Source organism: Rugosimonospora acidiphila (assembly GCF_039543385.1).
Classification (GTDB): domain Bacteria; phylum Actinomycetota; class Actinomycetes; order Mycobacteriales; family Micromonosporaceae; genus Rugosimonospora; species Rugosimonospora acidiphila.
Window position 1 is genome coordinate 1 of sequence record NZ_BAABJQ010000039.1, and the last position, 57671, is coordinate 57671.

At 70.2% G+C, this 57671-nt stretch carries 23 protein-coding genes (1 of these 23 running past the window's edge); 15 read left to right on the forward strand and 8 right to left on the reverse strand.

The window, feature by feature from the left end:
* Nucleotides 1–142 precede the first annotated feature (142 nt).
* The 3 genes from ABEA87_RS37885 to ABEA87_RS37895 all read left to right on the forward strand — a co-directional run bounded on the left by ABEA87_RS37885 (nt 143) and on the right by ABEA87_RS37895 (nt 3137).
* The gene (locus ABEA87_RS37885) at nt 143–274 is read left to right on the forward strand and encodes a hypothetical protein (protein ID WP_345638097.1); all 132 of its coding nucleotides are present in this window, start codon (nt 143–145) and stop codon (nt 272–274) included.
* A gap of 22 nt (nt 275–296) precedes the next feature.
* Nucleotides 297–2009, forward strand: coding sequence for a glycoside hydrolase family protein (locus tag ABEA87_RS37890; protein ID WP_345638098.1), 1713 nt, complete (start codon nt 297–299; stop codon nt 2007–2009).
* A 96-nt stretch (nt 2010–2105) separates the two neighbouring features.
* Entirely contained in the window at nt 2106–3137 is a 1032-nt protein-coding gene (locus tag ABEA87_RS37895; RefSeq protein ID WP_345638099.1) for a LacI family DNA-binding transcriptional regulator, read from the forward strand.
* A 287-nt stretch (nt 3138–3424) separates the two neighbouring features.
* On the opposite strand, the gene ABEA87_RS37900 is transcribed toward ABEA87_RS37895, so the two are convergent.
* Nucleotides 3425–4054, reverse strand: a complete 630-nt coding sequence (locus ABEA87_RS37900; protein WP_345638101.1) for a LysE family translocator — start codon at nt 4052–4054, stop codon at nt 3425–3427.
* Nucleotides 4055–4388: 334 nt separating this feature from the next.
* Between ABEA87_RS37900 and ABEA87_RS37905 the strand changes: the two genes are divergently transcribed.
* Nucleotides 4389–5657: a cytochrome P450 family protein gene (locus ABEA87_RS37905; RefSeq protein WP_345638102.1), complete on the forward strand. Its 1269-nt coding sequence runs from the start codon at nt 4389–4391 to the stop codon at nt 5655–5657.
* A 354-nt stretch (nt 5658–6011) separates the two neighbouring features.
* Here ABEA87_RS37905 and ABEA87_RS37910 read toward each other — a convergent pair whose 3' ends face one another.
* Together ABEA87_RS37910 and ABEA87_RS37915 are read right to left on the reverse strand one after the other, a co-directional pair.
* A complete protein-coding gene (locus ABEA87_RS37910) occupies nt 6012–8885 on the reverse strand; it encodes an AfsR/SARP family transcriptional regulator (protein WP_345638103.1) in 2874 nt (957 codons plus the stop codon).
* 418 nt (nt 8886–9303) lie between these two features.
* Nucleotides 9304–10917 carry an amidase gene (locus ABEA87_RS37915; RefSeq protein ID WP_345638105.1) on the reverse strand — a complete coding sequence of 538 codons (1614 nt, stop codon included), beginning with the start codon at nt 10915–10917 and terminating at the stop codon, nt 9304–9306.
* A gap of 530 nt (nt 10918–11447) precedes the next feature.
* Between ABEA87_RS37915 and ABEA87_RS37920 the strand changes: the two genes are divergently transcribed.
* Entirely contained in the window at nt 11448–14390 is a 2943-nt protein-coding gene (locus ABEA87_RS37920; protein WP_345638107.1) for an AfsR/SARP family transcriptional regulator, read from the forward strand.
* Here the strand turns inward: ABEA87_RS37920 and ABEA87_RS37925 are convergent.
* Entirely contained in the window at nt 14374–14727 is a 354-nt protein-coding gene (locus ABEA87_RS37925; protein ID WP_345638109.1) for a hypothetical protein, read from the reverse strand. The genes ABEA87_RS37920 and ABEA87_RS37925 overlap by 17 nt on opposite strands.
* Before the next feature lie 246 nt (nt 14728–14973).
* Between ABEA87_RS37925 and ABEA87_RS37930 the strand changes: the two genes are divergently transcribed.
* Nucleotides 14974–15609 (forward strand): sigma-70 family RNA polymerase sigma factor, encoded by a 636-nt coding sequence (locus ABEA87_RS37930; RefSeq protein ID WP_345638111.1) that lies wholly within the window; start codon nt 14974–14976, stop codon nt 15607–15609.
* A 115-nt stretch (nt 15610–15724) separates the two neighbouring features.
* Complete coding sequence (locus ABEA87_RS37935) at nt 15725–16615, forward strand: AfsR/SARP family transcriptional regulator (RefSeq protein ID WP_345638114.1); 891 nt, start codon at nt 15725–15727, stop codon at nt 16613–16615.
* 214 nt (nt 16616–16829) lie between these two features.
* Here ABEA87_RS37935 and ABEA87_RS37940 read toward each other — a convergent pair whose 3' ends face one another.
* Nucleotides 16830–17936: a phosphotransferase family protein gene (locus ABEA87_RS37940; protein WP_345638116.1), complete on the reverse strand. Its 1107-nt coding sequence runs from the start codon at nt 17934–17936 to the stop codon at nt 16830–16832.
* Nucleotides 17937–17949: 13 nt separating this feature from the next.
* The gene (locus ABEA87_RS37945; RefSeq protein WP_345638118.1) at nt 17950–18999 is read right to left on the reverse strand and encodes a DUF7064 domain-containing protein; all 1050 of its coding nucleotides are present in this window, start codon (nt 18997–18999) and stop codon (nt 17950–17952) included.
* Nucleotides 19000–19141: 142 nt separating this feature from the next.
* Here ABEA87_RS37945 and ABEA87_RS37950 point away from each other — a divergent pair, with 142 nt between their 5' ends.
* Entirely contained in the window at nt 19142–19342 is a 201-nt protein-coding gene (locus ABEA87_RS37950; protein ID WP_345638119.1) for a zf-HC2 domain-containing protein, read from the forward strand.
* 19 nt (nt 19343–19361) lie between these two features.
* Here the strand turns inward: ABEA87_RS37950 and ABEA87_RS37955 are convergent, their stop codons facing one another.
* Nucleotides 19362–22136, reverse strand: coding sequence for a right-handed parallel beta-helix repeat-containing protein (locus ABEA87_RS37955; RefSeq protein ID WP_345638121.1), 2775 nt, complete (start codon nt 22134–22136; stop codon nt 19362–19364).
* A gap of 504 nt (nt 22137–22640) precedes the next feature.
* Between ABEA87_RS37955 and ABEA87_RS37960 the strand changes: the two genes are divergently transcribed.
* From ABEA87_RS37960 to ABEA87_RS37980, 5 genes are all read left to right on the forward strand, one after another.
* Complete coding sequence (locus tag ABEA87_RS37960) at nt 22641–24035, forward strand: EsaB/YukD family protein (RefSeq protein WP_345638123.1); 1395 nt, start codon at nt 22641–22643, stop codon at nt 24033–24035.
* Nucleotides 24036–24267: 232 nt separating this feature from the next.
* Nucleotides 24268–25011 carry a hypothetical protein gene (locus ABEA87_RS37965; RefSeq protein WP_345638125.1) on the forward strand — a complete coding sequence of 248 codons (744 nt, stop codon included), beginning with the start codon at nt 24268–24270 and terminating at the stop codon, nt 25009–25011.
* Between the two features lie 22 nt (nt 25012–25033).
* The gene (eccCa, locus tag ABEA87_RS37970) at nt 25034–29068 is read left to right on the forward strand and encodes a type VII secretion protein EccCa (protein WP_345638127.1); all 4035 of its coding nucleotides are present in this window, start codon (nt 25034–25036) and stop codon (nt 29066–29068) included.
* Between the two features lie 38 nt (nt 29069–29106).
* On the forward strand, nt 29107–29424 hold the full coding sequence (locus ABEA87_RS37975) for a WXG100 family type VII secretion target (protein ID WP_345638128.1): 318 nt from the start codon (nt 29107–29109) through the stop codon (nt 29422–29424).
* 45 nt (nt 29425–29469) lie between these two features.
* Nucleotides 29470–29781: a WXG100 family type VII secretion target gene (locus ABEA87_RS37980; protein WP_345638130.1), complete on the forward strand. Its 312-nt coding sequence runs from the start codon at nt 29470–29472 to the stop codon at nt 29779–29781.
* Between the two features lie 443 nt (nt 29782–30224).
* Here ABEA87_RS37980 and ABEA87_RS37985 read toward each other — a convergent pair whose 3' ends face one another.
* Nucleotides 30225–31094, reverse strand: a complete 870-nt coding sequence (locus ABEA87_RS37985; RefSeq protein ID WP_345638132.1) for a hypothetical protein — start codon at nt 31092–31094, stop codon at nt 30225–30227.
* Nucleotides 31095–31330: 236 nt separating this feature from the next.
* Between ABEA87_RS37985 and ABEA87_RS37990 the strand changes: the two genes are divergently transcribed.
* Both ABEA87_RS37990 and ABEA87_RS37995 read left to right on the forward strand, forming a co-directional pair.
* Entirely contained in the window at nt 31331–31771 is a 441-nt protein-coding gene (locus ABEA87_RS37990) for a WXG100 family type VII secretion target (RefSeq protein ID WP_345638133.1), read from the forward strand.
* 36 nt (nt 31772–31807) lie between these two features.
* Nucleotides 31808–57671, forward strand: the 5' portion of a protein-coding gene (locus ABEA87_RS37995) for a hypothetical protein (protein ID WP_345638135.1). Its footprint extends 10541 nt past the window's final position; only the first 25864 of its 36405 coding nucleotides appear in the window; it begins with the start codon at nt 31808–31810; its stop codon lies off the right edge, out of view.

Genomic DNA, 57671 nt, shown 5'->3' on the forward strand with positions numbered 1-57671 from the left:
GTACGACGACAGTAAGTTCCAGAGCTGACCCGGCGCCGGTCCGGGGCCCGGTGGCCCCGGACCGGCGCGACCACAACCGCCCGGCCAGCCAGGCCGGGCTCGAATCAGCCGGCCCGGCCAGGCGCAAGGACGAGGGACGAGCGTGTCGGATCGCGGACCTGGTGGGACGAGTGACCCGGCCAATACCCCCACCTACGACCGGCTCTACCGTGCCTACCGGGACCTGTACGAGGCGACCGCGCCGATCGTGCACCGGCTCTCCGGCGAGCACTGACCCCCCCGTCAGGAGGACCGCCATGCCCGTCCCCGTTTCCCGTACCCGCCCCGCGCCCCGCGTCCGGATGCGGTTGGCCGCCGCCCTGGTGGCCGTGGTGACCGCGGTATCCGGCGCACCGGCCGCCGCCGGTGCGCATCCGGCCCCCGCCCCCGCCGGCGACGTCACGGTCACCGACTTCAGCACCACCTCGCACGTGGTGGCCGCCGGTACCTTCACCAACATCTACGACCCGAGCGTCGGCGAGACCTCGCCGTGGTACATCAACGATCACACGATCATCCGTGGCCCGGACGGCACCTGGCACCTGTTCGGCATCACCCACCAGGAGCCGGCCAACCCGGACAACGAGGTGAACTTCGCGCACGCGACCGCGCCGTCCCTGCACGGCCCGTGGACCAAGCAGCCCTTCGCGCTGGCCGTCGACCCCAGCTACGGCGAGAGCCACCTGTGGGCGCCGCACGTGATCGCGAGCGGTGGGCTCTACTACATGTTCTACGCGGGCGGCGGACCCGACCACGCCCAGTCCGAGATCAGCCTGGCCATCTCGCCCGACCTGTGGCACTGGACCCGGTACAACGGCGACCCGCTGTTGCGCGACGGGTTCGACGCCCGCGACCCGTACATCACCCGGATCGGCAAGCAGTGGGTCATGTACTACGACGCGACCAGCCAACCGGCCGGCGGCAACCACGTGGTCGCCTACCGCACCAGTACCGACCTGCTGCACTGGAGCGCCAGCAAGTTCGCCTTCACCGACCCGAGCACCGGCACCAGTGGCGGTCCGACCGAGTCCCCGTTCGTGGTCCACTACCGCAACTACTACTACCTGTTCATCGGCCCGCGCGGCGGGTACGTCGGCACTGACGTGTTCCGCAGCCGTGACCCGCTGCATTTCGACGCCAGCGAGCTGGTCGGGCACATCGCCTCGCACGCGCTGGAGGTCGTCCAGGACACCGACGGCTCGTGGTGGGTCACCTCGGCCGGCTGGGGGCAGGGCGGCGTATGGCTCGCCCCGCTGGACTGGTCCCGCCCGGTGGTCACCGCCGGGTACCGGATCTCCACCCCGAGCTACCGGGCGACGGTGCAGACCTCACCCAGCGCCGCGCTGACCTCGATGCAGGTGCCGATCGGCGGCTCCTGGCGGGAACTGCTCGACGCGCAGTTCCGTGGAACGCTGCCGTACGCGGGAATCGGTGGGTTCGGCGCCACCGACCCACCGGGCGCGGCCGCGACGGTGAGCACGTCCGCGGACCGGCGCACTATCACGCTATCCGGCATCCCGGTCGGCTCGCAGCCGGTGACCGTCGACTGGCGCCTACAGGCCGCGACCGGCTGGCTGGATCAATCATTCACCTGGCACGTCACCGGTGCGGTGCACGCACCGGCGTGGGAGGTCGGCTGGTCGCTGGACACCACCCTGCCCCAGGTCGGTGACAACCTCACCGCGGCCCGCTCCGGCGACGCGGCCGGCTTCCCCGAATGGACACTGGCCAGCGACAGTACGGTCAGCCTCGTCGCCGCGTACCGGCAGGGTTCGGCGTGGGCGACGACGAACCGGTGGTACGACCCGGCCGACGGGGCGATCTCCTGGCAACCGTTGTGGGCCAACGGCGGCACAGCGTGGCCCCCCGGCGACTATCCTGGCGGCACCTGGCGGCTGGGGGTCAGCCCACATCCGGCCGATACCGCTTTCGCGGACGCGCTCTACGGTGGTCTGAACGCGATCGGGTAGTAGCGCTCCCATACCCTGGTCCCGATCGAGAGATGACGGCGGTACGGCGTGGGCGATCGAGCCCCTGGTGGCGGAACATTCCGGAAAGCGGGCTTCATGGGCACAGTGACCATCACTGACGTCGCACGGACAGCGGATGTGTCCGCGGCAACCGTTTCCCGGGTGCTCAACAATCCCGACGGAGTGTCACCGGAGCTGCGCCAGAGGGTGATCGAGGCCATCGACGCCCTCGGCTACCGGCCGAACAGTTCGGCCAGGAGCCTGCGCACCCGGGCCACCAGGGTGCTCGGCGTCATCGTCTCCGACGTCACCAACCCGTTCTTCACCTCCATGGTGCGCGGGGTCGAGGACGTGGCGCAGAAGTCCGGATACTCCGTCATGCTGGCCAACACCGACGAGGATCTCGCGAAGGAGCAGCGCTACCTGCAGGTGTTCGCAGCCGAGCAGATCGCCGGGGTCGTGCTGTCCCCGGCCTCGGCCACCGACACCCACATCGACGTGCTGTCCAGTCGCGGGATCCCCGCGGTCACCTTCGACCGCCGGCTGCGCACCGCCGACGTGGACCGGGTGACCATCAACAACCGGCGCGCGGCCGAGCAGGCGACCGAGCACCTGATCGAGCAGGGATGCCGGCGCATCGCCTTCATCTCGGGCCCACCGGGGATCTCCACCTCCAGCGAGCGGCTCGCCGGCTACCACGCGGGCCTGCGCCGCGCCGGGTTGCCGGTCGAGCCGGGCCTGGTGTCCGACGGTGGATTCCGGGTGGTCAGTGGCCACGAGGCGGCTCTGCGGCTGCTCGCGCAGGATCCGCGTCCGGACGGCATGCTGGTGGCCAACAACCTGATGACGGTCGGTGCCGTCGACGCGTTGGACGACCTGGCGCTGCGGGTCCCGGCCGACCTCGCGTTGGTCGGTTTCGACGATCTGAGCTGGGCGCTGAATGCGCGGTCCCGGATCACCACGGTCGACCAGCCGACGTACGAGATCGGCGTGCGGGCCGCGGAGTTGCTGCTGGGCCGGGTGCAGGGGGAGCGCTCGCCGACTCGCCGGATCACCCTGCCGGCGACGTTGACGGTGCGAGACAGTTCCCGGCGCCTGCCGGTATCCGGTGGCCAGCCGGTGAGTTGATGCCGTTGCGGCAGGGCAGGATCTGCGGGGCCGCGCCAGGCCTGTCCAACGTTGGGATCGGTGATCGGGGCGGGAAGCGGGTACACGGCTGCCCTGCCCACGATGGGGTTGGCGTGCCGCAGCAACCCGACGATGGTGGGGCGGGTGCCCAGGCGGCGTGGAGGCGGGCCCAAGCCCTGGGCCGCTACCGGCGCCCGACCGCCGCCCACCACTGGCCGGGGATGCCCCGTCCCGTGTGGACCGTCACCTAGGTCGCTCAGCGGATTGCCAGTCGCAGGGATGCGCTTTCAGCGCTCGACAGCGAGGCGCACACCCAAGCCGATGAACACGCCGCCGGTCGCCACGTCGAGCCGGCGGCGCGCGGCGCGGCGTCGGCCAAGCCAGCCTCCGATCCGTCCCGCGAGGACGCCCACGGTGCCGTCCACCAGGAACTCGAGCGCAATGAAGACCGCGCCGAGGATCAGGAACTGCAGCCAGACCCGGCCCAGCCGGGGCTCGACGAACTGTGGCAGGAACGCGATCGTGAACGTGACCATCTTCGGGTTCACCAGGTTCGTCAGCAGCCCGCGAAGATACGCACGCCGACCAGAGACCCCGCTTCCACCCGCCTGCTCGACCCGCTCCTTGCCGCGGTGGCGGATGGCCTGGACGCCGAGATACACGAGGTAGCCAGCGCCCGCCAGGCGCAGCGCGGTGAACGCGGTCGGCGCGGCGGCGAAGAACGCGGACAGTCCCGCGGCCGCGAGCGTGATGTGAACGATCTCGCTGGTCGCGACCCCAGCGGTGGCGAGCAGCCCGGCACGCGCGCCGCCGCGCATCCCGCAGCCGAGGATGAACAGCATGTCGGGTCCCGGGCTGATCATCGCGACGAAGGTGGTGATGAGGAAGAGGGCGAAGAGGTGCTGCTCGACGGGCATGGGCTGATGCTCGTGCGGGCAAAGCAGCCACGCAAGCGATATTCGTGGACCGAGACATGACCGCCCGCCGCCCGAAGTCCTCCCAGCCTGCGCGTCCGGCGTCGCTCAGCAGTATCTTCCCGCCGCTTCCTCAGTCGTTGCCACGGCGCGGGGTGTAGCTGCCGCGCCGGGGTGGGGTGGTGCAGCGGTCGATCGACCGCATCTTGGAGGCGGCGTTGGAGGCCGATCAGAAGAGAATGTGAAGGATGACAGGCGTCATTACGTAATCAATATCATGACGACGAATCGGTTTGTGACGGGTGGCATGCCTACTCGTCAACCCCGCGAGGTACCTGTGACCGACCTGCCCACCCTGAATACCGCGGACGCCGACTACACCCGCGACCCATACACCCCGCTCGCGGCGCTGCGCGAACAGGAGTCGCTGTCCCGGACAGTCGTCGACGGCCTGCCGCTCTGGCTGGTCACCCGCTACGACGATGCCGTTCGGGTGCTGTCGGACCCGCGGATCAGCAACGACGGCTCGCGGCACGGCGGTCCCGGAGCGCGTGGTGTCGCCTGGACCGGCACAAGGGGAGGTCTCCATGCCCACCTGCTGCGCGTCGATGCGCCGGACCACACGCGGCTGCGGCGCTTGGTCTCGAAGGCATTCACACCACGGCGCGTGGCAGCTCTCGAGCCGCGGATCCGCACGATCGCCACGGAGTTGATCGCCGCACTGCCGACCGAAAGCGAGCATGTCGACTTGCTCGCGGCCTACGCGAGTCCACTGCCGATCGCGGTGATCGCTGAGCTGTTCGGGGTGCAGGCGGCGGACCTGGGGGAGTTCCGCTACTGGACCGACGCTTATGTCGGGGTCTCGGCGAGCGATGGCGGCCTGCAAGCTGAGGCGGTGCGGCGACTCGGGATCTTGTTGGTCGATCTGATCCATCGACGCCGCGAGGAACTCGGCGACAGGGGGCTTGACGTTGAGCACGAGGGGACGCTGCTCGATGGCATGATCAAGGCTCGCGACCACGACGACCGCCTCGACGAGCCGGAACTGCTCGCGATGGCCTTCCTGCTTCTCGCTGCGGGCTACGAGACCACGGTCAACCTCATCGCCAACGGGCTGCTGGTGCTGATGTCCGAACCGGCCCGACTGGCGCAACTCGTCGCCGAACCCGGCCTCCTGCCGGCGGCGATCGAGGAGTTCCTCCGCTTCGAATCCCCGGTGAAGACCGCGGCGCCGCGCTACGCTACCGAAGACCTCTACCTGAGCGACACGCTGATCAGCGCAGGCGACGCTGTACTGGTCCATCACAGCGCCGTCAACCGCGATCCGGCAAGGGCCGCCGACGCCGATGTCTATGACCTGCGACGCAGCGCCACGCGGGCAGGTGGATCGCACCTCGCATTCGGTCACGGGCCGCACTACTGCCTCGGGGCATCGCTGGCCCGGCTGGAGGCTCGGGTGGCCTTCGAGGAACTGCTCGTGGCCTATCCCGGGACGGAGCTGGCGGTGCCGGTCGACGCGATCGAGTGGCGGCACAGCCGGCAGATCCGGGGCGTTCGGGCTCTGCCGGTGCGGCTCGGACACGTACCGGCATCCGGCCATCGCTAACGAGTTTCCGGGGCGCGAAGGCGATCGCCTCGCCGAGCCGGCTCAGGAGGAGCCTCGCTCCTTTTGAGCCGGCGGACTCAGAAGAACGCCCGAAGGATCTGGAGATCCCTGTCGCAGGCTACCCGCCGGAGATGTCGGGACGGACCGTCCTCAGCCATGGTGCGGCGCCTCGCCCGGAAGGCCTGCGGCTGTCGTCAGCTGGCGGGGCAGGGTGGGCAGGAACGGGGGAGCCGTACGCGCGTGTGTCGCCTGTTCAATCCTTGTCGGCGCGGTCGTTCACTATCGCGCCGACAGGCGGCTAATCGGGGCCGGTGCTGCCGCTACGATCCAGCAGGTTCGACCGACGCGGTCCCGCTACGATCTGGCAAGCCGTGCGCGCACCGATTCGGCGTCAGCGTGCCCCAACTCCTCGTACATGGTCAGAGCTCGCTGCCAGGCATCGCGTGCGGCGTTCTCCTCCCGTGCGTCATGCAGCGTATCGCCCAGGGCCGCGACCGTCGTCGCCTGATTGATGAGGTCGCCGAGTTGACCGAATGAGGCGGCAGCCTCCTGGTAGCAGGCGATCGCCTGCTGATGCTGACCCGATCCGCGGTAGGCGTAACCGAGGCTGTCCAGGCACGCCGCCCCGCCATGCTCGTCGCCCAGTTCGCGGAACAGTCGCAGCGCCTGCCGGCACAGCTTCAACGCCTCCGGGTACCGTGCCAGTCGGGCGTAGGCGAAGCCGGACTCGTTCAACGTCTTGGCCTGGCCGACGACGTTGCCTGCCGCCGCGTAGAGGTCATGTGCCCGCCGCACGTGTCGCAGGATCTCCTCCCACTCGCCGAGGCAGAAGTGGAGATAGCCGATGCCGCGGTGGACGTGCGCCTGCCCTGCTGGATCGCCCAACTGCGCGTAGAGCCCGAGGGCCTCGGTGAACTGTTGTCTCGCCTCGTCCATCTGGCCCGCCCGGGTCAATGCGTGTCCCAGATCCCGGTGAGCATCCGCCTCGAGGCGGGGATCGGCCCTGCGCTGCGCGGCGGCCAACGCGCTACGCCTGGTCGCGACCTGCTCGTCCCCGCGCCCCTGGCGGATCTGAAAGGTGTCCAGAGTCCAGGCGAGCTGGTAGACGTGCGTGTCGAGGCCAGCCGACTCGGCACGATCCACCATGGACAGCAGCACCGAATACTCCGTGGTGAACCAGGCCAACGCCTGTTCGCTGTCCTTGACCAGTTCCGTCACCACGCCCGACGCCGGATCGGTCAGCGCGATCGGCTCCCTGGTCGGTGACAGCAGCAATGCGGCCCGGAACGCGGTGTGCAGATAGTGATCGAGCAAGCGCAGCACGGCCCCGTGCCGGACATGATCCGGGTCGGTGGCGAGCAGTTCGGCCGCGTAGCTGTGGAGCAGGTCGTGCATCCCGTACCGCCCAGCCGTCCGCTCGTCGACCAGGTGAGCGCGGGTGAGTTCGTTGAGCACGGCACGCACCTGCCGTACCGGGAGGCCGAGCAGGCTGGCTGCGGCACCGGCTGAGATGTCGGTACCGGGATGGGCACCGAGGAACCGTCCCAGCATCGCCGCCACGGGGCTCAGCGATCGGTAGGACCAGGAGATGACGGAGCGGGCGTCGATCGCCGGGTCCAGACCGCCAAACGCGTCCAAGCCGCCGTGCGTGTCGACCAGTTCGGCGGCGATGGCCTGGAGCGGCAGGCTGACCTGCGCCACCGCGCGGGCGGCGACGATGGCCAGCGCCAGGGGTAGCCCCGCGCACTGGTCGATGATCTCCCTGGCCGCCGGGTCCTCCCTGGCGGTCCGGTCCGCGCCGATACGACGGGCCAGGAAATCACGTGCCTCCGCCGCGGTCAGCACGCCAAGGGTCAGCAGATTCGCGCCCTCGGCGGCGACCAGGCCGACCAGTTGGTTGCGACTGGTGATGATCACCAGGCAACCCGCGGAGCCTGGCAACAGCGGGCGCACCTGCGCCAGGTCACGCGCGTTGTCCAGCACGATCAGCACCCTGCGCCCGGCGACCCGGGTGCGAAACAGCGCCGAGCGCGCATCGAGGCCCGCGGGGATATCGCGGCCGCCGACTCCCATCGCGGTGAGCATGTCGTACAGCGCGTCGTCGGGCGACACGGGTTGGCCGATCGGGTCGAACCCGCGCAGATTCAGGTATAGCTGACCGTCGGAGTAAAGGTACGCCACCTGGTGCGCCCAGTGCACCGCGAAGGCTGTCTTGCCGACGCCCGCCATCCCGGCGATAACGGTAATCGCGACCGCCTCTGGTGCCTCTGTCCGCTCCGGATGCGATGCCAGTGCTTGCGTCAACTCGGCCCGACGGCCGATGAACGTGGGCAAATCGGCCGGCAACTGGGCCGGCCGCAGCGGCGACGCCGGCGGCGCCATCCCCAACGGCGTCAGGTCGTCAACAAGCTCCGCCAACCCATCCAACTCAACATCCTGCCCGGCAAAGGGCCGCAGATCCGCCGGTAGATGAGCCGGCCACGATGCGGCCGCACCGACCACCGAAGCGAGCTGATGCGATGTCGGTGGCGTCTCGGCCAGCACCGCCTGGTGGGCTTGCTGCAGCAATGGCCCCGGCTCGATGCCGAGCTCCCGGATCAGCAGGTCACGGAGCCTACGAAACCGCTGCAACGCCTCCGCTCGCCGGCCCGCCGCGGCGAGGACCCGCAATGCCCGCGCCTGCAGCCCCTCGTCCAGCGCGTACCAGCCGGTCGCTCCATCCAGCGCCTCGATCAGCGGGTGCACCCGCCCCATCGCCAGAGCCAGGTCAGCCGCCTCGCACAGCACCGTCACATGCTCGTGAGCGAGCGCCGCGAAGATCGGATGTTGGCGCACCTCCGGTGCCAGGTCCGACACGACCGGCCCGGACCACAGAGCGGCCGCCCGTGCGTACACCGCCCCGGCCGCCTCGTTGCTGCCCTGGGTCGCCAACTGCCGCGCCCGCGCGACGAGCGTACGCCACCGCCGGAGGTCCACGTTGTCGTCGCCGGCGACCAAGTGGTAACCGCCGGCGACCCGGCGGATGACCCCGGCCGGGTCGCGAGCCGAGCGCTCCGGCTCCAGTACCCGACGAAGCCGGCTGATGTACTGCTGCAGCGTGGCCACTGCCGCAGACGGCGGGGTGGCACCCCACAACACATCCGCGAGTGTCGACGAACTCACCGGTCCATCGCCGGCCGCTGCCATCACCGCCAGCACCGCACGCTGCTGCGGTGGCCCAAGCTCCACGTGGGCACCGTCCCGGCCACCCCGCACGGGCCCCAGCAACTTCAACCACATATTCAGCGAGCGCTCCCATCCGACGCCCGACATCGCGGCCGGATCGAGCTTCCGACGGCCCCGGCGGAACTACTTCCGCAGATCGTAGCGGCTACTTGGGCTCGCTGAATCTCAGCTTTTCGATCGAATTTATCTAGTCGTCACCGTGCGGTAACACTCGACGGGACGACGCTGCCCTCTCAGGCGTGGCGCTGCCTGTCGATCCCTGGGGTCGAGGGGCGGAGGACGTGGCGTCCACGAGGTCTCCGGCACCCAGGATCAGCTTGGTCGCTGGGCCATCTGCCGGAGACCTCGTCATTCACGGATCACCGATACCCGGGCAGGCCCCTCACGCCCGGGTACGACAGGCCGCAGGATCTGCGACAGGCTAGGGCAGGGTGGGCAGGAAGGTAGGCGCCCGGCGAACGTGGCTCGCCTGCTCGAACGCGTACCCGAGGCTGATCAGCGTCGACTCGCTGAACCGGCCGCCGATGAAGGACATGCCGATCGGCAGGACGCCGTGCGAGTCGTAGCCGGCCGGTACGGTCAGGTCCGGGTAACCGGCTACCGCGGCCGGCTCGGAGGCGCCGGTGAGGTCGGTGAGGTCATCGCCGTTCTGCACGCTGGTCACCCAGGCTGGTTTGTTGGTGGGCGCCAGGATCGCGTCCAGGCGATTGGTCGCAAACGTCGAGTCGAACGCGTTGCGGACCGTCGTCGTCGCCCACGCCCGCAGTTGCTGGTACGCCGGATCGGACTCGTCCCCGCTGGTCGCCTGCGCCTGCTCGAAGGTCTCCTGAGCGAAGTAGGGCATCTCGACATCAGCGTGCGCCTGATTGAACGCGATCAACCCGGCCAGATCGGCGGGATGGTTGCCGGGGGTTTCGGCGAGGTAGGCGTTGATGTCGTGCTTGAACTCCACCAGCGCCGCCGGGAAGTAGCTGTCCAACACGTCCTGGACGCCGGGCAGGTCGACGTTGTCGATGACCGTGGCGCCCAGCCGCCTCAGGGTGGCTATCGTGGCCGCCAGTACGACGTCGGCGTCCGGGTTGTCGCCGCCCCCGCGCCACACGCCGATTCGCTTGCCGCGCAGCGCGCCCGGGCGCAGCGCCGCGAGGTAGTCGCGGTTCGCGAACGGCGCCGCCGCCGCGGTCATCGGGTCGCGCGGGTCGACGCCCTGGATCACGCTCAGCACCGCTGCCGCATCGGTCACGTTGCGGGTGATGGGCCCGGCGGTGTCCTGCTGCGCGCTGATGGGCACCACGCCGCCGCGGCTGACCAGACCGAGCGAGGGCCTGATGCCGACGTCGTCGGTCGTGCCCGCGGGGCAGACGACCGAGCCGGCCGTGTCGGTGCCGATGGTGACGGTGGCCAGGTCGGCGGCCGTCGCCACGGCCGATCCGCTGCTGGAGCCGCACGCGTTGCGGTCGAGCACGTAGGGGTTGTTGGTCTGTCCGCCGCGCGCGCTCCAGCCGCTGGACGAGTGCGTCGAGCGGAAGTTGGCCCACTCCGACAGGTTGGCCTTGCCGAGGATGATCGCGCCGGCAGCGCGCAGCCGCTGCACGAGGAAGGCGTCACGGGCCGGCTTGTCGCCCAGCAACGCGAAGGAGCCGGCCGTGGTGTGCTCGCGGTCGGCGGTGTCGATGTTGTCCTTCAACAGGACCGGGATGCCCTCCAGGGGACCGCGGCCGCCGTGGCGCTGCCGCTGCTGGTCCGAGGCCAGGGCATCCTTCAGCGCGTCCGGGTTGGTCTCGACGACTGCGTGCAGGCTGGGGTTGAGGGTACGGATCCGGTTGAGGTAGAAGGTGGTCAGCGCGGCCGAGCTGAGGCGGTGCGTGTCCATGGCGTGCTGTAGGTCCAGCACGGTGACGTTGTCAAGGTCGATGCCGTGCAGGACCGGGGGAGCCGTCGGTGGGTGGTTGGTGGTCGCCGCGTTCGCCTGGGCGGTACCGGCCAGGACCAGGGTAGCCACGAGCAGGACGGGCAGCCAGCGGGGGGTTCGCATCCGTTTCCCTCCGGGGAGACATAGGCAGTGTCGGTCTTCGATCTGACCTTCGGACCATCACGACGCGCCGGGACGGCGTTTGATTCAAGTCGGGATGAAGCAGCCCGGAATGCTCAAGGTGAGAGCCGCTGTGGTCGGACGACGCGTCCATCGTCGGAGGCGATGGAGATCGCTTGCGCCGCAGCCCCTTTTGCTCCTTCCAGACGGTGGCGATGGACCAACCGTGCGGGGGTTGATGAACGGGGATCGATCGACTAGATATGATCCATGGCCAGTCCCGCAGCGTCCGACGTAGATCGGATGATGGCGCTGCCGGTGGTCCGGCACGCGGTGGCCTTCGGGCCGGCAGCCGCCACGTTGACTGCGGGCCGCGGTGGGCGGCGGCTGGTCGGAGATCCGTTCCGACCTGGTCCGGGGGGCTCGTCCTCGTCGTGGTCGACACCCTTTTCGTGCTGCTCGCTCAAGCGGCGGCGTCGCGCCGCGGCGCGCAGGTATCCAGGTGACCGGCTGGTGTGCGAAAGGGATGGCGGGTGTCGAGGGATGCGCTCGATCAGTCGGCGCGGGATCGACGATTTCTAGGGGGAGTGGTGGTCTACGGTCATCCGGTCCGTAGGGAAGGACTGTGGCTGTCGGTGCTGGGGCCGCTGCGTGCGTGGCGCGACGCAGAAGAGATCAACCTTGGCGCCCCACAACAGCGGACACTGCTGGCCGTCCTGCTGGTCCGCTGCGGCGATCCGGTGATGATGCGGGAGATCATCGACGTACTCTGGCCGGAGAACCCACCGTCGACGGTCACCAATGTCGTGCAGCGCTACATCAGCCAACTGCGGCGCCTGCTGCCGCCCGACACTCTGATGCGCAGCGCGGGCGGCTACTTCCTCGATCTGGGGCCGGACAGCGTCGACCTGATGGAGTTCCGCGGCCGGGTAGCGGAGGCGGCCGCGATCGAGCACCGAGATCCGGCTCGAGCGACGGATGTTCTCGTTGACGCGCTGCGACTGTGGCGGGCGCCAGTGGCGGCCAATGTGGACTCCGCGATCAGGTTCGCACCGATGTTCGTCGAGCTCGACAACGAACTCGTCACCGTCGCTCTCCAGACGACGCGCCTGGCGCTCGGGCTGGGTCGGGCCGGACAACTGCTACCCGTCCTGCACGCGGCGGCCGCGGCAGCGCCGTTGAACGAGCGTCTGCAGGCCGCCATCATGCAGGTACTCGCGGCAACCGGCTGCGCCGCCGAGGCCCTGGCCCGGTTCGCCGCGTTCCGCAGCAGACTGTCAGACGAACTCGGCGTGGAGCCCGGACCACAGCTCATGGCCGTCCACCGGGCCATCCTCGACGGCGCACCGCTCGAGTCAGGGGCGGCAGCGGAGGCAGATCCACAGCCGGCGGCCCGGCCGGGCATCAGGCTCGCGCAGTTGCCGGCCGACCTGCCGACGTTCGCCGGACGCAGCGGGGCAATCGAACGCCTGTCCTCCTTTCTGCGCGGTCACGGCGACGGCTCCGCCTCGGCACGGATCGTCGCGGTCAGCGGTCTCGGCGGGATCGGGAAGACCACGCTGGCCGTGCACTGCGGGCACCTGCTCGACGCCGACTTTCCCGGCGGGCAGCTCTACGTGAACATGCGCGGCTTCGATCCGTCGGGCGCCTGCGTCAAGCCGCAAGACGCCCTCCGGTCGTTCCTGACGGCCCTCGGCGTGTCGGAGAGGGACCAGCCGCAGGACCTGGACGCGCAGGTCGCGCTCTACCGAAGCATGATCGCGGGCCGGCAGATCATTGTCGTCATCGACAACGTCCGCGACTCCCAGCACGCGCGGCCGCTGCTACCGGGCACGCCCGGCTGCGCCGCGATCGTGACCAGCCGGGATGCGTTGACCGGGCTGATCGTTGCGGAAGGGGCGCTGCCGGTCGTCTTGAACCTGTTGAGCCGGGCCGAGGCCGAGGTGATGCTCGAGCAACGCCTCGGCGCGAGGCGGGTAGCCACGGAGCCGGGCGCCGTCGACGAGATCATTGCCTACTGTGTCGGCGTCCCGCTGGCGCTGGCGATCTTCAGTGCCCGCGCCGCCACCCACCCACAGTTCGCGCTCGGCCAGCTGTCCGCCGAACTCGCCGAGGCCAGCCACCGGCTGGACTCTTTCGGCCGCACGGACGGCGACAACGATCTGCGGGCCGTCTTCTCCTGGTCGTACGATCTGCTGGGCGACTCGTCGGCCAGGCTGTTCCGGCTCCTCGCGATCCATCCCGGCCCCGCGTTCGGCGCGACAACCGCCGCCAGCCTGATGGCCGTCGACACCAGAACCGGCGCCGAACTGCTCGGTGAGCTCGGCCGGGCGAATCTGCTGATCGAGTACGAGCCGGGGCGGTTCCGGATGCACGACCTGGTGCGCGCCTACTCGGCCGAGCTGTTGGTCTCCGGCGAGCCGGAGGACGAGCGGCGGACAGCCACCCGTCGGCTGCTCGACCACTACCTGCACGGCAGCCTGGCCGCCACGGCGCATCTGGACTCGCACCGGAGGCTGGACAGCGCGGCGCTCGAACCGCCGGTGGCGGGGGTGACCGTGGAGCGTTTCGCGGACTTCGAGACCGCCCTGAACTGGTTCGCCAAGGAGCGCCCAACGCTGCTCATGGTGCTGGACCAGGCCGTCGCGTTCCACGCTGACACACATGTGTGGTACCTGGCGTGGGCGATGGATAGTTTCGTGCGCAGGCACGACTTCTGGCGGGACTGGGAGGCGACCCAACTGTGCGCCCTCGCGGCCGCACAGCGGCTGGGCGACGTCTGGATGCAGGCATGGTCCTCACTCGTTCTCGGGCACATCTATTACGAGTCCGAATGGAACGTCTCGGGCGAGGGCGAGCACTACCTACTTGAGGCCGTTGCGCTCTTCGCCGCCGCGGGCGATCGGCTGCACCAGGCACACGCCCACCGGAACCTCGCGGCGCAGTTGGGCGACTTCGGCCGGCCGGCCGAAGAGCGTCGCCAGAACGAGGCGGCGCTGTCGCTCTACCTGGAGTTGGAGCGGGACAGTCCGGGCAGCGTTCCGCCGGACTATATTGCCTCCGTCCACGAAGCGCTGAAGATCTGGGAGCAGGGGCTGCCGTACGCCCTGAAAAGCGTGAAGTACCTTGATGGCGCCGGCAACCACCGTGAGGCCGGCGCCTGGAACATACTGGCGCATATTCACGTCGGGCTGCACAACTGGACCGAGTGCGTCGCGGCGGCCGAGCGCTCCTTCACCCTCTACCAGGCTATCGGCAACGAGTACCTGGCCGGCGTGGCGCTGCATCAGGTCGCGATAGTCCTGGTTCCGGCGGGCAGGCCCGTCGAGGCCCGCGCCATGCTTGAGCGCGCGGTGCAGATCTTCCGGCGCATCGGGCACCAGCGTGCCGAATCCGCGCAAGAGCTCCTCGACAGCACAGGCACTCAACAGACGACGGAGTCCGAGACCGACTCACCGGTCAGCGGCGTTCGTTGACCTCGCGCCCCGCTCTCGCGCCCGCCGGAGTGGTCGGCGCGTTGATCGGGGACCCGGGCTCCGGGATGACGGCGATGCGGACGACCGGATGACACCACCGTGGTGTCCAACCGGCCGTGGATACCGAGACCCAACATAGCTGCGCGCCGCCCCCGTCGCGGTCCAGGAGCTTGCGCACCAGGTACGGTCGCTGGTCATTGCCCATCACCAGTACCTCGGTGAGCGGCGCGGCGCTATCGTCGCCCGACCCGTCCAGGCCCTCGTTCGCCCCGGCGATGATCAGCGACTCGAGTTGCTGCTCAGCGATCTGCGCAGCCGTGCGCATCAGGTGACGCATCCTGCCTCCCTGCCCGGTCAAGCTCCGGCCGGTGTCGCCACCGGCTACCTACACGACGTATCCAGTGGCGCCTGCATTCATCGATCGACTGTCGATCTCCGCCAGCGCCGGCATCGATGACGTCGGGTGCGGGTCGTGCGGCCGGCGCACGCGGGCTGACCAGCGCGTCAATCTGACGACGACCTCTTGTCGACCTCGCGGGCCTTCACTGGCAGTGCCGAACAGCTGGTCTTGCGAGGAGCCGTGATGATCAGGTCAGATGACAATACCGTTACTGTGGATCGGGCCCGTTCGACGTCTGCCGAGCATCGGATGCGGCAGCTGTACGAGAACTCGGTCGCGGATCTGTTCCGGTACCTGGTGCGGGTGACGCTCGGGCGCCGACAGTTGGCCGAGGATCTGCTGCAGGAGACGTACCTGCGCGCCTGGCGCAAGCTTGACCAGTTGCCCACGGAGCCGGCGCAGGCGCTGCCGTGGCTGTTCACCGTGGCTCGCCGCGTGGCGATCGACGCCGCCCGGGCCCGTGAGGCGCGTCCGGCCGAGGTTGGCGCGTTCAACCTCGTCGCGGTGCCCAGCACGGACAACCACGCGGAGCGGGTGGTCGATGTGCAGACGGTGCGTGCCGCGCTGGCCAGGCTGACGCCGCAGCACCGGGAGGTGCTGTTCGAGGTCTACTTCCGCGACGCTTCCATCCAGGATGTCGCACGGCGGCTGGGAATTCCGCTGGGTACCGCGCAATCGCGGACGTTCTACGCGCTGCGCTCGCTGCGCGCCCTGCTTAGCGAGGGGCAGCGGGAAGGCGCCGAGCGGCAGGGCCGGGTCGCGCCGCCCGGCAAGCGGGAGCCGTCGGTGCGTGCGCGGCAGGCGGTCGGCGGCTGGTGACCTGCCCCGGTTGATGCCCTTTTGGGCGGCTGGGTGGCGGACTGAAGGAAAGCTGAACGACTCGTTCAGTACTTGATACATCTTCCTTACCAGCCAGATTCCCTACCCTTTTTTTATGCCTGAAATCCAATCATCGTCCTCCCTGGACTTCAGCTTGCTCGGCCCCGTCCGGGCTCGGCTCGGCGGCGTGGAACTCGACCTCGGAGCTCCGCAGCAGCGCACCGTCCTCGCCATGCTGCTGCTCCGCGAGGGAGCGGTGGCCACGCTCGGTGAGCTCATCGAGGGGCTGTGGGGCCCGGAACCGCCACGGTCGGCGATTGCCAGTATTCGCACGTACATGTCCCGACTGCGGAGCGTCCTCGATGACGCCGGAGCAGGCATGGACACTCGGGTGGACTCGGTGCGCGGCGGCTACGTCCTGCATACGCTCCACCACGCGGTGGATGTGTCGCGCTTCCAGCGGCACACGGCGCGCGGGGCCGAAGCGGCCCGGCGCGGCGACTGGCTGACCACCGTTGCCGAGCACGGCGCGGCGCTGAAGCTCTGGCACGGCCAGCCACTCGTCGGCGCGCTCGGGCCGTACGTCGAAGGCCAGCGCCTGCGCCTGCAGCAACTGGCCGCCGCCGCGCGAGTCGATCTGTTCCGGGCAATGGTCGGCCTGGGACGGTATGGCGAGGCCCTGCCCGAGTTGGCGGCCATGGCCGCCGCCCACCCGTTACGGGAGGACCTCCAGGGGCTGCTCATGACCGCGTTGTACGGCAGCGGTCGGGTCGCCGAGGCGCTGCAGCAGTACCAGCAGACCCGGCGCGCGCTGATCGACGATCTGGGCATCGAACCCGGTGTCCAGCTGCGCGAGGTACACCAGCGCATTCTGGCCGGGGACCTGACCCTGGCCGCCGCGGTCTCCGGGCCGCCGGCGCCAGCAGGGCGAACCGACCGGCGTCTACTCGCGCCGCATCGGGTCCGCACCAATGTCCGGCTCTCCCGACGCCGATCCCTCGCCTGACTGGTCCCGCTGGCCGATCGTCCCGCTAGCCCACCCGTCGCCCTCGGATCGAGGTCGCGAAACTGTGCTCCCCGGGGTACTACGCCTGCAGGCGCCGATGCGCCGTGCCACCACGCGAGCGGCGCCGTCGGCGCCGGAGACATCCCGATGTGGCCGGAAGGCTGTGCATGGCCGCATCCCGAGATGTCTCCGGCGCCGACGGGTACCGGATACGTCAGCGGTTACCGATGAAGGTCTGCACCGAACCGGCGGGTGGCTCGGCGCCGATGAGCTTGGCGAGCAGCTGACTGGCGGGGTTGTTGAATCGCATCACCGCGTCCGGGGGGAGCAGGCCCAGATCGATCATCAGATTGCCGGCGCGGTGCATCAGGATCGCCAGCCGTACCCCGGCCCAGACCTCGTAGTAGTCAAGGTGGTCGACGGTCCGGCCGGATGCCTTCTCGTAGATGGCCACGACCTGGTCCCTGGTGGGGAAGCCCGCCGGTGCAGGCAGGCCGATCCCCTCGGTGTGGTGGCGCACGAGGAACAGCCACCAGGCCAACTCGATGTCGGGGTGCCCGAGACCCACCATCTCCCAATCGAGGATGGCGTTCACCGCGAGGTCGTCGCCGAACATCATGTTCCCGATGCGCGCGTCGCCCCAGTTGAGTACGGGCTCGCGCCGGTCATCCGGCCGGTGCGCGTGAAGCCAGGCGAAACCCGCCTCGATGGTCGGGTTGACCTCGGCACCACGGGCCCAGTCGTACAACTCGCGCCACTTGCAGACCTCAGCGTCGAAGACGTCGGTACCCTCCGGCGGAGCCAGGAACCCGAGCCCGAGGCCTTTCCAGTCGACGTCGTGAATGGCGGCCAGCGCCTCGATCGACGCCGTACACAGACGCGACTGCTGCTCGGGCGAGAGCTCGAGCACCCAACCGCTGGCCGTGAACGGCGGGTCGTCGGCTGGGACGTTTCCGTGTGCCCGCTCCATCACGAGGAACGGCGCACCCAATGCTGCGGGGTCCTCCTCGACCCAGCGCACCGCGGGTACCGGCTGCCCGATGCCGGCCAGGGCCGTCATCACCACGGCCTCCTTGCCGAGGTCGGGATCCTTGAAGATCGCCGGGCCGTCGGGTGCGATCCGGGCGACGAGCTGCCTGCTCGTCAACGTCCCGTCGGTGGACCAGGAGGCGTTGAACAGCACAGTTGTGTTGGACATTCCACTCGCGCTGGGAATCTCGAAATCGTCGACGACGACGTCGGTCGCCTCGGGCAGCTGCGCGGCGAGCCAGCGCCGCAGGCTGTCTCGGAGCTCCTGCGGGTCCTTGTTGGTCAGTGCCATGAGAATCCTCCCGTCAATCCGTGGCCGTGTGGCGGCTGCGCGCCTTGACCGCGCGGTGGTAGCGGTCGAACCAGGTCTCCTGGTAGGTGGAGTGGGTCACCCGGCCCTGCTCGTCCTCCCAGCGGTAGACGCTGTCGTGGAAGGAAACATTGGGCCAGGCGGGAAGCGTCGCCGTCGCGATCGCCTCCCCGACGAACCGGTAGATCCGGCCATCCTCGTCCTCGGCCTCGATCTCCTGGCGCAGCGACGCGAAGGTGTGCGGCTGCCGCTGCAGGACGTTGCGTCGCACCCGGGTGATCTGCTTGTTCTCGCCATTGCTGTGCAGCCAGGCGAAGTGGTGGGTGGGTGCTCCGTCGGGAACTTCATAGACGCCCAACCACTCCGGGTTGGTGTCCGGTGCCTCGAAGCCGACCTGGTTGAAGATCAGGTCCGGGCCGAAGTACATCGGGGTCCACCCGACCGGGGGAACGGGCACCCCGCCCTGCGTCTCCTTGCGCACCTGGCGCCACGACCGATCCCGGATCGCGTAGCAGTCGATGTCGTAGTGCTCGCCGCGCAGCTCCAGCTGACCGGTGCAGTGCATGAACTGCTCGCTACCGCCAGGCACCCGGCCCGGAGCGTTGTGATAGTTCTCCTCGCCGGGCATCACGTGGCCGCGCGCCAGCAACGGTGTCACCGCGGTCTGGATGAGGTCGAGCTTCGTCTGTCCGTCGGTGCTGGCGTAGCTGATACGCACCTCCCGCCCCGGCTCCATGAACTCGATCCGCAGCCCGTTCGCGGTCGTGATGGTGTTTGCGTCGATGTCGGGCCACGGCATCGTGATCTCGTAGTTCAGGTGGTCGATGTCGAGGACGTTGATGTTGTCGGTCCCGCGGAAGATCGCCGCGCCCCCCTGACACAGCGGAAATGCTGGCTGGTAGCGGAGGTAGAGGAAAGCGCCGATCTGCGCGTGCGGGATCGAGAAGCTGAAGTAGTGGGTGTGGATGGTGTGCGGGTCCCAGTGCTCGCCGTCGGGCAGCGGGACGATCAGATCGGTCTCCGGGGGATGGGTGGCGTGTCCCAATGTGATGAACCCTTTCTCTCGGACGAGGCGTGCGGGTCGGGATGGGCGGAGCAGGGCCGCGCCGGTCACGGTCAACTGCGGTGTCAGCGCGCCCGACGCTGAATCAAACGGGGCTCGTGGCCGTTGTAGGGGTGTGGCTGAGATGCCTGATGAGCACCGGCGGCTCCGGTTGTCGCTCGGCGCGTACGTTCTCGGTGAGATGTCGGCTGCCGAGGCCGTGGCGCTCGAGCGGCACCTGGCCCGCTGTGTCGACTGCTCCGTCGAAGCGGATGGCCTGATCGAGGCGCTGTTCGCCCTCACCCTGCTACCTGAGCAGGAGGGTCGCAGACCCGCCGACGAGTAGGACATGTCGATGCCCCCGGTCACTCGGCCAGGTCGAGATCGGGTAGGTCGTCCCCCATGAGGGTGCTGAGCTGCTCAGCCGTCACCGACGCGGCACTGTCGACGAGGCGCCGGGCGTGGCGCTCGGTCATCTCCTGGAACACCTTGCGGGCGAACCGCCCGTTGCCGAAGCCTTCGCCGCGACCGGTCGCGTCGAAGAACGTCGCCAGTGCGGCCCGGGTCGGCGGGGGCAGCTCGTACTGGTGGGATGCCGCCTGGTGGGCGACGATGTCCACCAACTCCGCCGAGGTGTAGTCGTCGAACGTGAGCGTCCGGGTGAACCTGGACGCCAGGCCCGGGTTGGCGCCGACGAACCGTTCCATCTGGTCGGGATATCCGGCGACGATCACGACCACCTCGTCGCGGTGGTCTTCCATCAGCTTGACCAGCGTGGAGATCGCCTCCTGGCCGAAGTCGTTTCCGCGGCCGTCGGGAACCAGGGCGTACGCCTCGTCGATGAAGAGCACTCCGCCGAGGGCACGCCGGAACGCGGCCTGCGTCTTCGGTGCGGTGTGCCCGACGTACTCGCCCACCAGCATCGAGCGGTCGACCTCGACCAGGTGTCCGGTGTTGAGCATGCCCAGCGCGGCGAGGATCTGCCCGTAGAGGCGGGCGACGGTGGTCTTGCCGGTTCCAGGATTGCCGGCGAAGACGAGGTGGCGGGAGAGCGGAGGAGGCAGCAGGCCGGCTTCCTGCCGTTGCTTGACCATCTGCATCAGCTTGACCAGTGTGCCGACGTCCTGCTTGGCCCGGCGCAGGCCGACCAGCTCGTCGAGCTGGTGCAGCAGCTCGGCGAGGCCACGGTCATCGGCCGCGGCCTGTGCCGCGGGATCGCCTCCCGCGCCGATTCGCGCCATGCCGCTGGGCGGGCTCGCCCGGCCGGATCGCCCGACCGGCAGGTGGCTGACCCGCACGCCGCTGACCTCGCAGTCGACGATGACCGGTTCGGCCTCCGCCGCCAACTCCACGTCCTGTTCGACGTCGCGGATGTGGCAGCGGCGCAGGGTGGGTGCGGCCGACGGGCCGACGTAGACGGCCGGCGCGCCGGTACCCGTGATGCTGCAGTCTTCCAGCTTGGCCCGTACCCGCGGGGCGAGGTAAATGCCGTTGCCGTGGCAGTCCTTGACGGTGAGCGACCTGATCAGCGGGGTACCTCCGTCCCAGACCACGAGGCCGTTGCCGCCCGCGTCGGTGATCTCGCAGCCATCGATGCCGGCCTGGCTGTCCTGGTCCAGGAACACCCCGGTGGCGCCGCTGTTGCGGAAGCTCGAGTCGCGGACGATCGGGCTGGTGCCCGGCCCGGTCTCCAGGCCCGAGGTCGTGGTACCGGTGACCGTGCAGTTCACGAGCAGCGGGTGGTGAGGTGTGTCCTGGACGCGGATACCCACGTTCGCCTGTGTCACCGTGACCCCGAGCACGGTCGCGTCGCCGCTGTCCTCGATCTGCAGGCCGGTCATCCCGACGGCGTTCAGCGCGCCGCCGGCCAACCGCAGCATGCCGCGGTCGGTGCAGCGCACGCCGTGCTCCGGTGTCCCGGAGACCGTACAGTCGTGAAGATCCACCTTTGCCTGCCCGCCGATGTGCACGGCGCTGAACCCGGATTCACGGATGGTGCATCCGGTCAGGTTCACCGACGCCTCTTCACCGGCGAGAAGCCCGTTGGCCGCGGTTCGCGCGATGGTGGTGTCCGTTGCGGACAACCGAGCCGACTTCTGCACGACCAGTCCCGTGCTGGCGCTGCCGATGATTCCGCAGCCCGCCAGGCTCAGGGTGCTGGTACCGGTGGCGAATATGCCGGCCTTGCCGGCGTCGCGCACGTGCGAGCGGTCGATGCTCAGCTGTGCGGCGCCGGTGGCGAGGATCCCGCTGCCGACCGCGCGGGTGATCGTGGTGTCGACCACGGTGACGCCGCCCACCGCTCTGGGGTCGACACCACCGTCCACCGTGGAGGATCCATCGTCGATGCGGGCGCAGCAATCGGTCACCCGCACCGCGTCACCCCCGATGTCGCGCAGGCGACTGGAGTGGATCACGAGTGCGGCGTCGTCATCGACCAGTACGCCGCACTCGCCGGCCTCGGCGATCTCGCAGTCGACGACGCAGCTGGCGGCGCTGTCGCTCAGGTGCAGACCGGCTGCGGTCACCCGGGACACGGTCGTGGTCACCAGCCGGGCCTGGCTCGACTGGGCCATCGCGATGCCGCTGCCCTCGACGTCCTCGACCGCGCAGTTGGTCACCTGTATCCGGGAGTCCCCGTTGGCCCGCACCGCGGCATCGTCGCAGTGGTGGATGCGGCACCCGGTGATGTCCGCGACGGCCCACCCGGTCAGCGCCAATTCCCCGACCGAGATGTCGCAGTCCTGCAGGGCCAGGGCGCCGGCCGATACCAGGACCGGCGCCCGCATCGTCAGGCCGCGCACGCCGACGGTACCGGCACGCACGTGCAGTCCTGGACCCTCCGCAGAAGTCAACACGACGGTGCCGTCCGTCGCCTCGGCGGTGATCGTGACGTCCCGGTCGACCACCAAGGTTTCCTGGTAGACCCCCGGCGCGACGACCACCACTCCGCCGTCGGCCGCTGCCCGCAGCGCCGAACCTATGGTGCGGTGGTTCCCCCAGCCGCGGGCGGCCACGCGTAGTGGCGGACCGACCGACCTGACCGCCACGGTGACGAACTCGCCCGGGGCGCTCGCGGTCAGCGGCTTCCCGCCGGAGCGCCCGACAGACCCAGTGGCAGCAGTTGATCTGGCCGACATGCTAGGCGCCCGCGTTCGTGTCGGCCGCCGCTGCGCGGGTCCATCCCACTGCTCGATCGCCCCGTCGTCTCACGCTGCGCTCCTCGACGTTGTCTGCGCTGTCAGACCGTCATGACGGACCGGAACGGGGTTTCATTCAGATCCAGATGAAGGAACTGGGCGCCACGGCCGTAATGACCCGGTGAAGGCGACGGTCCCGCGACTTCGGGAGGCGAACGTGTCAGCCAGCTGGCGAACTGACGGCCGGCGCCCGGCTGGCGACCTGCCGAGCGCGGTGCCTTCGCGCGCGGCGCAGCATCCACCATTCACCGCCGGCTCAGCTTTTGCCGGCCCCGAGGAGCCTCAGGAGGCCACCGTGTCGGAATTGCCCGCGGGTCGGATCGCCGTCCCGCGCATCCGGAAAGACGTTGGGGGCATCGCGCTGGACATCGCGGCGCGGCCCGACCGAGACAACGCCCACGCGACCGCCTGCCGGTCCTGGCACTGAGCGGCGGGGAGCTACAGATGCTAGACGGGCGCAGTCGGGTCACGGTTGTCGGGGAGCGCCGCCGAGTGGACGTGGCGCTACCGAGCACGGCACCCATCGCCGAGTATTCAGCCAGCCTCGCCAACCTCTGTGGCCAGGGCGGTCGCGGCGTCACGCCGCCCGCCTGGTCACTCGCGGTCGCCGGAGACGGGCCGCTTTCGCTCACCACCTCGCTGGCCGACTCAGGCGTGGTCGACGGGCAGGTGCTGTACCTGCGTGACCTGACCCGCCACCCAGGCTCAGAAGCGATCGTGGCGGACATCGAAGAGCTCATCGCCGGTGCGGCCGATGACCAACGCAAAGCCGACTGGCCGCGATCGTTGGTGGTCATGACTCTGGGCCTGTTGTGGGTCGCCGGGGCCGCGCTGCTGGCGCTGCGGCATTCGTCCGGGCCCGTGGTCAGCGCGGTCGGACTGCTGGTCGCAGGCCTGCTGCTGCTGGGTACCGGCTGGGCGCTGGCGCAGCGCCGGGTCGTCGTGCCGGCCACGCTGTGCCTGCTGACGTCGCTGACCGCGGTGCCCTGCTTCGCTGTTGCCGGCGCGCTGCTGACGCGGGCGGTCGCGGGGGACGCCTTCTTCTGGGTGGGAGCGATCGCCGGTGCGGCCGCCGCAGTACTGATGATCATGGCTACGACGCCGGAGGCCGTCGTCGTTCTCCTCGGGGTACCGCTCGCCGTCGCCGTCCTCGTGGCACCACTGCTGCTCCTGGTCCACGCCACCAACGTCCAGGTCGCGGCCACCACGGTGGTGGCCATGCTGGCCGTGCTGGGGCTGTCGAAGACGTGCACGGCGTTTCTGACGTTGTGGTCAACCCGGCGAGCTGGTGATTCGGCCGGGTTGGCAGACGGTGCGACCGCACTGCTGATCCGGCACCGACGCCTGCTCGCAGTCCTGATGACGGTGCCTGCGTTGAGCATCGCGGTCGGCCTGCCGGTGCTCGCCGCGTCCGGCAACAGCTTCGCCCTCGCGATGGCGGCGGTCGCCAGCCTGGCCGTGCTCATCCGCGCCCAGCAGGTCGGGTTCGCCAGCGAATCGGTACCGCTGAACAGCGCTGGTCTGGTCGGACTCTTCGCGGTGGTGGCCGTGGCGGCCACGGACATCTGGCGCAGCGACGTGGCCACCACGATCGCGCTGCTCGTGGCCGGACTCGCGCTCATCGCCCGCTCGACGGTTTCGATGGTGCTGCGCGCCGGCGGTGACGAGGTGGCAGACCTGCCGGCGGGCTTCCCGGCCGGCACCGGCCGCCCCCGCGGCCGCCGGCGGTTCGTCGACGTCGTCGGTGTGCTCTGCACGCTGGCGACCATCTCGCTGGCGCTCGGCGTCTTCGGCGTGTACGGGGAGCTGGTCGACATGGGACGGGGAATCGTCGGCTGAACGGCGTGCCGTCGCGGCCGCAGATGCGCGCGACGACGGGCACGGGATCGACTCATTGACGACAAGGTGAATGTAGCGGCGCACGAAGCCGTAATGGAGCGTGTCGCCTGCGTTCGAGGGAGGTCAGTTCGTGCGGATGAAGACGCGGCTCATGCTCGTCGCCCCGCTGCGCGCGGGGCGTGAGCCGAGCGTTGTGGACGCTGGCAGCGGATGCGCGGTTGGGGAGTGAGCCGTGGCTACCGCCAGAACAACGACGGCAGGATCGGCTCGGGCCGAGCGGCGCGAGGCCGCGCGGGCCCTCGTCGAGCACAGCTGGGCCGAGGTGGACACCCCGCGACCGACGGCCCGGCCGCACCTGGTGCTGACGGTGGTCGCACTGGCCGCTGCCGCCGCGCTCGGAGGCGGGGCGGTGCTGCAACTGGTGCATCCGCTGCCACTGAGCGAGGCGAGTGCATCGACGGTACCGCCGCCGGTCACCGCGGCACCGTACACGGCGGTCAGCGGCTGGGACTGTGCCACCGCCAGCGACCACGGATTCGACGTGCAGGGACGCACCGCCGACTGGTACACGGTCGCCAGCGGTGGGTGGGATCGCGACGGTTGCCACGGGACGTTTGAGGCGATCCCGATGAGCGGGGACAAGAGCAAGGACGATCCGAACCAGCACGCGGTCTGGTGGTTCACCCCGACCGCCGCGATGACCCGATGCGCGATCTCGGTCTACGGGCCGGCAGCGCAGAACCCGCAGGACGCGGCGGCCGCACCCGCCCAGTTCTGGGTGCTCACCGGACGTACCGGTGCCCGCCTGGCCGGCTCCCTCATGGACCAGACGGCCAGCCGGGGTACCTGGGTCTCGTTGGGCACGTACCCGGTCAGCGCCGCTGGGATCGCGGTCGAGCTGGTGGACCGGGGAACTCCGGCGACGCCCGCATCCCGGCTTGCGGTAAGTCAGGTCCGGGTCCAATGCACGGCCTGAGCACTGTGGATCGAGGACAGTCATGAGTCGACTCGCGATGCATCGTCCCGCGCGGTTCGCACCGCCTCCGTTGCCGGACGAGAAGATCGTGCTACCCACGCCGCCGGAGGTGCAGCAGAAGCAGGGTGGCGCCATGTGGATCACCCTGGCGTTGCCATTGCTCAGCAGCATCGGTATGGCCGCCTACATGATCACCTTCGGTCGGCCGATCCTGATCGTCATCGGCGTGCTTTTCGTGCTGGCGGCGATCGGCACCACCGTAGCGACGCGGATGCAGACCCTCAACGCCCACCGGCACAGCAGCCGCCGGCAGCGCCTGCGCTACCGCGACCACCTCACCACCGCGCGCGGGCACGCCCGGAATGTGGCCGCCGCCCAGCGCGAACTCGCCGCAGTGACCCACCCCGACCCGGAGCAGCTGTGGGCGATCACGACAAGCTACGACCGGATCTGGGAGCGGCGCCCGGCCGATCCCGACTTCCTGCACGTGCGCGTCGGTCTCGGTGAAGCCTCGTTGAGCACGCCCCTGCAGATCGGTAACCGACTCGACCCGCTCGCCGACTACGACGGGGATTCACTGCGCGCGGCACAGCGGCTCGTCACTCGCCATGGCACGGTCAGCGGGCAGCCGGCGGTCATCGATTTTGGTGACTGTGGGGTGCTCAGCATCCTCGGTCCACGGGAGCGCATCGAGGCGTTGACCCGTGCGGTGCTCTGCCAGATCGCCGTGCTGCACGCACCCGACGACGTGGGCATCATGGTCGAGCGCTCCGGTCCGGGCGACTGGGATTGGGCCAAATGGCTGCCGCACGCGATCGAGGAGGACGCGCCGGGACCAGCCGGCGTGGTACCGCTGGTCGCCGAGAATCCCGCCGGACTGGCCGAAGTCCTCGAACGTGAACTGCTGTACCGCCAGGAGCAGACGGCACGCCGCGGCCACCTCGGCGTTGGATTGCAGGCTGCCCGGGCACCGCGCCGGCTCGTCATCGTGATCACCGGATTCCAGCCGGTGTCCGAGTGGGGCCGCTCACCGTTGCTGCGGGCACTGCTCGCCGGCGCCGGCCCGCAGCTGGGCATCACGCTGGTGTTCCTCGTGGACCGGGACACGGACGAGCCGGAGCGGGTCGACCTGAGGCTGCGTCTGACCGACGAGGGCCTCACGATGGAGGGGCGAGCGGGCCACATCAAGTCCGCCGTGGAGGGCGCCGTACCGGACGCGGTACCTGTCGCGCTCGCCGAGCTCATCGCACGGCGGCTCGCGCCGCTGCGGCTGACCGACGAAGGCGAACAGGTGCTCTCCCGCACCATCTCGTTGACCGAGATGGTGCTCGGTGCCGATCCGCTCACTGCCGACATCGCCACCCGCTGGGCAGAGGTGAGCGCCGACCGGCTGCTGCGGGTCCCGATCGGCAACGACGGCGACGGCGAACCGGTCATCCTGGACATCAAGGAGCCGGCGCAGGGCGGCTTCGGCCCGCACGGGCTGATCGTCGGCGCCACCGGGTCGGGCAAGAGCGAGTTGCTGCGCACGCTGGTGACCGCGCTGTCCCTGACTCACCCGCCCGAACTGCTCAGCTACGTCCTGGTCGACTTCAAGGGCGGCGCCGCGTTCGCCCCGCTGGCCGACCTGCCTCACGTCGCCGGCCTGATCACCAACCTGGCCGACGACGCGGCGATGATCGACCGGGCGCAGGCGGCGCTGGTCGGCGAGCAGCAGCGCAGGCAGCAGCTGCTGCGCTCGGCCGGCAATGTCGACTCGATCCGGGAGTACCAGCGCCGGCGCGACGCCGGGGGAACGGACCTCAACGGCGAGCCACTGCCGCCGCTGCCGTACCTGCTGTTCATCGTCGACGAATTCAGCGAACTGCTGTCCGGCCGCCCGGAGTTCGTGGACCTGTTCGTCCAGATCGGACGCGTCGGCCGCAGCCTCGGTATCCACTTGCTGCTGGCCACCCAGCGGCTGGAGGAGGGGCGGCTGCGCGGCCTCGACTCGCACCTGTCCTACCGCATCTGCCTGCGCACGTTCAGCGCCGCCGAGAGCCGGACCGTCATCGGTACGACCGACGCGTACCGGCTGCCCCCGATCCCCGGCTCGGCGTACCTGAAGGTCGACGAGTCGATGTACCAGCGGCTGCGGGTGGCCCACGTATCCTCGCCGTACCTGTCAGCGCAGGAACGCGCGGAATCGGCCCGGGTACCGGGATCGTCGGTCGTGCCGTTCGTCGCGTCCCGGTCGCTGGATGCCGAGGTACCCGCCACGCCCACCCCGACGCCCGCCGAGCCGACCGCGACGGAACTGGCGGTCGTGGTGGACCGCCTGGGCCGCATCGGTCATCCGGTGCACCAGGTGTGGCTGCCGCCGCTTCCCGCGGCGATTCCGCTGGACTACCTCACCGGTGCGCCCGCCATACGTCCCGGGCGGGGACTGTCGATGCCCGCCTGGCCGGACAACGGCCGGTTGGTCATCCCGATCGGCGTGCTGGACCTGCCGTTGCAGCAGCAACAGAAGCCGTTGACGATGGACTTCAGCGGCCCGCACGGACACCTGGCGATCGTCGGTGCGCCACAGACGGGCCGCAGCACGGCCCTGCGGACCGTGATGATGGCCGGCATGCTCACGCACACGCCCGAGGAGATGCAGTTCTACTGCATCGACTTCGGAGGCGGCAGCCTGCACCAGTACGTGGCAGCACCGCACGTCGGCTCCGTGGCCGGGCGCACCGACACCGAGCGCACCCGGCGCACCCTGGCCGAAGTGCGCGCACTGATCGTTGAAAGAGAGGCGACCTTCCGGGCGATGGGCATCGCGTCCGTCGCCGAGTTCCGCGCCCGCCGCGCGGCGGGCCGGCTGCCTGCCGGACTGCGTGCCGCGGACGTGTTCCTGATCATCGACAACTGGGGCGGACTGCGCGGCGAACTCGACGACGTCGACGGAGCCGTCGCGGACATCGCCGCGCGCGGCCTCGGGGTCGGGGTGCACCTGTTGCTGACGACGAGCCGGTGGAGCGAGATCCGCCCGGCACTGCGCGACAGCATCGGTACCCGGGTCGAGCTGCGCCTCAACGATCCGACCGAGTCCGAGATCAACCGCCGGCTCGCCGCACGGCTGGCACAGGCGGTACCGGGTCGGGGCCTGGCCGCGCCGGGTGCGTACTTCCAGCTGGCCCTGCCGCGACTGGACGGGCAGGAGACCGCGGACGGAGCCTACGAGGCGCAGCAGGACACCATCGCGAAACTCGCGGCCGCCTGGGCGGGGCCCAAGGCGCCGGCCATCCGGATGCTGCCCGAGCTGTTACACCTGACCGAGATACCGCAGTCTCCCGCATCCGGGGCGCCGATCGGCATCGCGGAGGCGGACCTGGGGGCGGTGCACCTCGATCTGACCGCCGGCGACCCGTGTTTCCTCGTCTATGGCGACGCCGGGTCGGGCAAGACGACCTTCATGCAGACCCTGGTGGCGGGGATCGCAGCGACCTCCACCGCCTGGGATGCACGGATCCTGCTCGTGGACTACCGGCGCTCGCTGCTCGGTGCGGTACCCGAGGACTACCTCGCCGCGTACGCGCCCGACCTGGTGGCCGCCGGGACCTACCTCGAGCAGCTGTGCGAAAAGCTGGCCGAGCGGCTGCCGCCGGCCGGCGTCACCGCGAAGCAGCTGGCCGCCCGGTCATGGTGGGAAGGCCCCGACCTCTACCTGCTGGTCGACGACTATGACCTGGTCGGGGCCCAGCCGTTCGCACCGCTCATGGACTTCCTACCCCACGCCCGCGACATCGGCCTGCATGTGGTGCTGACCCGCCGGGTCGCGGGATCGAGCCGCAACGCCTTCGCCGACCGGTTCCTCACCCGGATCCAGGAGCTCGGCTGCGGCGGCCTGGTGCTGTCCGGCGACCGCAAGGAGGGTCCGGTGCTCGCCGACGAGCGGGCGGCGATCCGGTCGCCGGGGCGCGGGGTGCTGGTGCGCCGTGGTGAGCCCAGCAGGCTGGTCCAGATCGCCCTACCGGACACCGACGAGCGTGACGCGGTCGCTGGCGCCAGCGCCCGCGACAACACCTAGGCCCTGACAGCAGGGGACTCGAGAAAGCGAGGAGCACCATGCAATTCGAAGTCACCGCGGCGGAGCTGAACAACGCGGCGTCGAACTGCCTGAACGCCAACGAGACGATCCAGGGCGAGATCACCGCGATGCGCAACTACGTCGCCGGCCTCATGGGTGCCTACCAGGGCCCCGCCGCGATGGCGCTGCAGAACCTGTCCGACCAGTGGGGCAGTGACGCCCTGGCGCTCAGCAACGTGTTGACCACCATCGCCAACAACCTCACCAGCAACGCCAACAACTACGTCGCGAACGAGGACACCAACACCAAGAACTATGCGAACCTCACCAACAATCTGCCACCGGCCCGGTTCTAGACCGGTCGTCGAGGCTCACGAGAGATCCCAGACAAGGAGCACGACATGGCAGACGCAAGCGGATCGAAAATCGCGGTGACCGACGACCTGGCGAACAGCGGCGCCTCGATCATGGCCATCGCGACGCAGCTCGGCGACAATCTGACCCGGCTCACCGCCATGCTGGCGACACTTCAGGAGTACTGGACCGGCCAGGCGAACGTCACCTGGCAGGACCTGCAGACCCAGTGGAACACCGCCGCCGCGGACCTGATGACCGCGCCCGGTCAGCTTGGCGCGATCTCCAACGCCGCATCCACGAACTGGCAGAACTACGTCGACACCGAGACGGCCAATGTCTCGAGCTGGAGTCACTGATCGCTGATCCGGACGTGGCACGTGGGTCGGCTTTCCGCTACGGCGGATAGCCGACCCTTCTGCTTGCGCCGGGTGAGCCTCCTGTGATAGCCCGCGTTCACCAGCAGGTCGGAGATGGCGCGAGCGCCGTCGAGGCGTATCAGCAGGCGGTGGCGGCGACACCAGCGGACATGGGGTGGGACAGGGCCGAGGCAATGGCTTCCCTGGCCGAATGCCAGGCTCGGTTCGGGTATCGCGAAACGGCGGGTCGCACCGCCGCCCACGCCCGGCGGCTCATCGACGGCATCTACCACGCCTCCGCCGGGCGCCAACGAGCCAGGCTGGACGCAATCGCGCCGGACGCGACGTGAGAGGCGGCGGACTCCGCGGCCGGCTGAGCTACCGCCACCACGCCAGGCTGGTGCTCGGGGCAACAGATGGGGCAAAGGTTCCCTGACGCGGCACTAGCCGTTTGGGCCGGGAGTGGCGGGCGGCGGGCCACCGTCGGCGGGCAGGAACGAGTCGAGGTCGGCCCTGGCGTACAACTGGGCCGCGTTGTTCAACGCCCGGGTGAACTGGCCCGTAAGCTCCAGCGTGTCACCGACATTCAGCAGCAGTCTGTCCTGTGTATGGGTCATTTCCCCGACCATGTTGGGCATGTAGAGGCCGTCGGGCAGTGCGTTGGCCACCGCGGTCTTCAGCGAGTCGTAGTTCGCCAGGTTCGCATCGATCTCGGCCAGCACCGTGTTCTCGACGTCCCGGATGCCGCCCGGCTGCACCAGATATGCCGCGTGGTGGGGCGGCGAGGTGACCTGCTGCGGCGACCCGCTGCCGTTGTCGGCGCTGACGATGTTCTTCCCGGTGACGTCGGGAGCGACCCCACCCCAGGTGTCCTTCAGCTCCGGCGCCACGACGTCCGGCGGCGGCGGCTTGTTTCCGTCGTAGCTCGGATGCTGAGCGTTGTTGGGGAGGTGGTCCGGGTCGGTGAGCTCGTCATAGCTGTACGCGTGCAGGTCGTTCTGGTTGGGGTCGTCACCCCACACCCACTGCGCTCCCTTGCCGTAAACGTGCCAGGAGCCCTTGTTGCGGACGCCGGTCGGATCCTGCTGGACGTCGGTGACCGCGGCGTGGCCCCACTGCTTGACCAGGTTCGGATCCGGCTCTTTGTGCGCGTTCCAGGTGAAGGTGCCATCGCTGTTCTGTGACCAGGAACCGTTCCATACCCAGGTCCAGCCCTGGCCATTGTTATAGTCCATCCACTGGCCGTCCGGCGACTTGGGCGGCGGGACGGGTCCGGGGTCGTTCTGTCGGGGGCCCTGGCTCTGCGACGGCATCGCGCACTCCTTCCGCGGGCGAGTCGAAGCTTCAGTCTCAGGCGCTGGGACACAGCTCGGCAATGTCCGCCTCCGTCGGCCCGCCCGACATCTGCTGGCGTACGCCATCGCCCCGTCCCCTGGATGTCCCTCCGGTGAGACTTGTCCCGTCCCCACCGGGCGGCTGTAGGTTCGCGTGACTATATGCGTCGCGGTTCGGCCGTGCCTGCCGGCCTGCGCCCAGCAGCGGAGGTGTCATGGTGCCGGCGCCAGCCAACTACAACGATGCCAGTCTGACCATCAACGTCGACCCGGACGCCGTGTGGAAGTACGGCGCCACCGACCTGCCGGCACAGATGAAGGCGATCGGCGACACGGTGGGTCGCATCCATGACATCTGGAACGGGCTGAAGCTCGGCTGGGCGGGTACGACCGCGGACGAGGCGCAGGACTTCGCGGACCGCTGGAACGGGGCGGTGACGACATTGTTCGGCTCGCAGGCGAACCCGAACTCCAGCGTGCTCTACCAGATCACCGTGGCGGTGCAGACCGCTTCGCTGAACTACGCCACGACAGAGGAAGAAGTGTCGAAGATGTTCTTGGACTTCTACGACGCGCTGCCGGGCGGTGGCGGATCGAACCAGCCGCCGACGCGGGATCAGGATCTTGGGCCGGTCACCGAGCAAGCTCACTGGTGACGTGGTAGTCGTGGGGATGCGAGGTTAGTTCCAGCCATGCCTGTCGTCAACACCAACTCGTCGTCGACGACGAAGCCGCAGTATCCGGACGCCGACAAAATCGACGCACTGGCCAATCAGTGGCTGCAGATGGCCACGTCCCTCAGGGCACTGAAGACCACGGTCTCCGGGTCGTTGGACCACGTGTCGTGGCAGGGCGACGCGTACACCATGGCCACGATGGTGACCGTCGAGGTGGCCGACCCCATCGGCAAGACGGCCGACAACTGCCAGACCATGGGGGAGCATCTCCAGGAGTACGCCAAGCAGGTACGCGAGGCCATCAAGACGCAGAACGCGGTGACGTTGGCCGGGATCCTCGGGCTGGTCTTCGGCGTCGTGGCGTTCGCGGTCGTTGGTCCGATCTCGGCGGTCACCACCTCGATTCTGGACGCGGTCGGCGAGTTCAGTGTGCTGATCGACAACCTCGCGTTCGAGCTGCCCAGCCTCGCTCCGATCGCGAGCACCGTCGACTTCCTCGCGCAGAGCGCCAACGTGATCGTGCCGATAACGGAGTCGGCGGCCCTGACCACCATCGACACGGTGGTGCCGATGGTGATCGCGGATGCGGTGTATGGCCTGCCGCCGGAGATGGACCCGGGAACCGCTGTCGTGACCGGGATCGTGACGCTGTTCGGCGGGTTGGCGGCGATGGACCGGCCGGCGGTGAACCGGCCGAGTGAGGACCCGTTCGGGTTCACGAACTGGCAAGACAAGATCGCTGAGTTCAAGGGTCCGGGTAACGGAGGGTTGAACGGAGTTGACCCCGAGACCTTCAGCGTCAACTCCAAGGGACTTGTCGACGAGATACTGCCGCCCAGCTCGCTGGAGTTCAAACCGCCCGCCGTGAAGGAGTACGAGGGCCCCGGCTACGGTTGGACCGAGTCGGCCTCGGCCAAGCCGGTCTCGCTCAACAGCCCGGATTCGCTGGCGCCGCCCCGGTCCTCGTCGTCGTCGCCCGAGCCGCCGGACGAGTCGGTGAGATCGGAACACCTGGGCTCCGACATCGTGGCGCCGCCGTCGCTGTCCCGGACGGCTCGCGGTTCGAGCACTGTGGACACGCCTGCTCCAGACCTCAACGAGACGCAGCCACCGGTGTCGTCGACGACCTTCTATGCGAAGGGCCAGCCGGTCACCTTGACCGAGGAGTCGGCGGCCCGGGACTGGGCGGTGTCGGCGGCCGCCGATCGGGCTGGGCCCCCGCCACATGGATCGGGTGTGCGGCCGGCCACGATCGACGACCTGCCCGCTGACGGTGGAGTGTCGGCCGCCCGGAGTTTCCAGGTCGCGGAGGGACGTCCCGGCCTGCAGTTGCCCAGCCCGGGCGCGCCGCGAGAGCTGGACGCGACCGCGTTGGGGCAGGTCTGGCGTGGCCGCAACGTGCCGGAGGACGTGATCTCGCAGCAGCTGACGCAGCACCAGGCGATGCAGTCAGCCAGGCCCGAACCGCTGGTGGGCGGTGGCCCCCGGTACGCCAACGGTGATCCCGTCCCGGCGAACATCGCGGCGCAGGGGCCACCGCGTCCGGCGCAGGAACCGCCGGTCGGCACGGCCGGAAACCCGGCGACCATCAATGACCTGTCACCCGGCGGTCTCGGCGCGGATCACTCGTTCCAGGTCAGTGCCGGCCGCAGTCCGCTGCCGGTACCGACGAAGGACGCGGTGCGCTCGCCCGACGAGATCGCCGCCAGTGGCGCGGTCCGGCAGGCGCGGGTGGACTACTTCACCAAGCCGCCACAGCCTCCGGCGGATCCGGTCGACAGCCTGGCGGGCGTGCATTCCCCGCCGCCCCGAGCCACCGGCGCCGGCGATCCGCCACCGGCCCTCGACCCGCCGGCACCCCACACCACGGCGCCGGCCGACCTGGCCCCCGCGACCCACTCCGCGCCTCCCGCAGCCCACTCCACGCCTCGGGCCACCCACGAAGCGCCGGCCACGACGTCACCCGGTGCCGACCGGGGACAGCGGATCAGTTCGGGTGGCACCCGGAGTCCCGAGCCGTCCCCGTCACGCTCTACTGTGGACATGCCGCCGTCTCGCCCGGCCGGCGACCGGACCACGATCGAGGGATCGGCCACTCCGTCCCCAGGCTCCGGCAACCCATCGCGATCCAATGCCGCCCCGAGCCCCGCCGATGCGTCACCACAACGGCCGGGAACGACCACCGGTCGGGGATCCGGGGACGATCTCGCGCCGTCACAGACGCCGCCCACCTCGGTCACCCGGTCGACCAGCCCACGACCGGCAACGGCCGACCAGGCGCCGCCATCGTCGTCCCCGAGCCGCAACGCGCCGTCGGATCCGCCGCCGTCACGCAACACTGATACCGCAGCGCCGGCGAATCCGTCCGGTGACAGCCTGTCCGTACCCGAGGCATCCGCGGTGACCCGACCGCGGACCGACCACACCCCCGCGGGCAATGACACGGCCCCGTTCACCGACCCCGGCCGTCGCCTCAAGGACGGGGCGGTGGTACCCCCGCCGCAGCGAGCGCCCGCGCCCGACAATTCCCGCTTCCCCGGTCCCGGACAACGCCTGCACGACGGCCAGGTCCAGCCCGCCGCGCCCGCCGCCGCGAACAAACCTCCGCGACCGGCACCTGAGCACCGCCCGGGTGAGCCCACCAGTAACGGTGGTAACGGCGGCGCCAGCCCGCCACCCGCGCCGCACGCGCCTGGCCGCTCCGGCGGCTCCGGCCGGCTGATCCACAACAAGGGCGACAACACTCAAACCGTACTGGAGGAGCCGGCACCCACCACGCACACCGCCGAGGTCACCCACAGCGCGACGGACACCGCGGACCACGCGGCGACGGACACCGCGGACCACGCGGCGACGGACACCGCGGACCATGCGGCGACGGACACCGCGGACCACCCCGCGACCGAGACCGCGACCGACGACGCGTTGCCGACCCAGTCGCAGACGCAGACCGTGGAGACAGCGACCGACGACGCGTTGCCGACGCAGTCGCAGACGCAGACCGTGGAGACAGCGACCGACGATGCGTTGTCGACGCCGACGCGGACACCGACACCGACGCGGACCGCGGACACCTCGGTCGTGAACAGCACCGACCATCAGGCACCTGTCGCGGATCACCCGCAGACTGACAGCGTCGTCACCGAGCAGGTCGGCGCCCAGACGGCTCACCCCGCGGCCACGCAGGCCGACCAGCCGCCGACCACACCCGTCCAGGCCGAGCGTCCGGTGGTCGAGGCCGAGCGTCCGGTGGTCGAGGCCGAGCGTCCGGTGGTCCAGGCCGAGCGTCCGGTGGTCCAGGCCGACACCACGTCTTCCGCGCCGTCGACCGGCTTCGACAACCCAGCACTGACGGGTACCGAGCCGGTACTGCCCGCGCCCCACGCGCTCGCCGACCCGTCGTCCACCCCGGCAGTTGCCGAGGTCTCTCCCACGGTCACGGAATCCTCCATGGCCGGTGGGGATCCCCGCACGGCGCAGGCGCCGCCGGCCCAACCGCAGTCGCAATCGGCGCAGCCGCAATTGGCGCAGCCGCAATCGGCGCAGCCGCAATTGGACCAACCGCAGCCGGAAACGGCGCAGCCACAGGTGACGCGGCCGGTGGCATCGAACCCCGTCCATGCCGGGTTCGACCGGGCCGACGCGCAGTTCCGTGACCGCCTGCGGCAGGCCGGCCAGCAGGAGCGAGCGTTGACGGTGGCGCAGTACGTCCGTGAGGTCCGCACCGGGGTGCCGACGCCGGTGCGGCCCGCTGATCCGAGCGCCGAGCCGCCGGTGATGACGTTGTCCGGGCAGGCAGCCGTCGAGCGGATGGAACAGCCGGCGGTGTCACCGGTCGGCCACCGCCAGTTGACGCCGGACGAGCGCGTCCAGGTGGCGATCGCCCGTGGTCATCGTCGGCAGGAGATGCAGCAGGCCCGCCAGAACACGCCGGCCGACACCGGCCAACCGGCCCGCGTCCCCGACCCGAACCGGACGCAGGCGGGCTTCGACCGGGCCGATGCGGGGTTCCGTGACCGGCTGCGGCAGGCCGGCGTGCCGGAGCGGGCGTTGACGGTGGAGGAGTACGTCCGCGCGGTGCGCACGGGTACGCCGGCGCGGGTAGGTCCGGGCGTGCTCAACCCGGCGGCACCGGCCACGCCGAGCCCCACCCCGGCCGACGCGCCGCTGCAGCAGGCCCCGCCGGTCGACAATCAGGCCACGTTGACGGCCAGCTCGTCGTCGGCGCCGGCAGAGACGGAATCGACACCGAACAGGCAGGCCGCTCAGGCGCGGACCTTGCCGGTCGGGCAGCCGCAGGCTCAGGTGCTGCCGGTCGGTGAGCGCCGCCTGACCGCGGACGAACGCGCCAGCATCGCCATCGCCCAAGGCGAGTACCGACAGGACCTGCGGGCGACGCGGCAGCAGCGGCTCGCGCAGCAGGCGACGGTTCCCAGCAACGCCGCGGGTGGGTTGGACGCCCGCTGGGAACGGACCGAGGCCAACTTCCGAGCGGACGAGGCGGCATACCAGGAGCAGGCGCGGGCCGGGAACCGGCCGGTCAGGCCGTTCACGGTGGCCGAACACCTCAGCCGGATCCAGGCAGGCGTGGATGTGCGCGCTTCCGGCGGTGTCCTTCCCCAGCCACGGCGGCTGCGGTTGGGGGAATTCCTCGACATCCGGCTGGCCCGCCGTCACTACGCCGCGGCCATCCGGTCGGCCCGGCAGACGGTCGCTCCGCCAGCGACGCGTGAGGGGTCCGTCGACCGGATCCAGGCCGGCTTCGACGCGGCCGACCGGCAATACCGTGACCGGTTCCCGGCCGGGCAGCCGGTCCAGGCCCTGACGATGGAGCGCTACCTGGAATCCATCCGCACCGGCCGGCCTCCCCGGGTATCCCGGGCCACAACGCCCGCCGCGGCCCAGGGGACGCACGAGGTGCCGCCGGTCGGTGCGCGCCGCCTGACCCCGCATGAGCGGGCCGACATCAGTCTGGCCAAGCGGCTGCGGACCGAGCAGAGGAAGAACGTCGGCGGCGACGATTCCGCGCGGGTCCGCGAGACCATCGCCCGCAACACCGAGGCGTTCCAGGCGCAGGCGCAGCGGCGTGAAGCCGCGCACGCCGCGGAGATCGAGCGGATCTCCGCCGGGCTGGACCCGGATCTGGACGTCAGGATCCAGGACGACGCGGTGGTGCTGTTCCGGGGCGCTGCGCCCACCCGGCAGGTGACCGGCGGGTCACCGCGCCGCACCGTCATCGTTGTCGATGAATCAGTCGGCGACGCCGGGGCGGTCCAACGCTTCCTGCGAGGCCTGCCGTCGGACTACACCGCGCGCCCGCTCACCGTGGTACTCAACTGGACACCCCAGCCAGGCACGGCGCGGCGATGGCGGAGACTGGCCGACCGGCTGCTGGACGGCATCGGTGAGCAGACCGCACTCGTGGTACCCGCGGCCGCCATGACCAGGCCATTCGAGCACGATCCCCGGATCGAACCCGTGGACCACCGCAACCAGCCCACCTTCATGGAGTTCGCCGACCGGATCTACATCCACCCGTCCAGCGCCGCCGAGCCGACCCGCACTCCGTTCCAGCTGGCGCCGGGCGGCACGCCGGGCAGCTACCAGCTGCACGACGGCTGGCAGATCGAACAGACTCCGGCAGGGCTCAACGTCCGACCCGCGGCGGCCGATCCGGCCCCGCCCAGGGCCGACCGCATCGGCGACACCCCGGTGATCCATGTGGACGTGCGCACCGCACCGGTACCGGCCGCGGTGCGGGTGCAGCTCGACCGCATCGCGGCGGGACAACCCGACTGGGCCCGCCCCCGGGTGGTCGAGCGCGGTACCGACGCCGGTCTCGCGGCGCTGTCCCACGGGCTGAGGGAGGGGTACCAGATCGCCCGGGTACCCGGCGGCGTGATGCTGTTCAACGAGGAGGAGCGGCCGGACCTCCCGACCCTCACCGAGGCGTTGGCCAGCCCGGCGGGCGGCTTGACCGTCCTGGTCGCCCCGACGATCCGGGACATGCGCGTGGTCCGGCGGTTCCTGCGCGGGCTGCCCGACCTGCCGGGCGGGGTGACCGTAGCGCTTCGACCGACCGACGCCACCATGAAGCCAGGCAGGGCCGCACGTTTGGCCTCCTGGCTGGCTCAGGGGTCGCGCAATCCGGTCGAACTCGTGCTGCCCCGTACCGGGTTCGCCGCCGTGCCCAGGCTGGATGGGCGGTTCACCGGCCTGGGCGACCACGGCCGCGACACCCTGCCGGGCCTGGCCCGGCACATCGCCGTGCGCCCGGTCGCGACCCCGCCGGCCGTTCCCGAGGGGCTGCAACCGGTCGATGGGCGCCCCGGAACCTTCGCCGTGCCGGGGGTGCCCGGTTGGTTGCTGGAGGAGACGACCGGCGGGGCATGGCTGCACCCGGTCGGTGCGGCCGCTGCGCCGGTATCGCCGGCCGGGTCGGACCAGCCCCACATCGTCGTCGGCGGCGCCGGCGTGGAAGTCCCAGCCGGGGTACGCGAGCCGCTGCTGTCCCAGATCCGGGCGCTGGTACCGGCCGACCAACCCGCGCTCGTTCACCTCGACCCGGCGGCCGCGGACGTGGCCGGAGACCTGAGGGTCCACACGCTGCCGGGCGGCCGGCTGCTGTACCCGAAGGACATGCCAGTCGCCGTCACGGTGGAGACGCAGAGTCAGCTGGCACCGCCCGGTCAGCTCCCCATCACCGTGGTGGGCTCGGTCACCCACGGCACCGTGTACCGCCATCTGGCCGGGGTACGGGCCGCTGCTTCGGATCCGATCGTGCTGCGCCTGCCCACAACCGGGTCGCGCACGGTGGAGCGGCTGTTGACGCATGCCCGCCAGATGCTGCGCGACCTCCCCGATGCGGCGCTGTTCGCGCCCGTCGCGGAGGTGACCGGGCCGGTCGGACCCGATCCGCGAGTCGTACCGGTCGACGCGTCCGGTCATCGCACCCTGCCGGCGCTGGCCGTGGGCTACCACTTCCTGGCGGCCGATCAGGCGGCGGCACCGTCCACGACGGAGGCCACCCGGCTCGATCTGGGCGCCGGCTGGTTCCTGGAGCACACCGGCGACCGCACCGCCTGGGCGCACCCCGGCCACGCTCCCGCCGTACTCGCCGGGATGCACGCGAGCCTGCCCAGCAGCGACGCGCCACGCGTGGTCATCGACGCGGGCGCCCCGATGCCGGTCGCCGTGCGCACCCGCCTCGCCGAACTGGCAACGGGCCTGGACACCGTGGTGGTCCCGGGACGTGCGACGGGGGCGCGGCTGGATCTGCCGCCCGAAGGGGTGCTGGAGGTACCCGGAGCCCCAGGCGTGTACGTCCTGCCAGGCTCCGCGGCGGCCGCCGCCGAGGCGGTGCAGCGGGCCTTCGCCGCCGGTACCGACCTGGCCGAGCAGGTGGCGGGGGCGAGCACCATGGTCGTCATCGACGGTACGGTCGACCCCGCCATGGGCACCGTGCAGACTTCGCACGGCCCCGCCGATATCGACGACCTCGTCGGGCAGTTGTTCGCGATGCCCGCCTCGGTGCCGGACATCGTGGTCTTCACCGACCCGGGTGCCGCCACGGCACGTCCCGACCGGCCTGCTCTCGCCGACCTCGTGGCCCGGCAGCTGCCGGGCATCGTCGCCGTACCCACCGCACCGGTCGAGATCGCAATGGGCTGGCGGTTGGTTGCCGGAGGCGCCGACCTGCCGCGCGCCGCGTCCGGTGTTCCAGATCCGTCCGATGCCGGCGGTCGCTGGCAGATCACCGCCGGGGGTCAGCGGATCGGATACACCGGGCCGGTATTCCGGCTACCGGCGCACCCGATCGCGGATCCGTCGCCGGCGGCCGCGGCCGAGCCGCAGCCGCCGCAGGCCGGGCCTGACCGGCCGCCGGTGCCGACCATCGTGGTCACCCCGCCGGATGTCGAGGCGCAGACGCCGCCCACCGTCGCCGACACCCCGCCGGCAGCTCCGTCCGTTGCCGGCGCCACGCCGGTGGATGCGGAAGCCTCCAGCCTCGCATCGAGCATGACCGATCCGCTCAGCGAGGAAAGCGACGCGCCGGCCACGAGCACGGATCCCACCAGTGTGGATCCGCTGGAGCCGGGGGTGGGCAAGCCCGCGCAGGGTACGTGGTTCGGTTGGCAGGTACTGGCATCGGACCAGACGCTCAGCCCGGCCGCCACCGCGAAGCTGTCCGATCTCGGGTTGCACGCGGTGGCCGCGGATGCCGACGAGACCGCGTACCAGGTCGTGGCCGAACAGGTCGCTGCGCACCTGGGCAGCCAGCAGATCCAAGGGGCGATCAACGCGCCGGCCCGCGTGTGGACCGATGCCATCGGCAAGGCGCTGCTGCATGACCGGAAACAGCCGTCACCGGACTGGCCACTGCTCGGGTTGACCGCACCCGATCAGGACACCGTCGCGCAGGTCGAGCAGTGGATCGCCAGCGGTCTGCCGGTTGACGCGATCCCGGCGGTGCTGACCCGCGGCGCACCGGATGGTGCGGAGAAGATCGAGGCGGTCCTGCCGGCCGTGGCCCACACGTTCGGCTTCCCCATCCGGCTGGTGCGATCGGACGGGCAACCCGTCGTGTTCGCTGCCAAGGATTCCGGTGACCGTCCAGTGGTGACAGTCGTAGCGAACGGGCAGGGCGTGCTGGGCACCGCGCCGGCCAGCGCCCTGCCGGCGCTGCTGTCGACCGACGGCGCGGCTCGGGTGGTCCGGCCGGTCCAGGGTTCGACACCGGTCGGCCTGCCCGCCGACCAGGATCTGCTGCATGACACGGCCGTGTTCCTGTCCCGGCTGTCCGGCCGCAGAAATCTGCCCCTTCCGCAGCTCGCGGACCTGAAGGACAACCTGCGGCGGGTGGTGCGCGACGATGTCGCGACGTTGACGCCCGGCCAGGGGCTGGGCGAGTCGATTAGGGAAGCGCGCGCGGCCATCGCCGCCGGGGCCAGGCCGGTGCCGCTGGAAGCCACCGCCACAGTCTGGGTGCCGCGGCAGGAGCGCCTCGGCGATCCCCACCAGCTCAGCACGCAGCAGCGTGACGACCTGCGCCGCCTCGGTCTCGCCGCGGTGGCCATGCCTGCCGGACCGGACAACTTCTTCGCCGCGCTGCGGGTGGCCGGGCAGTATGAACAGGCGCGGCTGCTCGGACTCAACGATTGGAGCAGCGAGGACCTGCGCGGCCTGTTTGCCGGGCTGCTGCAGGCCGACCTGGCGGCGTCCGGCACCACCTGGCCGTTGATGAACTACACCAGTCGCGAACTGCTCGCCGCGCACCGCGCGGCGATCCTGCCGCTGTTGACGGACCTGGCCAATGCGGGCAGTCCGGCACCGCGGGAGACGCCGGAGCTGCTGTCCCGGGCGATCGCCGAGGTCTTCGGGGTCCGGGTCGTACTGCTGAAGCCCGCCGCACTGCTCGAGGTCGAGCCGTCGGGGTGGACTGGTGAGGGCGAGCGGCCGACGGTGCACCTGGTGGTCGGCAACGACGGCCACGTGATGCCGACGGTGCTCAGCGAGACGGTGCCCGGTGCGGTGGTGACCCCATTGGAGAGCACCGCCGCGGACAACCCCGACTCGCAGCGGCCAGGCACGCCCGCCGACGAGGACGACACCCGGCCCGATGAACTCCCACGCAATCCGCAACCGGAGCCGGACGTCGACCAGCACGGCGGTGACGATCCCGAGCGGGACACCGAGCCGACGCCGACTCCGCCGGCCGACCCGGTGCCTCCGACCCTGCCACCGGCGGACGCCCCACCCAGGTTGCATCCGATCGCGCTCTGGGCGGGTTTGCCGAAGCGGGGGCTCCCACATCTGACCCCACTCGTCGACGGGTTGAAGCAGCTGGCCCGCGACAACCACGTCGACCTGAGCGACGCGGAATGGGAGGCGGTGCCGCAGCGGCTGCTGTCCAACTACCGGGCCATCGGAGCGGGCGGCTACATCCTGTCGATCGGCGGAATCGACGTGCTGGTCAGGCTGCAGCTGACCGCTGAGCGCAAAGAGGCGTCGGCGGCCAACAGGGACGGTGAGTCCGGCGGGGTCATCTCCAACGAGGTGATTCAGGGCACCTTCCAGACCGGCGCCTACAGCGAGAGCACGACGTCCCAGGCCGGCGCGCTGCGAGCCCAGCTCGCCCTCAACGCCGCCCTCGGCATCGGAGTCGCCACGCTGAACATGGGCCTGTCGGTCACCGGTGTGGCGAACTCGGTCAGCCGCAGCGGCTCCGCCGCCCTGGACGCCGAGGTCGGACACGTCGAGGACACCCGCGGACCGTCCACGCTGTACTCCTTCGAACCGACCTGGTACTACCGCATCCTCGATGGGGCGCAACGCCAACGCCAACACCAGGTGGCGCCAGTCGCCGAAACCGATCGCCTGTACCTGTGGATCCCGGACCACTACCTGTCCGCGGCGCCGACGGATGTCGTCCACTCGCAGGATGTGTCGGAAGACCAGCTGCGCATGCCACCCACGTTCTTCGTCTCCGGTCTCACCGGCCTGCCCGAGCTGTACCAGGCCATCGTCGCGAGATTGCGCGATGGTATGAACGCCAGCTGGCTGCCTACGCGGTCCAACCGCGACCGGTCGGCGGCGGTCGGCGGCGAGCTGATGCAGAAGCTCTGGAACGTGGAAACCCATCTCGACACCGTGGTGAACTCGGCGGACGGGTACCGGTTCCTGCTGTTCGACACCGGCCGGCCGGTGGCGGAGGTCGTGATCCGTGGTCAGCTGTTGCGGCGCCCGACCCGGGTCGGCGCCACGAGCAAGGTGGCCCACCTGGAGCGGGTCCGTACTGCGATCAACGGCTACAACACCGGCTTCAACCTCACGAACTCCAGCACCGTGCAGGGGACGCTCGGCGGCGGATGGAAGGCGGTGCCGCTGCTGAAACTCACCGGCTCGGCGGCACTGAGCTGGACCGCCAGCAACAATGACGGCCTGTCCGCCAACCGGATCGGGCTGTGGGTCGTGGTTTCCCGGTACGCCGGGTACACCGCGGGGTACCTGGCGGAGCTCGGACTCACCGCGAGTGTCTCGGTTCGCAACCAGCCCCGCCGGCGAGCTCGGGTGACTCCCAGGATGACAGTGACCGCGCTGCTGCGGGCACCGGAACGGGAGGCATTCGAAAACGGGTTCCCGGTCGACCGCGACGCCGTGGTTGGCGCGCCGGCCAGCGGTGACACCGTGCCGCACGCCAGCGAGATCCGGTACGACAAGCCCGCGCAGCCGGTCACCGGCATCGCGCCGCCGCAACATGTCCTGGACAACCGGGGCATCGGACAGGGCATGGCCAATGTGGACAGTGTCGCGGTGGAGCGCCTGCGCGCGCAGGTCATCCGCGAGTTGCGACGCAGGCAGTTCCTGCCGCCCGATCCCCGCCGCCCGTTCGCGGTTCCCGAGCCGGACGCCAACGGTCCGCGGAAGCTGCGGCGCAAGGCGGGACGGTCGCAGAAACTACGCAACCTCGACCTGGTGGACAAGCTGATCTCCAAGGCGTCCCTGGAAAGCCACTTCGACCAGACGCTGCAGGACGGGCTCTCCTTCACGGTGCGGCGCACTCGGGAGGGCAGGATCGAGAATGCGCGGGTCACCATCCGCGCGAGGCAGAACCTCCAAGACCCGGCCAGCGCGCCGCGCTTCATCCGGCGCACGGGGGAGTACCACCTGGTCAACCTCTCCATGGGACTGGACATCGCCGGGCAGAGCGCTGGCGGGTCGCAGAAGCTGGCCCTCAACCTGAAGTTGAGTACGGGTTTCCCGGAGTTTCCCCACGTGTCGAGTGCCGACTTCTCCGGGGAGTACGCCATCTCGAAGGGCGCCAGCGAATCGGTGTCCACCATCGTCAACCGGCCGGAGCTGCTGGAGTATCCGGGCGACGTCGACGAGTTCGTGTTGCCGACCACGTACGAGATCACCATCGATTACTACACGACCGCGCCGCCGAGGCGAGGCTGGCCGAGTTGGGCGAGGGCGTCGGAGATTCCGCGCTGGAGCTCGGGTCCGAACAGGACCGATGTCCTCGTTGCACTGATTCCCCACTTCAATGCCAGCGACCCACCGCAGGCGCCTCAGGCTGCCGCGGGCAGCGCGAACCAGCAGCCGACCACGGCGCAGCCGGCGGCGGCCCCGCAGCCGACCGCGGGTCAGCAGGCCGCCACGGCGCAGCCGGCGGCCGACAAGCAGACCGCCGCGGTGCGGCCGATCGCGAACCCTCAGCCGGCCGGGTCGGGCGCGACACCCGCCGCGGTGACGCCCCCGGTCGCGCTGAACAACGCGGTCATCTACTACCTTGACTCCACCGGTCTCGAGGCCGCCGCGCGGAGGGTACTACCGGGCTTCGGCCGGATCGGACACGTCACCGATCAGCAGATCGCCAACTTCAGCGGCCATACCGCCGTCGCCGCGCACTTCATGGAGATACTGGCCGGGCAGTACTCAACCGACGGACTGTTCGAGGGCAGTCTGGGCTACGACAACTACGGCGCCCTGCGCATCAACGCTACGCTGGGCGCTTCCCAGTTCGCCGGTGCCAGCGCGGACAAGTACGTGCTCGGCCTGATCAAGCTGGCGCTGGTCCAGGCATCGCAGAGCTCGACGTCTTCTATCGGCCCCAGCGTCAATGTGGGCACGGGCGCCGGTGGCGACATCAGCAATTCAGGCGTGTCCAATCTGACTGGTGGCGCCGGGGCGGGACGCACCTGGGCGACCTCCAGCACCAGGGGGCAGCGCAAGACCGGTGGCAAGGAGTTCCTGGAACTGAACTTCCAACGGGCGTACTCGTTCCGCAGCTCAGTCGACTTCGAGGTCAGTGGATCGACATCGCGGCGGACGAAGCTCCTGCTGAATACCGACCGGACCCGGCAGGCGGATCCGATCCGCGGCCGTACCGTCATCTATCTGCTGTCCGAGCCGGACGCCCTCGACGCCTACGGCTTGCATAACCTTGACATTCCGCCGGAGCAGCTCGCCGATGCGGTGTCTCGATGGACGTCGGGCGAGACGCCGCTGAACAGCTCAGTGGTGGCCCGGGTACTGCTGCGCTGGCGTCGGGTGGTAGGCCCGGATGACGACCCCTACCGGGTGACCCGGGCCGCCGCCGCCGCACGGCTCGGCTGGCTGCATCGCAGCGGGTATGGCCCGGTCGAGGACCCCGAGGTCCTCCGGGGAATGCTGGAGGAATTTCCGGAGACCTTCGGCCCGACCAGCGAACCCTTTTCGGCCAGGGCGCAGGACGTTGAACCGCCCGTACGCGTGCCCACCCATCTGAACGTCGCCGCGCTGACCCGGCCGGGGCCGGCCAGCGAGGCGTGGGTTCCGCCCTACCTGTCCCGGAGGGGCCCGCGAGCGGTCGGCCATGCCGGGATCGACCGGCTTGAGCTCTGGGCAGCGCCGGATCACCTCGGCTATTCGGCCAACGGCCGCGAATCGTTGTTCGACGTCGCGGCCGCGATACTCGGCGACGGCAACCGGTACCCCGAGATCGTCGCGATGAACCCGCGGGACGTATTCATCACCGCGCCGGCCGTCACGCAGGCGCCGACCGCCGCCGGTAACGCCGCGCCGGCGGCGCCTGCGGTGAACGGCAGTGCCATCGTCGCGGAGGGTTTGATCAGGGTACCCGCCTCGGCCACCGGTGACGGCGTACAGGATGCGCCGTTCTGGGAAGGCCCATCGACGCGCACCTTCGACGTGGTGCGCCAGGCGGTCGAGCAGGCAGCGCCCGGCCTGCTCGGTGGCCACGGCGAGGGCAGTTGGCAGGCGACGCCGGAGGTCTGGTGGGAGTCGCTGCGAGAGCAGACCAGGGTCGGCCGGTTGCAGGGCGGAGTCGACGCCCTACAGGCGATATTCGCCGGCCACCGCGACCATCCGATGGTCGAGGAGATGCTCTCCGGCAACGGATTGCGGTTCTACCTCATCGACCCCGAGGGGTGGATGAGTGCGCGGGTCGTCCAGTTGACGGTGCGGCTGTCCATTGCCAGTGACGTCAGCTACGGCGAGTATGTCGCGGAGAGCGGCCTGGAGAACTATGGCCACGGGTACAGCGAGCTCAGCAGCGTCAAGGGCCGGGACGTCACGCAGTCAGTGACGTTCGGCGAGCTCACCTTCACCGGTGGATGGGCGCACGCCCCCAAGGGCGGACCTCAGCTGAAGTACAGCAGCGGCCAGCACCGCAGCACGAAGCACGCTGACGAGAACATCGTCGAACAGACCGTCTATGACTGGGGTGGCTACCGGAAGGCGTCGATGCAGGTGCGCCTCGAGGCCCGGGCCGAGGTGCGCAAGATGGCCGGCCGGCCGCTGAACAACGCGCTCATGTGGCTGTCCGGCGAGGGACTCCGCATGGCCGGCCGGCAGCTGAACAACGCGCTCACGTGGCTGTCCGGTGAGGGCACGGGCGCACCGGACGCGGGCGTCCGCGACAACGTCGTTGCCGCGGACGGCGTGATGGTCCTCAAGATTCCCCGCTCGATCAGCGAAGCTCGTCCGATGCACGGTCCGGCGGCGCCGATGGTCAACACCCTGCCGCTGCCGCCCCTGCCGGGAGACACCTACGTCACGGCGGCGTTCCTCGACGACGCACTGCCCGCTGCCGAACGGGTGGTCAAAGCGCTGATCGGTGCGGAGGCGAACACCGACGAGTACCGCTCGAGCCTGTCGCTGCCCATGCTGCTGACGCGCAGTCAGCTCGCCAATCACCTGCCGAAGGCACTGGGCTCCGGTGAGGGTGTCAACCGTGGGCGCTACCGGCTGGCGGACGACATCATCGTACCCGGCCACTCCTGGCAGCGGGTCGCTCTGGATCTCACGGGCGAGCTCACCGACCTGCAGATCATCGCGCCGTTGCGAGGGACCGGAACCGGACGCTACGGGAAGAACCTCAGTTCGAATTCGAGCAGCGGCAGCACCGACCTGTGGCGGCCGGAACTGTCCGGCACGGTCAGCGACGTCATCAAGACGGATGTCAGCAACCCGGCGAGCCCCGGGGACCTGTTGAATACGCTCGAGCTCACTCCGAAGACCGGCGCGTCCCGGCAGGCGACCGAGACCCAGGGCCGCGGCATCGACGATAATCCGCGCCGCGAACAGCACGTGAAACAACAGGGGCCGGTATTCCTGGTCCGGGCATTGGGACGGTTCACGTTCGAGGGCACCCTGATCGAGCACGGCCTGTTGACCCGTCCGAACGAGGTGATGCGGGTCACCAGTGCCCCGCTGACCGGTGATGTCTACATCGAGATGTTCGAGGAGGACGTCGAGGCGTGGCGGGCTGAGCTGGAGCAGGGCCGCAACCAGGCCCAGTACGTCGCCCCCGAGACGCCGCTACCGCCGGTCGACCCCAACATCACGCGCGTCGACCTGAGTGCGAGGCCCGAGGTCCGCGGAAACCGGTCACTGGACCAGGTCGTGCCGGTGCTGGTTGCCGTGGTCGCCGGTCTGCGGCCCCGGGGTGGGGTCCGACCCGGTCGGCGCGACCCGCAGGCCGTGGTCATCACGATCGACCAGCAGGCACCCCATGGCCAGGACGGGGACCGCCGGCCTCGGCTCGACGCCGCCCGCGCGGCGCAGATCCTTGACCGGGTGGCGCGGCGACTGCGCCAGGACCACCACATGCGGGTACGCACAGAGCTTGCCGACGCCTTCGGCCGCACCATCATCCGTGAATACGGCGGCACCGATGGCCTCGACAGGATCGAGCCCCCGGACGAGCGACCGCTGCGGTGGAATCCTCAGGGTCGGCGACGGCTTCGTATCGGTCCGCAGTACAGCGTGGTCGCCGCACAGGCCGAATACGATCTCGACAGGCTCCTGACGCTGGCGGTTGAGGCGGGCGCGGACGCATTCACCGCGATCGACGAGGTGGTTCGGCAACTCCGCCCAGGAGCGGGCAGCGCCGGCCTCATCTTCTTGCGCACCTCCCCGCGGTGGCGCGCCCAGCTGGCCTACACCGCGGTGGCCACGTGGGTCCGCGGCGAGCTGACGGCGTCCGGGCTCGATGTCGCCGACCTGACGGCCGCGATGGAGGACCTGGACGGCCCGCGGGTGGCCGCGGTGATCACTGCGCTGCTGGTGGGCGTCGGCCTCGGCCAGGACCGCGCGGAGGACCTGGTCGGCGGCTCCCGGCTGAACTGGACGATCGGCGATGACGAACCGTCCCGGTACGCGCGGACCGACGAGATCATGGCGATGCTCATCCGGGTGATGAGAGACCTGTCGCCACTGGCCGAGGTCCCGTTCGCACCCGTGCCGAGCGACTACTCCGTGATGGGCCTCGATCCGCTGCACATCGTCCGTGGCGTGGCGTACCAGCTGAACGCCCACGTGCAGTTGGAGATTGAGCTCGGTGACCAGGAAGGCCCGCACGACCTCATCATTCACCGGGTCGACCCGCGCGGCCACGTGGACCGCATCGGGCTGGGCGGGCAGCCGGAGCCCTCGTCGGCGGCGGTGGAGCGGCTGCTGACCGAACTGCGTGAGCGCGCGAGCCGCCAGCCGGCGCTGGCGCAGGAGACCGACTGGCTGCTGGAACAGATTCGCCGGCTCCGGGCAGCCCCGGACGGCCCCGACCAGCTGGCGCAGCTGCACCAGGATTCGTGGACCCGCCACGAGTCGTTCGAACAGGCCATCCTCGGGTATCTGCGGCAACCCACGCCGGGGGTGGCCAGGCTGCTGGCCGCACTGCGCCGCCGTGTGGCCCGCACGACGGACGCCGTGCTGGTCGAGCAGGTCGAGCAGTTGATCAACGAAATCCACCGGCTTCAGGCCGACCCGGAGGGCCTGGCGCGCCTGGAGCGGCTGTACGACGACTCGTGGATCGAGCGGAGCGAGCGGACCCTTCTTCGGCAGCTGGGGTTCGACCCGGAGGCGAGCGCCGCCGAACCGACCCAGCTCAACCAGGCGCCCGTTGAGGATTTCCTGTCGGAGCCCATCGACCCTGAGCTGGCGCAACGGCTGACCGCCGAGTACGGGCAGTGGGGCCGCTACAACATCGAACACTACGCGGCGGTCCTGATCCGTCGTTACCATCTTGGCCTGCGCGATGAGGCATCCCTCATCGACCGTGACCCGACACGGTTCGCGAACCGCCAGAACGCCGCCGTCTTGTCCATCGCGGACCAGTTGGTGGAGTATCTCCGCGACCGTGAACCGCTGGACCGGGTCATCCAGAGCCTGCAACGGGGCGGCACCAGGGCCGCCGTCGCAGCCGCCACTAGCCTGGGGGCGCCGCCGGCCGGCGGTGACCAGCTGGCTGAGCCGGATGAACAGTACGCGCCGGGCCTGGCCATGCGACTCGCCGCCCTGGGTAGGCAAGTCGCGTACGGCGAGCCGATGACCTGGTACGACGCTGTCCGGGCACCGACCGGCCTGTCGGACGGCGGGGCCACCCCGTTCAGCGAGATGACCGCGGAGGAGCTACGCCAGCGTCTGTTCGGCCATCTGTCGGCGTCGAGCGACGATGCGGCGCTGCTGCAGTCGCTGTTCCCGCCCCAGCTGGTGAATCCTGGACCATCCTTCGTGAAGGATGGCACGATTGCACCCGGGGCACCGCTGGGCGAACTGTTGTCTCGCGCACCGCTGCTGCTCGGGGTTCGGGTCGTGATCATCGGCCGCGACGGGACCGAGTCCGCCGCCGGTCAGATCGACGCGCCGACCATCTACCTGTATCAACCCGATCCCGACGCGCACCAGTACCATCTCCTCCCGCGCCGGCCGGGCATGCCCGCCATCGAGATGCCGGCCGTCCAACGCGTCTACGAGGCTGACGAGCGCGTCACGGACTTCGTGCAGAGGTTCGGCTACGAGACCCTGGAGACGGCCGCCACCATCCTGCGGGACAGGTTGTACGAGCATCTGGGCGAGGAGCCGCTCATCACGTTGTTCCCACAGGAGTTGCGGGGATGGATCAGGCCGGATAGACAACCGCTGCGTCCGTTCGAACAGCTGGCGCTGCTGCTCGGTGAGGTGTCGCCACTTCTGGGGGTGGCCGACGCTCTGCAAGCCGAGGGTCGGAACTCCGCCGAGCGCCGGGCCGCCGAGTTCCGGCGGAGCCCGTTGGCACAGCGGAGCCTGCGGGCCGCCGGTCAGGCGCTGATGGAGACGGCGCAGGCCAACTGGGCCCTCGGCGAACGCCGGCATCCGCTCATGGTGCCGGACAACGGTGACTCCTGGTTCGCTGCGCTCGTCGAGGCGGCCGCCGAACAGCCCGAACATCTCGTCTTCCGCACCCTCTCCGACTGGAGGGCGATCGGTCTGCGGCGGGCCGTTGCCGACCTGCTCGACGCGCTGCCCGACGTCGTCCTCGCCATGGAGCAGGAGATGGGCAGCGTCGAGTACGGACGGATGCGCCGCGCCCTGGACCGTGCCGGCTGGTGGGACGATGCCCTGTTCGAGGAGTTGCTGAGATGGCTCCCGCAGATCCTGCGTTTCCGGATGACCATTGTGGAAGGAGACGGCTCGCTCACCCGGTACGGAGAGCACGATGAGGATCCGGGCAGGCCGGAGCTCGTGCTGGCCCGTACAGGACGCGGATGGCTGCCTCTGGTCGGCACGGGGGGAGCGCAGCAACCCGGACCGGACGGCCCATCCGGAGTGTCCGTGCCCGACCGTCGACGCCGTGGATTCACCTTCCTGAGCCCCGGCAACGACTTCGAGGAGGTTCTGCAGGACATCGGTGAGTCCGCCATGCAGTTCCTGTTGGACGAGGCGGCCGATGTCATCCGGCGAATCGTCTTCCGGCTGCCGCGCCGTGACGAACTGGTCGACTGGGTCGACGACCAAGAGCCCGGCGCGAATCAGTTCCCGATCATGCGGCCGTGGCGGCAGCTTGCCTTCCTCTTCAGAGACGAGGGACGGGCAGTGCGCGACGTCGCCAACGCACTGCTCGACAGCTACGAGGCCGCGGAGGCACAGGCACGGCGGTTGGCTCTGCCCGCTGACATCAGACCAGCCGCACAGTGGGCGGTCCCGCCGCGGCCGGCCTGGGTCCCCAACCGGCCGACCGACGCCCAGCTGCACCAGCTCGACCAACTACAGCTGCGTCCCGAGTGGACCCCAACGGACGGGGACAGCTGGTTCCGCTCCATCATCCGGGCCACCCGAGATTTCCTCGCCTGGGCCGCCGATGAGGGTCAGCCGATCGCGCCGATTCATCACCGGATCGCGCGGATGGATCCAGGGCAGTTGCGCCGGTTGATGGCCGAACGACTGGGCGCCGATCCCGCGCTGAGAAGGCGGCTCGCCGAACTCGACCCCAATGAGGACGTCGAGGAGTTCCGGCGGCATCTGCTCACCCGCGGGCAACACCGGCATCCGCTGTTCAACCACTTCATCGGACTGGCGGGGTCGCTGGCAGAGTTCCGCCTTACCGTGGTCGACGCCGCGGGCGAGATGCACACACACGGCCCGGCGGATCGGCCCGTACTGGTCCTGGTCCGGTCGGAGAACCACTTCATGCCCGCCGTGCGCGAGCGATACCACTTGCGTCCGGCCAGGTTGATCCGCAAGCCGTCCTCCGCCCGAACGATGTCGGCCGGAACGCCGATGGCTACGACCAGCAGGAGCCCATCCGAGGGGCAGCAGGCTGCGCAGCCCGGTCAGCCGGCGCCGGCGACGTCTGCGCAGGAGCCCACGCCGTGGCTCGGTGGTCTGGCGCCGCTGACTGAGGCCGTGGGGGAGCAACCGAGGGAGCTGGCGCCGGAGTCCGTGGCGGGGCAAGCGCCGGAGCAGCCGCCGGGGTTCGTGGAGGAGCCGGAGGAAATGGGTCCAGAGCGCCTGCGGCAGCCGTTGGTATCGCAGTCCCCGCCCGAGGCCGCCGCCGTCCTTCCCGCCGCGGAACGAGTCCGGACGGATTCGCTTCCCTCGGGGGCCCGGCGCAGATCGACGCAGAGCATTATGGGGATCCCAAGGGAGTGGCGGGCGTCGCGGCCGCAGACGCCCACCGAGGACACTCCTGCGCCATCCAGCCCGCTCGGCGGGGCAGACCGTGCCCCCGCCGAACCCCTCGAGCCGAGCCGGGACCGGCGGACGGCGCTGCCGCGCAGCGTCAGCGCGGATGCGATCTTCGGGTCCGGGAACGCACCGGGGCGGTACCGGCAGCAGATCGGCCGGCAACGTGGAGATGCCACCCCGCCCGCGACGTCGATACGCATGAGAGGGCGACGGCGGCGCGGCAGCGTAATGGTCTCTCCCCGGCCGTCCCGGCCAGGGTCCCGGGCATCGTCGCCTCCGCCAGCGACGCCCCGGGTAGCCCCGCCCGAGGGGAGTCACTTCGCCATCCGGGCCGCTCAGTGGTTGCACCCGCGAGGGTTGGCGGCCGACGCCCCGCCCGGTTTGGCGGAACGGGTGGCGCGGCAGCCGCTGCGGGAGCAGGCCGAGTCCGTCGCCGACTACCTGCGTACCCTGCTGCCGAACATGCTCATCGATGCCCCGACGGAGGTGCGACCGCAGGTGCCGCTTCCCGCGGGTACCCGGGTCTGGATCGGCCGGGGGCAGGAGCCGGCGCAGGCCATGCTCGTCGGACCAGACGGGCAGGTCAGCACCTTCGTACCGGGGAGGCAGGGGGCCGTACAGTACAACATGCGGCAGGCCGAGCTGTCTCACTGGTGGCCCGCTCCGCCGGCGATCTATGTGGTGGCCCTGCCCGCCACCTTGCCCGCCACCGATCCACCCACCGCCACGGTTCCGGTCGGGGACGCGGCTCCGGCTGGGGACGCGGCTCCGGCTGGCGCCACGGTTCCGGCTGGCGACGCGGTTCCGGCCGAGCCGCTGCCCCGTCACGAGGCGAGGCAGGCCCCGTCCACTGTCGCTCCGGCCGAACCGTCGCGCGCCGACACCACGACCGCCTCGACCTCGGCCAGGCCCACTGCCTCGACTTCGGCCAGGCCCACCGCCTCGACTTCGGCCGGGCCCACCGGCCGGCCGCTCGGCCCGCCACTGCGGCAGACCCAGCCCGTGACGCCGCCGGCGGCAGGTTCGGCGGCGCGGCCGCCACTGAAGCTGGTCCCGCCCTCGGCGTCACGTCAGCGGGCCCAGGCACCAGCCGGGCGGGGCGTGGCGGAGATCGTGCCGGCGGGACGCGGCCTCGATTCGCGGGTACGGAGGGCGCTGGACGACCTGCACCTCGAACCGATTCCGGTGCCCGACGATGGAGACTGCTTCTTCCACGCGGTGGTCGCGACCCTCGGGACGGGGCTGATCGAGCAGGCTATCAGTATCCTGACCACGGAACTGCACATGCCGCCGCCGCATCTGGACGACCGGCCCGTCACCGGGTGGGATCTGCGGATGTTCGTCGCCGGCGTGGTCGAACATGCCTTCGGCACCGAGTACGCGGATCGGCTCAACCTGGATCGTTATCCGGCCGCGCCGGATCCGGAAGATCCGGCTACCGACTACACCACCCGGGCTGACCTTGTGAACGGCCTGCGGAACCTGGGCTTCTTCGCGGACGATCGGGCGGACGAGTTCAATCTGATCACTTTCAACGTCCTGCGGCTGGCCGCTGAGGTGGCGGACCGCCGAGGCATGCGGCTGCCCGGGTCACTGGATCTGCGCATTCTTCAGCAACGATGGGGTGCGGAGCCCCACGTGTTCGGCGGCAACGACGGGTTCCTCAGCGCCGATCACCAGGTGGTGATCCGGTTGCACGACAGCTCGCACTACCTGGGCACCCGGCGAACCGACGCACCGCCGGCCGCGCCGACTGCGAGCCTTCCGGTACCGAGCCGGGTCGCGGTGACCCGGACCATCTACGATTCCGCCCAGTGGGAGCTGGACCGGCAAGGCGAGTACCGGCGCATCGGCGGTAGCGGCGTCATCATCAGGGAGCTTCCGCTCGGACTGCGCCGGGCGCGTGCGGTCGGTGAATCGGTCGACCGGTCGGCCGAGCGGTCGGCCGGCCAGTTGCGGAGCGCGCAGCTCGCGGACGTCATCCGGCTGCTGCTTCCCGAGGTGGAGACCAATCCTGCCCAGGTAGCCTTTCTCACCGACCTCGCCGAAGGGGGCCAGGAACTAAACGACGCCATGATCCTCGCGATCGCTCAGCATTTCGGCGTGCGGATACAGGTGTTCACGACGGATTCCGGTGGCCAGGTCAGGGTAGGCCGGCCGGTGGGCAGCGGTCGGCGGATGATCCGGCTGCACCGGTTCTGGAGAGAGTCAGAGGAGCAGGTCGAAGCCCTGCTGCCGGACCTACCCGGGCTTGGCCGCGGCTATCAGCCGTCCTCGCACCGCACTACCCCCGCGCTGCGGGTGCCTGGCGGTGAGCGCCGGGAACTACGACAGGCCACGTGGTATTTCCAGGGCAACCCGGGCCCGCAGCAACGCGAGACTGTGCTGAGCCACGAGGCTCGGCCGAACGAACTCACCGCTTTTATCGGCGCCCCTGGCATCGACCTCAGCAATGACCTGCTGGATGAGGTGGCACGGGAGCTGCTGTTGGTTCCGCTGGCGGCCCGAGCGGGGCTGAGGATCGTGGTGTTCGGCCGCAACGCTGGCGGCTCAGCGCAAGGCGCCCAAGAGCGCCGGCTCAGATCCGCTGCTGAGTGGATTGGTCCGATCACCTTCGTGGGGCCGCGCAGTACCGGTGGGAGCGGTTCCCGGCAACCGGCGGCGACGGGCCGGGCCGCCCAGCAGTCGGCGCCCACGTTTGCGCCCGCGGGCACACCCGTCGGGCGGACCGACCGTACGAGGTTCGTGCCCCTGGCGATGAGTCCGGCACCTCGCGAGGCAGTCCAGGATCGCGCTGTCCCCGGTGCGCCGCGGACACCGGCCGGGGCGGGCGACCCCGGAGCGCGTCTCGCCGAGGCCGGAGGCGGTCGTTACCCCAGCAGCCTGACTCCGGAGGATCTGCGGGTGCTGGTCACCGAGCATGTCCGGCAGGACCTGCGGCTGGTGACTCCACTGCCGCTGTATCGGTTGCCGCAGTTGCTCAACGGCGGCGGAACCTCGATCGAGGCGAGTTTCAACCTCCTGAGGGGAACCGACGTACCGGACCCCGGAGAGGCGTTCGTCGTCTGGCACGCCGACGCGCGCGCCAACGGCACGATGTTCCCCGGGGCGGGCAACTTGATTCCGGTCAACGACGTCGAGAGCCTCATCGCCGCGGCCGACACCGCGACCCTGAGGGGGCTGCTGGCCGAGGCGACGGGCTTCGTGCATGACCCCGGTGCCGAATTCTTCGGGTTCAACGCCATGATCATCCTTCCGGGAAGCGCCCGCCGGGCCGGCCTGATCGCCGAGATCGTGGTCAATCCGCACGAGGCCGACTCTGATCTGGTCGGCTCGTTGAGGAGCCAACTGACGAACGGCCCGTTGGGGGTGCCGGTCCCGATCCGCCATGGCCGTACCATGCCGCGGCACGAGGTGATCGACGATCCGAACACGCTCACCCTGCAGCAGCAGCGGACGTTCACCGACGCGGGCCGGTTCGCCCGGTGGACCGAGCCCGACGGCGACTGCTGGTTCGCGTCGGTGATCGCCGCGGCCGGCGATGCCCGTGAGCAGGGCATCGTATCCGACCAGGTCGCGCGGATCGCCGACATGACCGTCGCGGATCTGCGGCGCGATCTGGCCCGGCGACTGGACGCCACTCCTGGGGTCGATCGCGAGCTGCGCGAGGTGGCGGACGATTCGCGGGACTACTACCGCTTCCGGGCGCAGCTGTTGACCCCGGGTCAGTGGGCGCACGGACTGTTCGAGCGGCTGCTGCAGCTCGCCCCGGGGCTGTTGGACGTGGACATCCGCACGCACTTCGGGGAGTGGGACGCGAACGTCCCCACCGACCCGTCGGTGCTGCACGTGGTGTACATGCACGCGCGGAACCACTACCTTCCCGCGCTGCGGATCCATCCGACGGGCGCGGTCGGCGGCTTGCCCGCGGCAGACCCCGCCGGGCCGGACCATCCCGTCGGCGACAGCGACGGCGGCGGCAGCCCTCGGACGGAGCAGGCCCCGTTAGGCACCCCGACCGAGCCTTCGCCGTCCGCCGATGACCTGACCGCTGCGCCGCCGCCGAACACCCGAGCCGACACAGGCGCGGCCGTGCGGCCGATGCCACCGATCGATCCGCTGTCCAATCCGGATGTCGGCCCTACCAGCACCACGCCACCGGTCCCTGGGGGTGAACACCGGCCACGTCAGGACACGATGCCGCTGGACGAGGCGGTTGCCCGGGTGACCAACCAGGCCGAGCGAGTGCCACGGTCAGCCGGCGACGGCACGCCAGCGTGGGATGTGATGTTCGACCAGGTCACCGAGATCTTCCGCGCGGGGGACACAGCGCAGGCGGACGCTCTTTCCGAGACACTTCTCGACAACCTGGCAGTCCCGACGACCGCGCCGCGGCCAGGCCCGTCCGGGCCACAACTGCCTCCCTTCGCGCTGCGGCCGCCGGCGACCAGGGGGCCGGACGGATGGTTGCGCCGCCTGGACGGCTCCTACGACGGAGATACCGGGCGGCAGACGAGGCTGCCGGACGACCTGCGCCGGGGGCGGGCCAGCGGTAGCGGCAACCGCTGCCTACTCGACTCCCTCGCCCAGCTGTTCACCCACCACGGCAGGCAGACGGACCCGGATCAACTGAGCGGGTACCTGGAGGACAACCTGCCGCCCGACAGCGTCGGGCGCAGGAGCCTGGAGCAGCGGTCGATGCTGGACGTCTATGACCCGCAAATCTCCCCTCTCCTGATAGAGCCGTTCGCGTTCCGGCTCCAGATCCTCCAGATGGACGCCACCGGCCACGTGCAGGCCCATCCGCTCGTGGGCGTGGAAGGTCCGGTTCTCCACCTGCTGCACCGGGGGAGCCATTTCGACCCCTTGTTCCCCGTGCCCGCTCGCGCTACCGCACCAGCGCGGCGGCCCGAGCCGTCCAGCACCCAACCACCCCGGTCCGCCCAGCCGTCCCAGCAGACCAGGCCGCCTCAGCCCGCCGAGTCCTCGCGGTCCGGCGAGCCCTCCCGGTCCGCCGAGCCCTTCCGGTCGGCCCAGCCACCCCAGTCCGCCCACCAGCCAAGGGTTGGCGCCGCGGCGCCGAGGACCGGGGGCGGGGACCTCGCGGACGAAATGCCGGCTGAGGATTGGTGGTACGAGGGGAGGCGCCTGCTTAACCACGCGTCCGCACCTCACCTACAACTGCGCAACTGGCTGTACGGCAACGACCTGCGCGCGGGGGACGTGCCGGCGGACGGTGACTGCCTGTTCAGCGCCGTGGTGAGGACGTTGGGGCCCGGGGTGGTCAGGGAGTCGATGGACCTGCTCGCCCAGGAGTTCGGGATCCCGGCGTGGGATCCGGCCGATCGGGAGATCACCGGCCGGGATCTTCGCCTGTTCCTCGCCGACGTCGTCGAGCGGGCGTTCGACGCACCCAACGACCTCAGCCTCGGCATGTACCTGGCCACGCCGCAAGGCATGCCCCGCAACGAACGTGTCGCCACGAGGTCTGAATTTGTCGACGATCTCCGGCGGCTGGGCTTCTTTGAGGGGGAGAGCCCGGACGGGTTCTTCGGTCTGCTCGTGCGCGCCTTCGCGTTGGTCGAGCACCTGGCAGAGAGGCACGGAAGACCGCTGTCGTCATCCGTCAAATTGCGTCAGGCACGGATCGCTGAGGACGATGAGGGCGCGGCTGACGCAAGGGTCGACGTCCAGGGCGGCGCTCTGAAGCAGGAAACCGTCGACGAGGATGAGCGCGTCGTGGTCCTTGTCCGCCGGCACTACCTGTACACCGTGCCGGCGGGTACGCCGCGGCCGGAGCCCACGCGGCCCTGGGCACCGGCCCCGGACGACGTCGCCGAGCAGCGGACCATCTACTGGCCGCAGTGGGCGGTGAACGGTCGCGGCGTCTACACGGCTACGGGAGCGGTCCGTGAACTGCCGCCCGGGC

Coding starts and splice junctions, on each gene's coding strand:
- ABEA87_RS37975 (WP_345638128.1), top strand. CDS start 29,107: ATGCAATTCGAAGTCACCGCGGCGGAGCTGAACAACGCGGCGTCGAAC.
- ABEA87_RS37915 (WP_345638105.1), bottom strand. CDS start 10,917: ATGCGAACCCCCCGCTGGCTGCCCGTCCTGCTCGTGGCTACCCTGGTC.
- ABEA87_RS37925 (WP_345638109.1), bottom strand. CDS start 14,727: ATGCGTCACCTGATGCGCACGGCTGCGCAGATCGCTGAGCAGCAACTC.
- ABEA87_RS37895 (WP_345638099.1), top strand. CDS start 2,106: ATGGGCACAGTGACCATCACTGACGTCGCACGGACAGCGGATGTGTCC.
- ABEA87_RS37985 (WP_345638132.1), bottom strand. CDS start 31,094: ATGCCGTCGCAGAGCCAGGGCCCCCGACAGAACGACCCCGGACCCGTC.
- ABEA87_RS37950 (WP_345638119.1), top strand. CDS start 19,142: ATGCCTGATGAGCACCGGCGGCTCCGGTTGTCGCTCGGCGCGTACGTT.
- ABEA87_RS37935 (WP_345638114.1), top strand. CDS start 15,725: ATGCCTGAAATCCAATCATCGTCCTCCCTGGACTTCAGCTTGCTCGGC.
- ABEA87_RS37940 (WP_345638116.1), bottom strand. CDS start 17,936: ATGGCACTGACCAACAAGGACCCGCAGGAGCTCCGAGACAGCCTGCGG.
- ABEA87_RS37890 (WP_345638098.1), top strand. CDS start 297: ATGCCCGTCCCCGTTTCCCGTACCCGCCCCGCGCCCCGCGTCCGGATG.
- ABEA87_RS37960 (WP_345638123.1), top strand. CDS start 22,641: ATGCTAGACGGGCGCAGTCGGGTCACGGTTGTCGGGGAGCGCCGCCGA.
- ABEA87_RS37980 (WP_345638130.1), top strand. CDS start 29,470: ATGGCAGACGCAAGCGGATCGAAAATCGCGGTGACCGACGACCTGGCG.
- ABEA87_RS37930 (WP_345638111.1), top strand. CDS start 14,974: ATGATCAGGTCAGATGACAATACCGTTACTGTGGATCGGGCCCGTTCG.
- ABEA87_RS37990 (WP_345638133.1), top strand. CDS start 31,331: ATGGTGCCGGCGCCAGCCAACTACAACGATGCCAGTCTGACCATCAAC.
- ABEA87_RS37900 (WP_345638101.1), bottom strand. CDS start 4,054: ATGCCCGTCGAGCAGCACCTCTTCGCCCTCTTCCTCATCACCACCTTC.
- ABEA87_RS37955 (WP_345638121.1), bottom strand. CDS start 22,136: ATGTCGGCCAGATCAACTGCTGCCACTGGGTCTGTCGGGCGCTCCGGC.
- eccCa (WP_345638127.1), top strand. CDS start 25,034: ATGAGTCGACTCGCGATGCATCGTCCCGCGCGGTTCGCACCGCCTCCG.